Below are 57671 nucleotides of genomic sequence, written 5' to 3'. Positions count from 1 at the left end.
GCGGTTTATTTTCTCGGCAATTTCTGCCTTTGCCTGTTCCCCCTGATCGGCCCGCAGCCTCGCGGCGAGCGAGGCGTTGAAATAAGCTCGCTGCAGGTTGGGCTTGCCCCCGGTGAATAAACCGTCGCGATGCCCCCACGCGAGACGGACATAGGCGTACTCATTTCCCCTGTTTGCGGAAAGCTCGAGGAGGGTCAGGGCGCGGCGAGGATCGGCAGCCAGCTTGCGGTCGCCCTTCAAATATAGCTGTGCCATAAAATAGGGCGCGTACCTGTTGCCCATTTCGGTTGCACGCTGCAACAGGTCGAGCCCTCGTGGCACGTCCTTTTTCACGCCTTCCCCCGCGACATAAGACTGTCCCAGATTCGCCATCGCATCGATCTGGCCGGTGTCGGCTGCTGCTGCATACAACGAGGCCGCCTGGACGAAGTCTTGCTTGACGCCGGTGCCGAGGCGGTATGCGTCGCCGAGCGCGGTGATCGCATTCGCCCAGCCGCTTGATGCGGCCAAGCGATACCAAAGAATGCCTTCCTCCGGCAGCTTGGGCACGCCCTGGCCGGCAATATAGGCTGAGCCGATATCGGTCCTGGCCCTGAGATTGCCAAGCGCAGCGGCCCGAACGTAAAAGTCGAACGCACGGCCGTAGTCGATCTCACGTCCCATTCCGACACGTGCCATATAGCCCATGTTTATGAGCGCAGCACTGTACTGCTGCTTGCCGGCAAGCTCATAGTAGTGCTCAGCCCAATCGTAGCGCCTGGCAATTTCCAGAACACGCCCGAATTGAAACTGCAGGCGCGGGTTGTTGATGTCGGCTGCAAGGTCGAAGCCGCATGCCCTGAGCGCATCGCGAACGTTGACCAGCCCATTAGTGACGCCAGGGACAGAACGCTGTGGGTCGTTGGGATCTGCCGCATAGAGGTCACAATTCGTCACAAGCGCCTTCATGCCCTTTTGAGTGTCGGGCAAAACCGATGGCCATACGCGAAACGTTTCACTGACGGCGCGTTCTCCTGCCTGTTGGAAAACAAACTCGGCGCTAGCCGCCTGGCTCTCACCGACGACCAAGATCTCGTCCTCGATTGAAGCGGATCTCAGAGGGCCGCGGACGAAGGCGCCGCGCTGGGAAAGCGACGCCAGTTGTACCTTGCTCTTCTCCGTTGCCTCTGCGGCAAAGCGGCTCTGCGGAAAGACTTTTGCGAAACGGCTAAAATCGTCCGGGTTGGGGCTATCCTTGATGAAAGCCCACAATACCGCGTCGATGGTCAGGCCGCCGCTTGTCTCAACCGGCGCCTGCCCCCCGCTGACCGCTGTGCCACCGTGCTTGAACACAAATCTCGTCTCAATCGAACCGGTGATCCAGGGTATCTGAAACCCACCTGTCGCCTGGCGGACGTCGCCTCGCACCGTCCTGAACGTGTCGTAGACATCGAGGTCCGGCGTTTGCAAAGCGTTGGCGAGGGCGGAGGAATATGGGCTGTTTATGCCTGTGCCATCATAGGCGACTTCTCCAGCACTTGTCGCGAAGGCAATAAGCACCTGGCCGCTTCCCGATTCTGTGTAGGCCAGCCCCTCATCCAGTCCCTTGTCCTTCGCAGCAGGGTTGCTTCGGCAGGCATCGAGGATGAAGAGCTTCACTCCAACCGGGTCGTCCTTGACGATATCGACGAGATCGTTGAGCCGCATCGCATCGGCGACGATTTTCTTTGCGGAGGACGTGGCGGTGTCGACCGGCAGCAGCAGGTTCTGACGATCGAACTGCAGTGCATGGCCGGCATAGTAGAATATCGCCATATCTGCACCCACGAGATGCGCTGCAATTGCGTCCTTCAAGTCCTTGGTGGCAGCCTTTTTGACGTCGTAGAAAAGCAGCACATTGAAGCCGAGCTCGGTCAAGGTATTAGCAATAAGCTTGGCGTCGTTGCGGGGATTTGTAAGGGGAGCGAAGGCGTAGTCACCGTTACCGACGACAACGGCCGCGCGTCTCTCGGCGTGGGCCTCAGCGAGCCAAAGCAGGCTGAACGCGGCCATGAACGCGAACAGGAAGCCTCGCCTCAAATGATTGGAAAGCACCGTCGCAACCCGCCTTCTCAGCGTTTTTCCAAGGGAAAATTCGCCCAATCATAGCCCGAACAATGGCAAATTCCAACGGACCTCGTTTTTGCCCTAGATCACGGCTTCGGGGCGCGCTTGGTTCGGTCGATAACGAAAGGTGCGCTTCTGCAATAGGGGCAACTACGATGTCCGGGGCTCGCGCTGGCTACGTCTGCTATCGGGCGATAGCAAGATTGATTCAACGGCCGACGTGAGGCGCAAAGCTGCCGTTCCGTAGAAGAGATAAATGCGATCGGCGCGTGGCTAGACCAGCTTCTTGAACCGACTTTGGCGAACCGCTTCGTCAGCTATTGGCGAACAACGATTGTGTTAATCGCCGAGGGTGGCCGTTGTTACAGGAAATCAGAGAAGCCATCAGATCAGCCGGTCGCAGAAAGGGATGGCAACGCGAGCCTTCGGAAATCCGCGAGCCTGATCGGTTGTCACGCCCCGCGGTATCTTGTCGGAGGTTCCACTGAAGGCGAGATGGACATTGGTCTCGGTACCTATACGCGCCACCGCCTCGCACGTCGTACATACGTCCAGAAAAATCGAAGAGCCCTCGCTGCTGCGACAACGCCTTATGGTCAGCAACCAGCGACAATACGCCAACGTACGGCTGGTAACGCGCAAACCATTGCTTGGCGACCTGTTGGCGAACCCCGTGGCGAGTCGGCCAATAAACCATTGATAAATAACGATAATGATAGGCCCGGAGGGGCTACGCTCTCGACGGGAAATCAATACCTTAGCGGACGGTTCGCCAGCCCATTTCCTTCGTATTCTCTCGTATCGTCTGGCAAACCCAGTAACCGAGATGAGGACTAACTTCATGCGAGCGGTGTCTCTGTTAGTCCACAAAAAGATCATTGAATCCCGTGTGACCAGAACGGTAGGAGCGCAGTGGGTTAGGGCACAAAGCGGAGCATCCGTTCTGGCACGTTGCGCCGCCGCATGAGGCGGCGCTTGTTGACCTCACAGCAGCGCTGGATATCTCAAAAGACGCACTGCCACTCAATTTTGAAGACGCTGGTCATTTCGAGTGGCTGAAGTTCGATCCCAGATTGAAGACCTACCGTCTTCACTCCGGGCTGCTATCCACCGCCTCCAGCGTGCTCAATTCTCCGGTTCTGGACGCAGTGCGGCGCGGCCTCAGCGCACTCGTGCAGCGCATCGATATTCCATGCCTGCTGACTCAGCCCATGGACGACGACACTTTCATTGTCATCGATTTTCGCGGAGTCGCGGCTTCGCCGATCCGGGGAGCCAAAGCTATCCTGCGCTAGGTCGCGATTTTGCATGCCAACGAGTGGTGTTTCCCACCACGCCCTGCCCTGGCAACTGGTTCCAAGTTCATCGCCGTGCTCTCCTCAAGTACCCACAAAGCAGCCGTCGGATGTTTCGTCAGAGTCGCTCCTCAACTATTCGAAAGAATAGGTGAAACCGCCTTCGGAGGCTCCGACAGTCACCTTTGTCATCTTTTTGCCCTCGAGCGACCGGTTCAGCACCCCGCGGCTTAATTCCGGTAGAAGCGTGTTCGTCAGAATGGCATCGATCATGCGGCCGCCGGATTCGATCTCGGTGCAGCGAGCCTTGACGAGATCCATGACACCGTCACCGATCACCAACTCGGCATCGTTGGTTGCCCGCAGCCGGCGGGCGATCTTGGCAAACTGGTGGTGGGTGATCGATTCGATCATCACGTCCGAGAGCGGATAGTAGGGGATGGTTACCACCCGGCCAAGGAAAGCCGCGGGGAAAACCTTCAACAGCGGGGAGCGTAACGCTGTGTCCAGATCGTCGAGCCCCGCCCGCACCGTGCCGCTTTTGGTCCGGTCCATGATGACTTCGGAGCCGACATTCGAAGTAAGCAGGATAAGTGTGTTTTTGAAATCGATCCGTCGGCCCTCGCTGTCGTCCATCATCCCCTTGTCGAAAACTTGGAAGAAAATCTCGTGCACGTCCGGATGCGCCTTTTCGACCTCGTCAAGCAGGATCACCGAATAAGGCTTGCGCCGTACTGCCTCGGTCAGGATGCCACCCTTGCCATAGCCGACATATCCGGGCGGCGCGCCTTTCAGGGTGGAGACCGTATGCGCCTCCTGGAACTCGGACATGTTGATCGAGATGAGGTTCTGCTCGCCGCCGTAAAGCGTCTCGGCCAAGGCCAGCGCGGTCTCGGTCTTGCCCACGCCCGATGGACCGCAGAGCAGAAAGACCCCCACTGGTTTTTCGGGCGCGCCGAGCCCGGCGCGGCTGGTCTGCACGCGCTTGGCGATCATCTCCATGGCGTGATCTTGACCGACCACGCGTTCGGACAGAGTGGCGGCGAGCCGTAGCGCCTTTTCGGTCTGGCTCGACAGCATCCTGCCAGTGGGAATCCCAGTCCAGTCCTGGACCACGGCAGCCACAGCGTTGCGGTCGACTGACGGCAGGATCAGCGGCGTCTCACCCTGCGCTTCGGCCAGTTCGGCCATCAGTTCCCGCAGCCGCGCGAGGTCAGCAGCCGGATCGGGTGGAGAAGGACCGGCAGTGGCCGTTGCACCCTCATCAGTTTCAGGTGTTTCGATCTCAGGCGCATCGGCGCCTGCTGTTTCGACGACCGCCTCCGGAGTCTCCACCGCATCGAGCGGCACACCCTCGCCGCGCAGCCTGGCGCGCAATTCGAGTATCTCGCCAACCAGCGCCTTTTCCCGATCCCAGCGTTCCTGCGCGGCGGCAAGCGTGCCTTCGGTTTCGGCAAGTCCGACGTCGACCCGAGCCTGCCGGTCGGTCACCTCGATACCAATCGCCGCCTCGCGGCCGATGATGCCGCGCTCGACCTCCAGTGCCTGACGGCGGCGCAGAATATCCTCGACCTCGGCCGGGGTGGCATGCTGCGAAATCGCGACACGGGCGCAGGCAGTGTCGAGAAGGCTCACCGCCTTGTCCGGTAATTGCCGCGCCGGGATATAGCGGTGCGACAGGCCGACCGCCGCCTCGATCGCCTCATCGAGTATCTGCACCTTGTGGTGTTGCTCCAACACGCCGGCCACACCGCGCAACATGAGAACGGCCACCGCCTCAGACGGCTCGTCGATCTTGACCACCTGGAAGCGGCGTGTCAGCGCGGGGTCTTTCTCGATGTGCTGCTTATATTCGGCCCATGTCGTTGCCGCGATGGTGCGAAGTTCGCCGCGCGCCAGCGCCGGTTTCAGCAGATTGGCAGCATCGCCCGTTCCGGCCGCCCCGCCCGCGCCGATCAAGGTATGGGCCTCGTCGATAAATAGGATGACTGGCGTCTCGGAAGATTGAACCTCGTCGATGACCGCCTTCAGCCGCTTTTCGAACTCGCCCTTTACGCTTGCGCCTGCCTGCATCAATCCGACGTCGAGCATGCGCACGCTGACGCCTTGCAGCGTCGGCGGCACGTCGCCCTCGGCAATGCGCAAGGCAAACCCCTCGACCACAGCTGTCTTGCCGACGCCGGCCTCGCCGGTCAGGATCGGGTTGTTTTGCCGGCGTCGCATCAGGATATCGACGATCTGCCTGATCTCCGGATCACGGCCGACGACCGGATCGATCTTGCCGTCGCGGGCGCGCTGGGTCAGATCGGTGGCATATTTCGCCAGCGCCGAGTCGCCTCCCGGGGCCCGCCGAGGTGTCTCGACGGCGGGGGCTGCTGAGGGGGCGCCAGCTTCGAGCGACCCCTCCACCACGTCGGTGAATCGCGCGATAACCCCGTCGGCGTCGATCTTGTCGAATTCTCCGCTGATCTTCGACAGCAGGCCCTCCAGCACTGGCGTCTTCAGACAAGCGAGGAGAATATAGGCGCTGCGGACCTCCTCAACGTTGAACTCCAGCCCCGCCAGGTTCCAACCCTCCTGGATGGCATGAAAAATATGGTCGGAGAATTCCTCGATCGAAGTCGCGCCGTAGGGCAGCTTGTCGACGGCGCGGGTCATGTCGGCGGTAAGCCGGCTTGCGTCCACTCCCGCATCGGCAAGGATCATTTGCACATCCGAGCGATCGGAAAGCACCAGTTGTTCGATGAGATGGACGAGTTCGACGTAAGGATTGCCGCGCAGCTTTGCGGTATCGGCCGCGGCCTTGAAGGCGCGCACACAGACAGGATTTAGCTTACCGACCAGTTCCTTGCGTTTGACGCTCTGCGATGACCGGCGCTGTTCCATTGAACGTGCTCCCGAGATCTGGCAATCGATACCCTGCCACATAAGCCGCTGCTTGACAAAGCATGTGATGGATGAGCCGCCCGGATGCCGACCCACCCGGCATCTCCCGGTCAGGTGACATGCCGTATTCCAGCGCAACAAACACCCGATTGCCTCCCCGCTATGCGAAGCATTTCACATACACGGTCCGGCGATCGCGCGACGGTTTCGGCGAAGGTAAACAGCCGTGTTTAGCTTCTGTTAGTTTTTGAGCAACTGCTTAATTGTGATAAAGTGATGGCGTGTGATAACGTTGGGTCACTTAGGGGTCTAAGGGCCGCTAGCTGGGGGTTGGTGTGATTGATCTCGCACTCTGGCTCAATCCTGTCGACGGTGAGAATCCGTCCGGGGAGGATTTGCGCAACGACCCGGCTTTCCACGAGCTGGAGCGCCTCACGGAACAGCAGAAAAAGGTCGAGTTTCAAGGAAGCAAGAACACAGAAGTTGACGTTCCGATCGACTGGCCGGCCGTGCTCGCCAAGGCCGAGGAGCTGCGCCCACACGGCCGGGACCTGCGCCTGCTCGTCATCGTCACGCGAGCTCTGGCCAACGAGTATCGGCTGGCCGGGCTGGCTGACGGCCTGACCCTCATAGCACAGACCGTCGATCAGCATTGGGCAACCATGCATCCGGCCCTGCGGCCCGGTGTTACCCCGCGCGACGCCGCCCTGCGCCGCATCAATGCGCTGGCTGACCTCCAGAACAGCCAGGATGGCCTGCTCAAGGATCTGCGGAAACTGACGTTTTTCGCGCCGCGTGCAATCGGTCCGATCCTCGGCGAGGACCTGGAGAAGGGCGCGCTCGACGAGCGTGTCATGCTTCAGGAGGCGTCCTCGGGACTGAACGCGACCGAAAAAGCGGCCCTGGCGAGCGCGCACAGCCAGTTGGTGAACCGGGTGCGCAGCGCATGCGCCGCACAAATCGACCAGGCCGGCGCGGAGATGACATCGCTCGTCACCGATGCACATGCCGCGATCGCGGCCTTGGAAGCGGTGGAGATCGCCCTCAATGCCCGTATCGAGGGCAGCGGCGCCACCGTTCCGGAATTAAAACGATTTCTGCAGCGTTTGCTGACGACCCTCGAACGAAACTCGATCGCCGGCGCCACACCGAATGGCGCCGCTAAGCCAGTTTCGACGCCTGCAGAACCGGCAACGCCTGTTCGAAACGGTCATGGAGCCGATACGATGGCAAGTGTGGCAAGCTACGCAGAGCCCGGCAGCAGCGGCCTCCCCGACCGGATCTCGTCCCGCGACGACGTTGTCAAATGCCTCGACCTCGTCGTCGCCTTCTATGATCGCACCGAACCGTCGAGCCCGATCCCGCATCTGGCGCGGCGCGTGCGCCGAATGGTGCACATGGATTTCGTTGAACTGATGGAAGACCTCGCCCCGTCGGGGTTGAAGGAATTCCGGCTCCTGGCCGGCGTTCCCGATGCCAAGAAGGCGGCCCAGAAGGATGAAAGGTAACAACACATGCCAGCCGAAAGCAAAGCGAAGGTCATCGAACGAAATCGCGCCCCGCGCGTACAGATCGCCTACGACGTTGAAACCTACGGCAGCCCGACGACAATCGAATTGCCGTTCGTCATGGGGGTGATGGCCGATCTTTCCGGCTCCTCGCAGACCAAGGAAGCGTCGAAATCGGTGCTCGACCGCGCCTTTGTCGAGACCGACGCGAACCGTTTTCCCAAGTTCATGGAAGCGCTCGGGCCGCGGGTGAAGGCGCGGGTGAAAAACACGCTGCCGCAAGCCGAAGGCCAGGAGCGCGACGAGGAACTGGCGCTTGACCTCACCTTCACCAAGATGGGCGATTTCGCCCCGGACAAGATCGCGGAGCAGGTCCCGCAATTGGCTGAGATCCTCAAGATGCGTCGTCAGCTCGAGGAACTGCTCGGCTTCATGGATGGTCGTGTCGACGCCGAAAAGCGCATCGCGCAACTTCTGAACAACGAGCCGCTTCTCGGCAAGATCGCCAACCAGGCACTATCCGACGACGACAAGGCTGGGGAGTAAGTCATGGCCGAACAGCAAAAAACCGCAGCCGTCACCGCTGAGGCGGAAGCAATAGACCTCGGAGAATTCAGCGGGCTGCTGGAGAAGGATTTCAAGGTCAAGAAGGACGACAGCGAGAAGCTGCAGCAACTCGTGCGCAACCTGGCACTGGCCGCGCAATCCCGTTCCGACACCACCACCATTTCGTCCAATGCGATCAAGTCGATCAAGTCGCTGATCGCAGGCATCGACAAGATGCTGACGACGCAGGTCAACGAGATCCTGCACGCGCCGGAAGTGCGCGAGATGGAGGGCACGTGGCGTGGCCTCTGGTACCTCATCAACAACACCGAGACGGATCAGAAGCTGAAGATCCGGGTGATGAACATTTCCAAGGAACAGCTGGCCGACACGCTCGAAGATTATGAAGGCCAGATGTGGGACCAGAGCCCGATCTTCAAGAAGGTCTACACGGACGAGTATTCGATGCTGGGCGGCGAGCCGATCGGTTGCCTGGTCGGCGCCTACGAATTCTCGAACCATCCGCGCGACGTCGGCCTGCTGCGCAATATGTCGGGTGTGTGTGCCTCCGCGCATACGCCGTTCATCGCGGCCGCCTCCCCTCGCCTGTTCCGCATGGACAGCTGGCAGGAACTGCCCAACCCGCAGGACCTGCAGATGATCGTGTCGAATCCAGCCTATGCCTCGTGGCAATCGCTTCGCGAGAGCGAGGATGCGCGTTATATCGGCCTTACCATGCCGCGTGTGCTGGCGCGTCTGCCTTACGGCACCGACACAGTTCCGGTGAAGGGCTTCACCTTCGAGGAAGAGGTGCAGGGCGACCATAACAAATATGTCTGGATGAATGCCGCCTTCCCGATGGGCGTTAACATCAACCGCAGCCATAAGCTCTACGGTTGGGGCACGCAGATCCGCGGCGTCGAGAATGGCGGCACGGTGCTCAACCTGCCGGTGCACAGCTTCCCGACCGATGACGGATCGATCGCGATGAAATGCCCGACGGAGGTCGCCATCGACGACCGGCGCGAGGCGGAGCTCGCCAAGCTTGGACTGATGCCGATCCTGCACCGGAAGAATACCGATCTCGCGGCCTTCATCGGCGCACATTCGCTGCAGGACGACGAGACCCGCGCCGGGCGGCTGGTCGACCCGGATGCCCAGTCGAACGAGCGGCTGAGCGCGAACTTGCCCTACCTGTTCCCGGTCTCGCGCTTCGCGCACTACCTCAAGGCGATCGCGCGCGACAAGATAGGGTCGTTCAAGGAGCGCTCGGACATGCAGATCTGGCTGACCGAGTGGATCAACCGCTACGTTCTGGCCAACCCGGCCTTCGCCGACGACAAGGCGCGTGCCAAGCGCCCGCTTGCCGCCGCGGAGGTCCAGGTGGACAGCGTCGAGGGTCGGCCGGGCTATTACAATGCCCGCTTCTATCTGCGTCCGCACTACCAGCTGGAAGGCATCAACGCCTCGCTCCGGCTGGTGTCGGAACTACCGTCCGTGAAGACTTGATTTGCAGCAGCAGCATCTTGTTTTGTTTTAAAAGCGGTGGAGAAAGACTATGCCCACAACAGTGAAGATCGATGGCTTTCTAAAGGTTCCGGATATCAAAGGTCCAAGCGTTCGAGACGGCCACGAAGATGAAATCGAAGTCCACGGGGTCGATTACAAGATAATCGCGCCATACGATCCGAATTCGCTCTCACGCCGCGGTCGTGTGTCCCTCGGCATGATCAAGTTCACCAAGCATTATGACAAGTCGTCGCCTTATTTGAAAAAGGCGCTGTTCGACAACAAGGCGTTGGACGAAGTTGTGTTCTCCGCACGCCGGACCATTGATGGGGAGACCAGCGACTACCTGGTCGTTACGCTGACCGACGCCTCGATCATGGAATACGACATGTCGCAGGCCGAGGACGAGGAAGACCTGATCCAGGAGGAAGTCAGCTTCGCCTACAAGAAGATCAAGTTCGTCTATGACAAGGATGACGAAATCGAAATGGATGTCTATGTCGGCAAGTGAGGCCCGGCGGCCCGGCGCCGACAAGTCACAGGTTACCGGCAGCTCGCGAGCGAAACGCGAAGCGGTCCAGCCCTCTCTTTGGGACCGCCTCGTCAACGACCTGCCGGGCGTGACCTCGGAAATAGACGGACTGCGCCAGGTCTTGCACGACGAACTTGGCGCAGACCGGCTGGACATCCTTGTTGCGGGAACCCCGCGGATCATCGACGCCGACGCCGAGCTCACATCCGATCAGAAGCAGCGTCTGCACCGCCTGATCTTTCAAACCCAGCATCGCGCGGAGATCGAAAGCCGCGGCGTGGTCGTATCCGCCCGCGTGCTCAGGGAGGCTGTGCGACGCGACATCGAGGCGCTGTTCAACACCGAGCGCTTCGAGGCTGTTCCACTTCTTTCCGATCTCGAAAACGAACAGGCCGCCGACAACCCACCATCGCTTACCGATTTCCCGGAGGTTCGCCGAAGTGTGGTCAACTACGGCGTGCCTTCGTTTTCAGGCCGATCCTCCCGCGACTTTGATCGCGAAGCCCTGGCGCGCGAGATCCGTTCCATACTCGCCACGTTCGAGCCACGTCTCAAGGAGGGCGCAACAAAGGTTACGGTGACCCTTGGCGACAGAACCGTGGGGCTGAAGATCGAGATAGACGCTGTGCTGATCATGACGCCGACGCCGGAACGCATGCGCCTGCGCACCACGATCAATCTCGATAACGGCTTGGCGCGGACCGAATTTAGGGAAGCCTGAGAGATGGATCGGGTCTTCGTAGAATATTACGAGGAGGAACTGACCCATATCCGTGCACTCGCGGCGGAATTTGCCGACATGCATCCGGCTGTGGCGCGCAATCTTTCGCTCGATACGGTCCCGTGTCCGGATCCTTATGTCGAGCGGTTGCTTGACGGCGTTGCTTTCCTTGCCGCGCGCACCCGGCTGAAAGTCGATGCGGAGCGCTCGCGATTTTCACGCAGCGTGCTCGATGTCCTCTATCCCGATCTGGTTTCGCCGGCGCCGGCAACGGTGATGGCCGTGCTGAAGCCCGGCCAGCAGGTCCAGTCGATGATTGCCGGCCATGTCATCAAGCGGAACACGCGGCTGGTCTCCAGCCTGCAACCCGGCCTGTCGACGCGCTGCACCTTCACCACCGCGCAGGAAATGACGCTGTGGCCGGTAGCCATCACTTCGGTCGGCTATTTTCAGGACCGCAGCGCGCTGGCGGCGGCCGGCATAACGCCGATCGGCGGTGTGGGCGGCGAGGCAGCGCTCCGCATCACGCTGGCTCGAACCGGAAAAGGCAAGCTCAACGAACTGGCGCTCGATCGGCTCGATCTCTATTTTGCCGGACGCACCAAGGCGCCGCTTTTGTTTGACGCGATCTTCGGCGCGTGCTCGGCTGTTGGCGCACGCGCCGAAGGCAAAACCAACCCGCTATTTGCCCTGCCGGGACCCGAAATGGTCGGCATCGGCGACGACGAGGCCTTGATGCCTCGTACCCGTCCGACATTCGAAGGGTACCGTCTGCTGCGCGAATATTTCATGATGCCCGAGCGCTTCCACTACGTACGGGTTTCGGGGCTGCGACCCGTCATCCGCAAATGCGAGGCAGGGATCGAGATCCTCTTCATGTTCCGGCGTCCGGTGCCTGAGCTGGCGGACGTGACGGCGGCCGATTTCGAGCTCTTCGCAACCCCGATCATCAATCTGTTCGAACGCGAGTGCAACGTCATCGAGCTCGACCCCCGCAGGACGCGGCAAGTGCTGCACGCCGACCGTACCCGAGCGCGGGATTTCGAAATCTACCGGGTCACCCGCGTCGAGGATGCCGATACTGAAGGCAACGAAGCCGAAATTCCCGAACTCTTCAGCCTCGGGCAAAACCGCGGCAGTGGCTGGGTTTATTCAACCGAACGGCGCCCTCGCCGGGCCACCGAAGATGAACGGCGCGACGGCCTGACCCGCACTTCATACACCGGGGATGATGTCTTCCTAGCGATTTCACGTCCGGTCGCAAGCCCGGTGAACCGGCCGCTGAAACGTCTCGACGTTATGGCGCTTTGCACCAATCGCGATCTGCCGATACTCGACGACAACCCGACCTTGACGCTGGAGACGGGCGATCCGGTCGAAGCGGTCAGGCTTCTCGGCGCGTTGCGCCCGCCCCAGCCGGCTATCCCCGCAGCGCTGCCGTCGGGCGCCGAGCACGAGTCCCGCGCCGACAATCTCGCCTGGCGGCTGGTGGCGCAACTCGCGCTCAACTTTCTCAGCCTTGCCAAGGAAGGTCGCGGAGTCGATCCGCTGCATGCGCTGCTCGATCTTTACGCCGATCGGGGAGATCCAAGCCTCGCCCGCAACGTGCATTCGATCGTTCGCATCGACTCGCGGTCGGTCATCGAACGGCTGCAGATCGATGGGCCGATGTGCTTCGGACGGGGCACGGAAGTGACGTTGCATGTGGACCAGTCTGTGTTGGCGGGGCAAAGCACATTGCTGCTTTCGGCCTTGCTCGCGCGGCTGTTTGCCCGCCACGCCGGAATAAACGGCTTTGTGCGGACCCGCACGCGGCTGCTGCAGAAACAGGAGGATGTGCCATGGCCGATGACGCCCGGCAATCGCTACCTGATCTAGACACATTCGACCCGGACCGGGCCGAGGAGCTGTCTGAAACGTTCGACTTCTTCGAACTGTTGCGTCGGCTCGAACGGAGAGGCGGGCTGTTCGGCTATTCCGGCCAGCCGGATCGCGAGCCGGCAAGGCTCGGACAACATGTGCGTCTCAGCTTTACCGCCAAGGACGTGGTTGAGTTCCGCGACGCAAAGGACAAGACCCCAGGGAGCGACAAGTCCTCGGGGAAGGACAAGTCCTTCGGAAACGACAGGGCCCCGGCCCGGGTCACGGTTGCAAATCTCGGGCTGATGGGACCTGAAGGCCCCTTGCCGCTGCATCTGACGCGTTGGGTGCTCGATCGCCTGTCGCAGCGCTGGTTCACCGGCGCCGACGCGCGGCAGACCAGCGACACGACCTTCGTGGATTTCGTCAATATTCTTCAGCACCGCATGATCGCCCTGTACTATCGGGCCTGGGCGGATGCTCATCCTGCGGTACAGGTGGAACGCGCGGTCGGCGGCCGCGTTCGCGCCATGCTTGAAGCCATGGCTGGGATCGGCTTGCCTGGCACTGGGAATCCCGATCTCGACACGGTGAAGCTTCGCCAGGCCGCTTCGCTCGCCAGCCAAGTCGACGGCCCGGAGCGGCTGACGCTGTTCCTGGCGGAAGCGTTCAAAGTGCCGGTCCAGATCAAGGAATTCGTCGCCGCGTGGATAGCCATACCAGCCTCGCTCCAGACGCGCCTTGCCAAGGCCTACGCTGCGCTCGGTCGCGGGGCGACGATCGGCCCGCGCGTCTTCAGCCGTCAAAGCCGGATCGAACTCCGCGTCGGCCCGCTCGGATATGAGGACTTCAAGGCGTTCCTGCCGGGTGGTCAGCGTCTGAAATTGTTCAAGCAGGCCGTTCGCGACATGGTCGGGGAAGCGCTCGACGTCGATCTGCGGATCGTGCTCGCGCGAGACGTCGTGCCGCCGTCGCGTATCGGAGCGATACAGCTTGGCCGGACCGCCTGGCTTGCGCGGCCCCCCGAAAGGGGAGATGCTGACGATATGCGGCTGCGGACGATCGTCGGATGGCGGCCGGAAATGGCGGAGGTCGCGGCATGAGCCTGCTGCTGACGCTGGAGCAAGGACCACGTACCCAGGCGGTAAGGCAGACCCGGCTGGACGAGGGTGAGCTGGTGATCGGCCGCAGCGCAGATGCCGGGTGGCAGATCGACGATCCCGACATGTTCGTTTCGCGCGCCCATTGCAAGATCACCGGCGGGCGAGATGGATATTTCGTTACCGACACGTCGAGCAGCGGGCTGTTCATAAACGATTCCGACAGCCCGCTTGGCGCAGGCGCGTCGGTCCGTCTTCAAAACGGTATGCGGCTGAGGCTGGGTGATTACATCGTATGCGTCGATCTGCAGATGCCGGTCACTCAAGCACAAGCAGCCAACCAATCGGTCACGGAACGGTCGCCGGTGGCATCACGAGCGCCGGTAAGCATCGGCCGCGATGATTTCTTTTCAGCCACGGTCGAAGAAGAGCCGCGGCGACCACGTCCCGCCGATTTGCCGAGCCCATTCGAGCAGCCAGTTCCAGGAGCGTTCGAGCGTGCCAACCAACGCAGTTCGCCTGCTTTCGACGACCCGTTTAGCCTCGACCCGGTAGCAACGCCCGCGCCGAACGGCGCTGCCTATCCCGAACCACGTGGTGCGCCAAGCTCCGCGGACCCATTCAGCCTCGATCCGGTGGCTTCCCGCAATGGGGCAACCGAGTCCGCTCCAGGAAAGTCATTCGAATTCGACGACGATTTTGGTTTCGGGCCGGCCGCGAAGCACGATTCGAGAAACGGCGCAGGCTCGACCGGTCAACGCGAACGCGCCGCCGTAAGACCGCAACCCGCCAACCCCTGGGACCTGCCTGCGCAACCGGCAGAGGCGCCTACTCCACCAAAAACGGGCGCTGCTGCCAAACCCGCCCGGTCGCCGGCGACGGCGCAGCAGGAGGACATGGCCCTTCGCGCCGCGTTCCTGCGCGGCATGGGGATCGAGGAAGCCGATTTTCCCGGACGCGACAGTGTCGCGGAAATGGAGAAGTTCGGTCGCGAGTATCGGCTGATGATGGAAGGCCTGATGCAGCTTCTGCGCAAGCGAGCCGAGGAAAAGGGAAGCGCTCGCGTCGCCCAGACGATGGTCGGGGCCTCTGAGGTCAATCCGCTCAAGTTTCTGCCGACGGTCGACGATGCCATTGTGACTATTGTCGCCGAGCGCAGCCCCGGATTTCTCGCCGGCGAAGCAGCAATCGCCGACGCGGTCCGCGATCTCGCGCAACATCACGTGCGCGCCTGGCGCGGCGTGCAGACCGCCTTGCGGCGGATGATCGACCGCTTTGATCCGGCGGCGATCGAGGAAGAGCTGAAATCGAATTCCACGATCGGCACCCTGCTTTCAGGCGGGCGCGGCGCCAAGCTATGGGAACTCTACCAGAAACGCCATCGTGAAATCGCCCAGAACGCGGAGACGAGCTTTCTTGGCGAAATTGGCGCGGATTTTCGGGACGCATATGAGGAGGAGTGAGACATGATCGATCGACGCGAATTCGTCATTGCCCTGGGCGCGACGGGGCTGCTTACGGCTTGCCAGAGCGGTCCGCCAAAGCCGTCGGCCATCACGGTCAACCTGACCGGCGCGGCCGGCATGAACCCCGGACCGGGTGGCGGCGATCGGCCAGTGACCGTCCTGGTGATGCGGCTGCGCAGCACCGGTAAATTCAATTCAGCCGATTACTTCGCGCTGCAGGGCGATGCCGGCTCCGCGCTCGCAGGCGATCTCATCGGATCCGACCAGATGTCAGTCGCGCCGGGAAAGACCGTGACCAAAATCATTACCGTCGAGCCGGACGCAACCGCACTGGGCTTCGTTGCGCTGATCCGCGAGCCCGGCGGCAGAAACTGGCGGACGACCAAGTCAGTTTCGCCGGGGTCACAGTTTACCGTCAATGTAACGCTTGGCAGCGGTGGCGTTTCCGCCTAGCGGCCAAGCAAGGGGTGCTCGATGCAGAGAGTGGCGGCATGAGCGATGCAAACAGGGTGCTGTGGTCCGAAGGACTGTTTCTGCGGACCCAGCATTTCCAGCAGCAGGATCGTTTTTTCGAGGCGACTGTGCGCGGCGCTTTGCAGGCCGGGCAGTTGCACACGTTCGGCTTTCAGCAGCTGACGCTGGACCAGGCAATGCTCGATGCCGGCCAGGTCTCGATCCTGTCGGCACGGGGCATCTTTCCGGACGGAACCCCCTTTTCGATCCCGGACCTGATGGACGCGCCGCGACCGCTGCCGGTGACGCCGGATACGGGCGCCGGAGCGGTGCTGGTCGCCTTGCCGCTCGAACCTCCCGGCGGCGTCGGCTTCGATCCAGCGCATGCTGCGTCCACGGGCGCGCGCTATCACGGAAAGATCGTTTCGGTCCGCGACGCTGTCCAGGGCGGTTCGGACGCTGAAGAGATCGAAATCGCTCGTCCTCAAGCATTGCTGCTTGCCCCCGGAAAATCGGTTGGCGGTTACACCGCCTTGCCCATAGCCGATATCAAGGGCGTCCGAGCCGACGGTGGGGTGTCCCTGGATGAGACGTTCCTGCCCCCGACCTTGGTTACTGGCGCGGTGGCCTGGTATCGGCAATTGCTTCTGGAAGTCGTTACGGGCCTCGACCAGATCGCCGAGGCGCATGGCAAGATGGTTATGGGCGGGCCAGGCCGCAGCGTCGAAGATTTGTTGATGCTCAATCTCGCCAATGCGGCGCGTCCCCGACTGGCCCACATGCTGGCGCAGGATGTTTTCCATCCGGCCGAACTTTATCTTGAGCTTGCGGGTCTCGCCGGCTCGATGGCGACCTATGGCTCCAGCGCGCGGCGGCTGGGCGAATTGCCGGCTTACGATCACATGTCACCCGGCCCCGCATATTCAGCGCTTGCGGATGCGCTGCGCTCTCTCATCCTGAGCCTGCGCTACATCGAGCCGAAATCACGCGCCCTGCCCGTCATGCGGCATTCGACCAATGTCTGGAAAATCCGCATCGACAACCCGAAGCTTCTGGTGGCCAGCCGGATCGTCATCCGGGTCGGGTCCGAGCTGTCGGAGGACGCGCTGCGCAAGATATTCGTCAACCAGGCGACTGTCGGCGCAGCCGATCAGTTCGAAGGCTTATGGAAGTCCCGCCTGCCCGGCATCCCGCTTAAACCGCTGCATTCGCAACCCCGCGAAATCCCCTACGATGGCGATCGGCTGTGCCTTGAGCTGGACCAGAAGAGCGAGCACTGGGCCTCGCTGCTCGATGCCCCAGGCTTCGTCATCGGCGTTTCGGGCGTGTTGCCGAGCGAGCCGCAGGTGGACTGCTATTCGGTGAACAGGTGAAATCATGAGCCGGGATGATCCATTCGGGCTTTCGGAGGATCGTGAACGCACTCGCATACGGCTGACCGGCGCGCCGATGCCGCGCCCGATGGCGCCGCTCTTGCCAGGCGCGCCGATAAAACGGTCCCGCACCCATCCGAACGCACTTGTGAATGCATTCGCACCTTTGCTCGAGTTCGCGCCCGAACTTGAAAGCGCGCTGCCGCCGGAGAATCCGGAAGCGCTGCGCACCCGGCTGCTCGACGAACTGGTTCGGGCACGCGATACGGCAATGGCGGCGGGATCCTCGCTGGAGCGGGCCGATCAGGCAGCCTGGGTGGTGGCGGCGCTGCTCGACGATCTGGCGTTGAACACGCCATGGGGCGGTGCAAGCGCATGGCCGCGTCAGCCGCTTGTGGTCATGCTTCGTGGCGATGTCGATGCCGGCACGCAGTTCTTCACCCGGCTTGATGAACTGGAGCGTCACCCGAACCGAGATCGGGAATTGTTGGAACTGCAATACCATTGCCTGGCGCTCGGCTTCCGGGGCAAATATCGCGTGCCCGGCCGGTCGGGCGACCGTTCGCTCAATGCCGTTCGCGTGGCGGCGGCACGCTTCCTGCGCGACACCGACGCCGAAGCCGCGCCGCTATCGCCCAACTGGAAAGGCGTGATCGCCTCTGACGAGCCGCAGCGCTTCATCGTTCCGATCTGGGTGATGGCGCTCGCCGCCGCCGTTGTCGCCACCGCAATCCATATCGGGCTCTCGATGGGACTGAGCAGCCAGGCGGTCGAGCTTTCCGCCCTTGTTCGCGCCCTGCCGCCTCCCACCCGCGGTGATATCAGTCGCACGTCGCCACAGGTCGACGCGCCACCGCCGGAGGCCGTGGATTTTGCGCTGTTGCCGGAATTTCAGGCCGGGGCGCCGGCCAACCTCAAGTCGGCCCTCAGAGGCACCGAGAGCGTCTCGCTGGCGAAGCTGGTCGTTCAAGCCTCGAACCCCGAACTGTTCCAGTCGTCGCGAGCACAACTGACAGAAGGTTTCGAGCCGCTGATCGGTTCTATCGCCAAGGTCATCCTCGCCAATCAGGAACTGATCGGCGACATCACGGTGGTCGGTCACACCGACAGCGTTCCGCTGCAAAGCTCCAATCCGCTCTCCACCAACCAGCGGCTGTCCGAAGCGCGCGCGGCGACCATTGCCGACATGCTGGTTCAAAACGGAGTGCCGCGGGACCGCGTTCGTTCCGAAGGCCGCGCAGCCACCGATCCCATAGCCAAAAACAACACGCGCCAAGGCCGGGCCCTCAACCGCCGTGTCGAGGTGCTGGTCGAAAAGAGGCTGTGAGATGTTCATCCTGCGCTTCCTCTGGGCGGTTCTGACATCGCGCTGGCTTTGGACGCTGATCGGCATCACGCTGCTTTCCCTGGTTATCTGGGTGTTCGGTCCGATCGTCAGGGTTGGCGCCTACGAACCCTTCGCCTCGGAAAATGTGCGCATCGTCATCATTGCGCTGCTGGTCATCTTCTGGCTGATCTGGCTGATCGTCGCCCAGCGCCGGGCGATCCGCGCCAACCGCATGTTCGTCGCCGAGATCGCCGCGCCAGCGGTGGAAAAGCCGCTCAGCCCAGGCGAGGAGAACGTCGCCGCCGTCGGTGCCAAGTTCGCCGAAGTGATGGCCGAACTGAAGCGCCGCAAGCTGGGCGGGCGCAAGTTCCTGCGCGAGATGCCCTGGTACCTGATCGTCGGGCCGCCGGCTACAGGCAAGACCACGGCCCTGCGGCAGTCCGGGCTGAACTTCCCGATCGACCTCACCGACGACCTGCAAGGCGTTGGCGGAACGCGTAACTGCGACTGGTTCTTTTCGGAGAACGCGGTTTTGATCGACACGGCTGGCCGCTATGTCCAGCAGGAGAGCCAGCCCGACGTCGATGCGGCGGAATGGCTAGGTTTCCTCGACCTTTTGAAGAAACACCGGGGCCGTCGGGCGCTGAACGGGGTGATCGTCGCGCTATCGATCGATGTGTTTTCGGAGGGCGACGAAGCCATCAAGGCACATGGCCGCAAGATCCGCCGTCGGCTGGCTGAGCTCAACGACCGGCTCGAGATCCGCCTTCCTGTCTATCTGATGCTGACCAAGGCCGACCTGATCAAGGGTTTCGAGGCTTTCTTCGGCGGCCTTTCGACGGCCTCGCGCGAGCAGATCTGGGGCACGACCTTCGCGCTGGATGCACGTGTGGATGCAAAGACCATAGAGCGGGAAATCGCCACTCTGGCGACGGAACTCGAGCGGCGGCTGGTGCCGCGCCTGGAGGACGAGGACAAACTCGCCGCCCGCGCCGAGATCTTCCGGTTTCCCGCCCAGCTCGCGAGCCTGTCCGAACCAATCCAGGTGCTGATCGAGGCAATGTTCGGCGAAAGCCGGTACGAGGAAGCCGCCTGGCTGCGCGGCCTCTATCTGACGTCAGCGACGCAGGAAGGGGCGCCCATCGACCGGCTGGCCGCGGCGCTGTCTTCTTCCTTCGGTCTTCCGCCGCGACGGGCCATGCCGGCGCAGCGCATCGAAAAACGCAGCTTTTTCCTGAAGAACCTGCTGACCGAGGTCATCTTCAGGGAAGCGGGCCTGGGGACGTTCGATCCGCTGGCGCAGCGCCGCCGCACCTGGATCTGGCGTGGCGCCGCAGCCGCATGTGCCGCCGCGGCCATTTTGGCCGGCGCAATGTTCACCTGGTCCTACTATGACAACCGCAATGCGATCGCGGCGCAGGCAAGCCAGTTCGAGGCGCTGCAGACGCCTCTGACCACGGTCGCGGCAACCCCGGCGTCGGTGGAGCAGCCGGCCATCGATGGCGCGCTCAACGCGATGGCCGAGGTCGCAAATGCCCGAACGGCACCGCCTGACAGGGCCCAGGATCTGCTCGGACCGTCGGCCTCGGCGGAACTGCTGCGCGCGCAGGCCGACACCTACGACCACGCTCTGCGCAACGTTCTCGAGCCACATATGATCGCTCTGCTCGAGGCAACCATGTGGCGGCAGATCCGCGATCCGGATTTCATGCTGGGCGCGCTGAAGACCTATCGCATGATGACAGGCCTGTCGCAGATGGATCCCGATTTCGTCCAGAACTGGTGGGTGAACGACTTGCCCGAATTCGCACCGGCGGCGCCCTTCCCGACCGCCGACGCGGAGGAGCATCAGCTTGCCGCGATCCGCCGCATGGCGGTCGACGACAGCTATATCGCGCCGGATCAGGCGCTGGTTGCCGAGGCGCTGAAAACAGTCTGCACGATTTCGTTGCCGGCGCGTGCCTACAGGCAGCTGCTGGCCGACCCGGCGGTGGCCGGGCTCAAGGAATGGATCCCCGCGAATTTCGCCGGACCCAACGGCGGCAAGGTTTTTGCGCGGCGTTCCGACAAGACGCTTCGCGTTGGCATTTCGGGAGCATTCACCTATTCCGGCTTCCACGATGCCATTCTCGACCGGGTGGAGGATGTCGCCGCCCAGGCGGCGTTGGATCGGGCGGTCTTCGCCGGCGGCTGCTCGGAGAATTCCGAAACCTCTGTCTCGGCGCTGTCCGAGGATATTCTGAAGCTCTATTACGAAGACTACATCGCCCAATGGGACAGTTTCCTGCGCGATATGACGCTCGCGCCATTGACCGACCTGAATGTCGCCAGCGAGAATCTCAAGGACCTTTCAAGCGCCGATTCCGCGCTGAAACGCCTGCTTACGGCAGTCATTCAGGAGACCGACCTTACCCGATCCGATGAAGCACCCGCCGATAACAAGGCAGCGGCCAAGGGCGGCTCGAAACTACTCGGCAAGCTGGGGAAGCTGGGAAAGATCGTCAAGACGGGCGCAAAACTACTGCCACGCGCCGGCTCCCCCGACGAAGTGGATCTTACCGGCAATCTTGTGGCCGAACACTTCAAGCCGCTCAAGGGCGCAATCGCCGAAGTTGACGGCCAGCCGCCGGCACTCGACGCAGCGGTGGTGGCCCTGACCGCCCTGTCCAACGTGCTGCAGACGGTCACGGCCAATCCCGACCCCCAGGACGCCATCAAGAAGCAGGGCGGCCTCGCCGAACTGACGGGAGCGGTCGCCAGGCAAGCGCAGATCCTGCCCGATCCGGTCGACGACTGGCTCGGCGGCATCGCCGGCGATACCAGCGGCCTAACGCAGAAGGCGGTCACCTCGGAGCTCAACGCCATCTGGCGCGCCGACATCCTGCCATTCTGCCAGGCGGCGCTGAACGACCGATATCCCTTCAGCCCTGAAAGCGCGGTCGACGTCAATGTCCGCGATTTTTCTCGCCTGTTCGGACCGGCCGGGATGATCGACGCCTTCATCAACGATCACCTGATCAGCTATGTCGACACCGCCAGCCAGCCATGGAAATGGCGTGCCGACTTCGGCCTAGACCCGGCGGCTCTGGCAGCGTTCGAACAGGCCAGGCGGATCCGCGACGACCTCTTTCCCGGCGGTACCGGCCCGGTGATGAACTTCACGCTCGAGCCCAAAGATCTGTCTCCGAACGTCACACGCGTCACACTCAATCTCGATGGCCAGAACCTCGTCTACTTCAACAACGCGACGCGCCCGCAACCGATGACATGGCCCGGCAAGGACGGCACCGGCGTCATCTCGCTTGCCTTCCAGCCGATCGACGGCTCACCCGAAATTATGCTCAACGAGACCGGCAGTTGGGCATGGCTGCGGATGCTGCGCAGCGGCCGCTTCACCGGTACGTCGCTGTCCGATGTCTACAGCCTGCGATTGGGGACGCAAGGCATGTACGCCGATTTCGAACTCAGGGCAGCAAGCGTCGAAAACCCCTACAATCTTCAGATGTTCAAGAAGTTCTCATGTCCGCCCCAGATATGATCCTGCCCGGCTTCTACGGCAAAATGCCTGCCACCGGCGATTTCGTCACGCGGCGGCTGCCGGGGGACTTTGTGCGCGTCTGGGACCGCTGGCTGGCGCTCCACATCGTCCCGCTGATGGGCCGAGATGGGTGGCCCGGCAGCACCGCGTTGCGCTTCCTGGCCGGCCCGGCTTGCTTCGGCGCATCGGCAGGCATTGTTCTGCAGAGCGCCGACAGGGTCGGGAGGCAGTTTCCGCTGAGTGTCGTCGCGCAGCTCTCCGATGCTTCCTTCCAGCTTACTCATGGCGACGGTTGGTTCGACAGCATCGAGGCTGCGGCCTTCGCCGCACAACGCGGTGTGCTCACACCCGACGAACTGGATGCCGCACTGACCGCCCTGCCGGTGCCATCCATTAAGGAGGACGGAGATGTCATCGACGACATGGTGATGTGGACCGCCCGCTCGGACATTTTCGACGTCGACCCGCAATCGCCGCAAGCGACGCTGGAGCAGATTTTCGCCGCCAACTGGGAGACCAGCTGATGCAGATCTGGAACCAGATGGGTTATCCGCACCAGTTCACGGCAGCAACGGATATTGCAGGGCACGATTGGCTTGTCGTGGTGGTGAAGGGTACCTTCGATTTTCCGAAGTCACCTGGCGGAAACGTGCGCAAATCGGCGGAACAAGTTCCGCTGGTTTTCGCCGACACGCAAACAGGTGAACCGGGTTATTCCGCCACACTCTGGGAAACCGACTTCGCATTTCGCAAGCCGCGCTGCGACGTGATTGCCAACGGCTGTGCTTACGCACCTGGCGGCCGGCCGGCCGAGCGTGTGCCTGTCGGCATCAAGATCGGCAACTGGTCGAAACTCTTCGAGGTGGTGGGCAATCGCGAATGGCGCTCCATCGGCCCGCTTTTCACAGCCACATCGCCGCAGCCCTTCCTCAAAATGCCGATCACCTACGATCGGGCTTGGGGTGGCATCGACCGGTTGAACCCGGAGGAGAAGCTGCCGGGCGCTTATCTGCGTAATCCAGTCGGCACCGGTTGGTCGCAGACAAAAAATCAACGCCTGATTCCCGGCCTGCGCCTACCGAACACGCAGAGGCCCGGCGAAGACATCCGCACGCCCTTCGGCGACTACAACCCGATGAGTTTCGGGCCGATGGGCCGCGGTTGGCCGGGCCGCATTGAATATGGTGGCACCTACGACCAGAACTGGATCGACAACGTCTTCCCCTTCCTGCCGCGGGATTTTGACGAGCGCTATTTCCAGATGGCCCCGCCTGACCAGCAGATCGACTTCCCGCGCGGCGGCGAGGAGGTGCAACTCGTCAACCTGACGCCGGAAGGACGCGTGATTTTCCGCTTGCCGCCGACTGGGCTGGAGATGACCTTGCTCAAAGGCAGAACCAAGGCCTTCGAGGGGGTGCTGCGTCCCGACACGATCCTGTTCGATCTGGAGAAGCGGCGGTTCTCGCTGGTGTGGCGGGTGTCTCAACGTCTACAACGCACGATTCTTGAGTTCTCTGAATGCTGGGTCGGTCCACCGACGCCTGGCATGAGGCACGCACGGGCAACCGGCAAACAGTATGTCGGCCTCTCAAAGATGCGTCCTCGCGTCGAGGAGGGCGGAGAGTCGGAGGCGGCATGACGGCTCCACTCAGCATCATATCCGCAGGTATGGTCACTGCCGTTGGGCTGGATGCGCCCTCGAGCTGTGCAGCCATGCGCGCCAGACTTGATGGCTTCCAAGAGACCCGCTTTCTCGGCCCCGACGGCGACCGGCTGATAGGCGCGCCTGTCCCGCTGCCACGAAACTGGATGGGCGAAAAGCGCTTGGCCCATATGGCGGCCGCCGCCATCGTCGAAGCGTTCGACGCTGTGCCCGAGGCCCGCGGCCGAACGGCCCTCATACTCTGCCTCGCCGAGGAGGGCCGCCCCGGGCGCCAAGCACCTGACAGCCAACAGTTGCTCATCAAAATCGAGCAAATAGCCGAGATCGGCAGCCCAATTCCCACTCGCGTCGTCGCGCATGGCCGCCCTTCTGGCCACGTCGCCCTTGATGCAGCTCGCCGTCTGCTTGTCTCGAGGGCGGCTGCCTTCGTAATGATCGTCGGGGTCGACAGCTATCTGACTGCGCAGTGCATCAGTCACTATCTCGAGCGGGATCGACTGCTGACAAAGAAGAACTCGAACGGCTTCATCCCGGGCGAAGCCGCTGCCGCGATCCTCTGCGCCCCCTCGGGCGGCCGCGTCCGGCTCACGGGCCTAGGCCTCGCGCGGGAGAAAGCTCCCATCTACAATGAGGCGGATATTCCCTTCCGAGGTGAAGGGATGGCAACAGCCTACAAGGACGCGTTTGCCGGATCAGGCTGCCTCCATTCCGATGTCACTCTCAAAATGGGAGACCTGGTCGGCGAAACGTACTGGTTCCAACAGACAGCCCTGGCCATGCTGCGCACCCAGCGCGAGCGGTCGCCGGTTCAGCCAATATGGACATTGGGTGGGAGCCTGGGGAATATCGGGGCTGCCGCTGTTCCTGCCATGCTTGGCTGGGCACTCGCCGCGATGGAGCGTGGCTACGCACCTTCGGGACCGATCTTGGTAGAGGCCTCGGGCGACGACGGCGCCTGCGGGGCCGCCGTGGTGGCGGCAAAATGACGGTTTTCGCAAACGGGCGAGAAATCTCATCCGAGGCGCAAGGGTGCAAGGTAATTGCGGCGTTTCCCGATGTCTGTTTCACACCGCCCGAAAATCCTGCAACGCCACCGGGCGTGCCCGTTCCTTATCCCGATTTCGGGTTCGACTCCGATCTGGCTTCCGGCAGCGGTACCGTCAAGATCGGTAACAAGCCGATAAGCCAGGAGAATAGCAGCAAGTACAAGAAATGCTCGGGCGATGAGGCAGGGGCGGCCGCGAAAAAGGGCATCATTACTTCGAAGAACACCGGCAAGATCTACGCGCAGGCCTGGTCATCTGATGTCAAGGTCGAGAGCAAGGGCGTTGTGCGGCTGGGCGACATGTCCACCAGCAATCATGCAAGCAATACGGGCGACGCGCCGCCGATGGTCATCGCTGGCATGCCCGCGCCGCCGACCTTCGAAACGGACACCTGCCTCGTCGGGTCCTACGAGGACACCCAGGGCACTTGTGCCGATCGCGGAGGTCAGGCGCACCATATCATTCCCGATGAGTATCTTCGTAAGACGAACCGGGAAAAGGCCGAGGCTACAGCAAAGCGGGTGGCGGGCACGAAAAGGAAGGATACGACACGATTGGACGACACCTTTCCTAGGATCGATCAGGGCTGCTGCATCTGCGTCGGCGGAAACGCCAACGGCGCCGCGGCAAACGAGGCGAGACCGACCACGAAGAAGGGTAAGCAGGCGAAAACCGCGATCGTCGCGAAAGGAAAAGCCCATGCCAAGACTTCTGGCGGCAAGAGCCTGGCGACGCTGCGCGGTCATGGCTTTCTACATCAGTTCGACGACAAATTCCGTAAGCTGAGCCCGACAGTCGACAACGCATTGGACACCGCAAACGACCTCCTGGACGAGATCGTCGAGTACGAACAAGGCGGCGTCGACGCTGAATGCGCCGAAAAAGCAAAGGAATGCATCAAGAAGCAATTCGCGGCCGCAAAGGAGAAGGGCGCCAAGCTCAAGCAGATCACGCCGAGGAGCGAGGAGTCGATCGAAAGACGCCTTGAGCGGCTCGACGTATAATCCTGAAAGAAACCAACCCTAAGAGGGAATCATGTACACCCTGCCCATCTCCGACACCACGGCCATCGCAATTGACGACGACGAGGAGGATTCCTGGTGGGTTCATGTCGTCGACTTCGAGGCCAAGACGATCGAAAGCTTTTCCGTCGAAGGGCTGGGGACTGTTCAGTCGGCGCATTACGACGCAGGTCGCGGGCTGATCTGGGTCATCGTTGACGGTACGATTTTCGCCATCCAGCGCTCAAAGCGGAAGATGTTCGAGATATCGCCGCCGCCGGAGCCGTTTTACGTCTATTCGGTAATCGGCGAAGGCACTCATATCTATGTCAGCGGCGAGTATTCCAATCTCTGGCGGATTACAGTTTCTGGGCTACAATGGGAGCCGCTGCAGACGCCGGAGCCGAAGCCCCCCAGGTCGGATGACGAGAAACAGCAGACGCGGCGGGTACGGGCATACGCCCGGAAGTATCCGCCCTATTATTTTGGCTTCAAGGTCGGCGATGACTATGTCTTCTGCGGTGCATTGGGCGCTCTGGCCCGGGTCCGCGGCACGTCCGTCGAAGCGCAGGCAATCGACACTGGCGCGCGTCTGGTGACTGGTCGCGTCGAGGGCGCGCAGATTTCGCTTTCCGCAGACAGTCCCCGCGCTGAAATCTATCTAGGAGACTTCGACGAGGGCTTTGAGGTTATCTTCTCGGACAATCAGCGCTCGCTCCATCGCACGGCGATTCATGCGGGTCGCCGCTACATCGGCATCGCAGAGTATCCGCCCTCAGACCTTCACAACCTCTATGTGCATGAAAAAGGTGAACTCGTTCCCATCGAGACCGATTGCGCGAGGGAACCGCTACAACTGATTTCGCTGTCGTCGACGGGGGTCGCGCTTTGGGCGATCGATACGATCGGCATGTTCCGGCTGTCGGGTGGCACCTGGACGCTTGTGGAGGTCGACGATCTGCGCAGCGGCGTCTGGCCCAAAGGCGGCTGATCCTCAGTCCGCTCGCCGGTGCGCGTCGAGATATGCCCGTACCTTTTCTAGGTCGAGTTCCGCGACCAGGATCGGCTTCCCCGCCACCAGCATGCGCAGCACGAACAGCTCGCCCGCCTCAGGGTATTCTGCATAGCGCTCCTCGGCGATCCGGAGCCCATCGGCTCCCGCTACACGCAAGCCGTCCAGATGCGCCTCCAGACGCTCGATAAGGCGGCTCAGGCGTTCCTCGTCCATTTCAGGATTTTTATCCGGGCTCAGCAGATGCCCGTCGTAAACAGTCCACAAAAAAGCGGCCATCTCCGCATGCTGACGCACGACGTTTTCGAGAACCGGCGGCTTGGGCATCAGTTTAGGTTCACCGAACCGCCCCGGATCCGATTGGAGGCGCTGGCGTGACTGACCAGGTATGTACCCCGAATGGTGAGGTGACCGTCCTTTTCCATGATGATGACCGACTTGCCGCATCTTAGCTCCAGCCGCTCGCTGGCACTGATCTTCACCGTTTCGCCATCGCGTACCACATGAGCCTCGGCACGAGGGCTATTTGTCTGTCGTTTTGCGGGGTCGACAATACGCCCGACAATCAGCGGCTTCAGCGGGTCGGCGTTTTCGAAAAGCAACGCCACTTGCGAGCCGATCATGTCGGGTGACAGTTCGGTCAGACTGCGCGCCGGCAAGGCTGCTTCCTCCGGATTGCCGGGAAACACCACAAGCGGCGTGCCCTCGTGGAATCCGAGCAGCAGACCAATCACCACGCCATCGATCCGTTCGTCGATATTGTTCATGGGTGCCCTCAGTTCTGTTTTATCTCCGAGCCCTTCATGATGATATCGCTCGAAGCATTGACGTTTATCTTTCCCGAACCCTTAACAGTGATATCCTTACCTTTGATGGTAATCGTCCCGTCCTTTTTCATAATGATCTCGGCGCTGCCGGTTTTTATGGTGACGGAATCCTTGGCCTCAATGGTGAGGTTCTTGCCGACCACTATGGCCGCATCATCCCCGACCTCAGTAAAGCTCTTCTTGGCGACCTTGAGGGTGTGCGCGCCGCCAATCTCCGTTGAATCGTCCTTGGCAACTGTGGTCGAGCGTCCGCCGCCAATTTGGGTGCCTTGATCCTTGGCGATCTTGAAGGTCTGACCGCCGCCGATCTGAACCCCCTGGTCCGAAGCGATCGTCCAATTGTCACCGGCACCAATGCTGTGCGTCTGGCTCGCGCCCACCGTCACCGACCGCGTGGCGCCAATCGTATTGCTTTGAAGACCCCCGACGCTGCGCTGCTCCGCCGCGCCGACGCTGTCGATGCGGGCCGCACCTACGGTGATCGTCTGAAGCGCGCCCACCGTCTGTGTATGCGCAATGCCGATCGTCTCCGTCGAGTTCGACCCGATATTGATCGTCTCGTTCGACCCCACCGTCAGCGAGCGATCGACCCCCACCGTCTCGGTATCGTTGTTGCCAATGTCGGTGGTCTGGTCGACGCCGACCTTCACCGTCTTGTTGTTGCCGACGTCCTCGTCGAGGTTGTGGCCGACGGAGTGCTTGGCGTCGTGGTCGATGCGGTCGGACTGGTCGTGTTGCACCAGCTTGGTGCGGTCGTTCTTGATCAGCAGGTTGTGGTCCTTCTGCGCCTGGAAATTGACCAGTTCGGAGCCGGCCTTGTCCTCGAACATCAGCTCGTTATAGCCGCCACCGCCCTTGGAGGAGTCCGACTTCCAGCCGGATTGCGTGGCGCTGCCCGGCAGTCCGTAGGGCGGCATCTGGGAGGCGTTGTAGACCCTGCCGGTGATAATCGGCAGATCCGGGTCGCCTTCGATGAAATCGATGATGACCTCCTGGCCGATGCGCGGTATCTGGATGAATCCCCAGCCGCTGCCAGCCCAGGTCTGCGAGACCCGCACGAAACAGGAGCTGTTCTGGTCCTTCTTGCCCAGACGATCCCAATGGAACTGGACCTTCACCCGGGCATATTTGTCGGTGAAGATCTCCTCGCCGGATGGGCCAACCACCGTCGCCGTCTGAGGACCGCGCATGATCGGCCGTGGTGTGATCCGTGGCGGACGATAGGGCAAGGCAGCCGGCGCCACGCCGAGGATCACCTTGAAGTTCTCGCTGCCGACGTCGGCAAGGGCCCTGTAGCCCGGATCGAACAGCCTATATTCGGCGCTGACCACCAGGTACTCCTGATTCTGGTCCTCACGCGGGAAGCCGTCCAGTTGGAACGTGCAGCCCGAATACAGCCCACGCACGGTTCCAACAGCAGCGATACGCTGGTGCACGGCCTGGATTTCCTCGCGGCGGATCGCAGCCAGGCTATCGCCGCGGCCAACGTCAAGATGCGCGCCGGGCTGGCGGTAGTTTTCGCCCGCCGCCAATTTGTGACCGAACGGCTGGGCGGATTTGGCCATCAGGTCGGCGCCCGGTTTCTGGAAATCGTAGTCGGTATGGACATAGGCGCCCGGCCGCACCGAACTGCCCGGTATCCATTCCGTTATATACTCGACATCGCGCCGGGAGCCTTGCCCTTCAAAGTGATAGGGTACTTTCTCATAGCCCGGCGCGGGCTTCAGCTTGTTCATCGCATCGGCGAGCACAAGTGTGTGCTTGCCATCGTCATGCTCGAAGAAATACAGAATGCCTTCGTGCTCGAGTAACCGCTGCACGAAATCGAGATCGGTCTCGTCATATTGCACGCAGTATTCGCGCGGCGGATAGGATCCTTGCAGGCGCTTCTCGAATTTTGCCGTGCTGTATTTCGAGAAAACCTCCTCGACGATCTCGATGACGCTCATGTTCTGGAAAATGCGGCAATCAGTCGTGTTGCCGAGGAACCAGAGCCATGGCCTGATGACCGCTTCGTAATATGCCAGCCTATCCTCGATCCTGGTGAGCCGAAATTCCGAGATCAGCCCGCTGAACCAGCGTTTCGGATCGGATTCACCTTCGATCGAGACAGCACCGCCCAGCATCTTGAGCGGGTCGATATCGGGGCTGCTACTGACGAACCCGACAGTATAGGCCAAACAACGACTGATCTCGTCGCGCCCGACAAGATGGGTGAAGGTCAACAACTCGGCGCCAACCGGTGTCTGCACAACCGTAGCACGTTCGTTCGGCATGGGTCGTGCCCCTCCTAGACGCCACCGCCAGTGTAGCGGATTTGGAGTTCCTGCTATGTGATCAGCATCACCTTCAGGAACGCCACGCCATGTTGAGCCTACCACAAGTTTTCCTGCCGACCAAAAAGAACGAGCGGCAGTTAAACCTTGCCTTATGGATTTCATCGACTTGAAACGCTGCTGTCCTGTTATACTTGCAAGCTGCTAGAATGGTAGCGTATCGATCGGCGATCGACGGCGATTTTGGATGTTCATCAGGCTGCAGATCAACAATATCGACGCCCTGCCCGCTGGCATCTCAACCGGCTATGCAGCCCGTGACCGCAGCTTCGAGATCGGACGCGAGGCTTGTGATTGGACCTTGTCCGACCCGGACAAATTCATCTCCGGCCGGCACTGCGAGATCAGGTACGACGCGGGCGGGTTCTGGCTGCACGATGTCTCGCGCAATGGAACTTTCATCAACGGATCGAGCCAGCGCATGGCCGGCCCGCATCGGCTCGGTCATGGCGACCGGCTGCTGATTGGCCGCTACGTCATCTCCGTAGCGATTGACGACAAGCGAGCGGCGACAGGCCAAGCTCAAGGCAATCGCGGTTCGACGCAACGGGAAATGCCGGTTGCCACGGGCCGGCCACTGGACTTCGGCAACAAGCCTTTCTTCAATCCGGCGGAGCAGCGGGCCGGGCAGCAGGCGCCAGCATCGACGTCTTCCTTGCTGCAGCCCATTCCTCCGCCCTCGGCGGGGTCCGCACCCCGCCGCCCTGACGCAGACGAGATGCTGCGGGTAATCGCGATCGCAGCCGGCATTTCACCGGAATTGCTTCAATCGCGTGACAAGCATGAAGTTGCTGCCGAAATCGGCGCGGTGCTGCGGACGATGGTCGAGGAGCTGGCCTTGCTGCTGAAAGCACGGGCGGCTGCGAAGATACTGGCCAAGAGCACACACCGGACGATGATAAGTGCTGAGGATAACAATCCCCTAAAGTTCGTCCCGGGAACCGATGACATCCTTGAGATCATGTTCGCACGGCGCAGAGCCGGCTATCTCGATGCCAAGCGCAGCGTCGAAGACGCATTCCGTGATCTCAAGACGCACGAATTTGCCACCTACGCAGCCATGCAAGCTGCTCTCTCCCGGCTGCTTGACGACTTGTCGCCCGAAGCGATCGGCAAAAAGCTACCGCCGACCTCGTTCAGTTCGAAGAAGGGCCTGGCCTGGGATGCCTTTGTCGCGAAATGGCGGACCATGGAGGAAGCCCACGAAAACGGCATGCTGGATATATTCCTGTCCTATTTCAGCGAAGCCTATGCCAAGGCCGACAAGCAAAAATAGGCTGGAAGACTGAATCGGGCGCTTGCCCCGGAAATCGGATCGTTTGCTGCGTTGACCTTTGGTTGCGAAACGAATTAGGCGGCAACTGGAAAGTCCTTTGCGGTCCAAAAGGACGCGCGGCGCTTTAGTTGACAAAGAAAAATCCTTTGGCAGCACTGCTTTAGGTTCCAATCGACAGCTTCTGAGATTACGATCACATACGACAGTTCGCCAGCGGGTAAGGCTGATTGACCTAGGGGTCTGCGGCAAATGTCATGTTACGGCGGGATAGTGTTTTGTAGCCGACTTTCTTCCAGACACTGCCCTCGTCAGCAGCGCCTGCATTTCCTGCCTATGACCAGGAACCGCTCTGCGCCCATCTGGCGCAAACGCGGGCATCGCGGCCGGACGGAATACCTGCAATGAGCTCGAAGGACAATCCTTTCGGCCCGGCGGGCAAAACGGTCATTCGCGCAAATCCACGACGCGAGCAAAAATCGGCGCCAGCTGCTCAGGGGCCTGTTACTGGCGGCGGGCAGCGCGATCCCTCCCCAGTCAAGGATTCAACAATTTTCGATCCAGGTGTCGGCCGGCATGCGCCCCCGGGCTGGATATCCGGAACTGTGATCTATCAAGGCGCATCTTCCGATGCCGCGATGGCAACCGGCTCTTCCGCGGCGACGCCAGCCATGCAGCAGGATGTTCTGCTCGATGCCGCGGACAGCGTCAGTTATTCCGCCGCAAACCCGATCCTCGCAGCGGCCGCGCCCTTGCTGATGCTGCTCGGCCAGCTCAGGCTCCTGTCAGTCGAAAGACAGGCGGAGCCACTGGCGGAGCATGTCGCCGATACGATTGAAAAGTTCGACCGGACTATGGAGAAGTCAGGCGTTCCCGAAGAGGATGCCCGGATCGCAGTATTCGCCCTTTGCGAAACCGCTGACGATCTGATCGGCAACATGCCCTGGCCGAAGAGTGATGACTGGGCGCAGCACGGCATGCTGTCGCGGTTCTTTCACGTCGAACCCACCGGCACGGGCTTTTTTGAAGCGCTGAACAAGGTGCTGGCCACGCCGGAGGCACACTACGATTTGCTCGAATTGATGCATGCCTGCCTGTCATTGGGGTTCGAAGGCCAATATCGAGGTCTGGCGCGCGAGGACACCGACCTCGAACGCGTCCGACGCGACGTCTACGAGACGCTTCGCTACTTCAGGGCTCGCACCGACGAAGAGGTCTCGCCGCACTGGCAGGGCATGGCGGCGACAATGACGAAATCGTCCACTCGGCTGCCGCTCTGGGCCGTTGCGGCTGCTGCATCGACGCTGCTGACGGCAGCATTCTTCGTGTTGCGGGTTCTCATCACCAACGAGGGCGATGCCGCTGCCGGCCAACTGCTGGCGCTCAATCCATCAACGCCGGTCACCATCGAACGCGCCAGCGTGGCGCCGTTGGCCGCGCCGGTGAAAGCCGCTCCGCCTGTCGCCGCCGCCGTCACCCAGATCGATCGCATCCGCACCGCATTGGCCAAGAATATCGCGCGCGGCGGGCTGATCGTCGGCACGCAAGGCAGGTTCATCGTCGTGGAAATCAACAATCTCTTGTTGTTCCAGTCCGGCAGGGCCGAGATAAAGCCAGAGTTTGGACCGATAGCTGCAGACATCGCCGCCGCGCTGGAAACCGAGCCCGGACCGATCCGGATCGTCGGCCATACGGACAATGTGAAACCGCGAAAGTCGAGCGCGTTCAAATCCAACTTCGACCTTTCCGTCGCCCGGGCGAAGGCTGTCGAAGCAATGATGGCGCCGCAATTCAGCCAGCCTTCACGGATCACGGTCGAGGGCAAGGGCGAGGACGAGCCGATCGCCGACAATACGACGCCGGAAGGCCGCGCTCAGAATCGCCGTGTCGACGTGATGATCCCCAAGGAGGAGACGTTGTGATCGCGGCCGGCTGGAAGCGCCCATGACGCGTTGGCTGCTGCAGATATTCAGCGTCATCGCGCTGGCCGGTTTCGCGGCAGCCGTCTGGTTTGCCGGGCCATTGATCCGCTTTGCCGATACCCGCCCGCTCGGCTCCGTCTGGCTGCGTGGCACGATTATAGGGGCCACCCTGGCGATCGTGGCGCTCTTCTACGGCTTCCGTTTCTGGCAAATGCGAAAGGCGCAAAAAGCGCTCGAGGCGGCAATCGTCCGCAGCGACGACAGAGATGGCGAGCCGCAGATGCTCGAGGCCCGCATGAAGGAGGCCATTGCGACGCTAAAGCGATCGAGCGGCAAGGGCAACTTCCTCTATGAGATCCCCTGGTACATCATCATCGGCCCGCCGGGCGCAGGCAAGACGACGGCACTGGTTAATTCGGGCCTGAAATTTCCGCTTGCCGGGTCGGGTGACGCCCAGCCGGTAGCCGGTATCGGCGGCACACGGTCCTGCGACTGGTGGTTCACCGACGAGGCCGTGCTGATCGACACCGCCGGACGCTACACAACGCAGGATTCGCACGCCGAGAGCGACAAAAAAAGTTGGCTTACCTTTTTAGCGTTGCTCAAGAGATACCGCACTAGGCAACCGATCAACGGCGTCATCCTGGCCATCAGCCTTGCCGACCTCATCAGCTTCGATGATCAGCAATTGAACGCCCATATCGTCGAAATACGCAGCCGCTTGCGGGAAACATACGAAACGCTGAAGGTCCAGTTTCCGGTCTACCTGCTTTTCACCAAGGCCGACCTTGTCTCCGGCTTCATGGATTATTTCGGCGGGTTCGACGAACCGCGCCGGCGTAAAGTGTGGGGCGCGACATTCCAGACCACGGATCGCAACAAGAACATGGTCAGCGAGGCCCCGGCCGAGTTCGAAGCACTGGCAAGACGGCTGGCGGAGGAGGTCCCCGACCGCCTGCAGGAAGAGGCTGATCCAGTCGCGCGCATAGCCCTCTTCGGCTTTCCGGCGCAATTTGGCGCGCTGAAGGGACGGATTGCCACTTTCGTCGCCAGCCTGTTCGATCCGGCCCGCAGCCAGGTGAATGTCAGCCTGCGTGGATTTTATTTTTCATCAGGCACGCAGGAAGGAACACCGATTGACCAGGTGCTCGGCGCAATCGGCCGCAGTTTCGGCGGTAATCCCGGGGCGCATCTGTCCGGCACAGGCAAGAGCTTCTTTTTGCACGACCTTCTCACCCGCGTCATTTTTGCGGAGGCGGGCTGGGTTTCATACGACAAATCGGCTGAAAGGCGTGCGGCGATCGCCAGATATGGCGGCCTTGGCATAATCGCGTTGGTCGCCGCGGTGGCCCTGGGCGCCATGGCCGTGAGTTACACGGCCAACAGATCGCTGATCGCCGCCACCACCCAGGAGATGAGCCAGTATCGCGAGACAGCGGGCCCGCTGCTCAAAAGTACTGAGGTCACCGATGTCGATCTCGAAAACGTCATTGGCCCGCTCGACCAGTTGCGCAACCTGCCGGCAGGGTTCGAAACCGGTGACTTGCCGACGCCGGTCGAGGAGACGTTCGGCCTCAGCCAGCGGGAAAGACTTCTTTCGGCATCCAAAACGGCATACCGGCAAGCGCTGGAGCGCACATTCCGCGCGCGCCTGTTGATCCAGGCCGAGCGGACGATCCAGGCCAAGATGGCGGACCCCGACGCGCTCTACGAACCGTTGAAAATCTACCTGATGCTTGGCGGCAAGGCGCCGAAGGTCGACGACGCGCTGATCGTTTCCTGGATGAGACAGGATTGGGAACAAAACCGGTATCCGGGCGAAAACAACCGCGAGGGACGGGCGCAGCTCGAAAAGCATCTGCGCGCCATGCTGGCCTTGGACGACGCCTATGATCCGGTTTTCGAACTCAACCGACCGCTTGTCGAATCCGCCCAGCGCTCGCTCGGGCGCATGAGCCTAGCCGATCGTGCCTCCGCATTGATCAAGTCGGCTACATACGCGGCGGCGCTGGACGATTTTTCTGTTTCCGCGCAAGCTGGCCCGGAAGCGCAGTTGCTGTTCGAGCGCATCGACGGCAGCGATCTGGCTGATGTTCGTGTTCCCGGCATCTACACCCATGCCGGCTTCAACGACTTCTACCTCGGGCAACTCTCGCGCATCGCGCAGATGCTGGTCGACGACCAATGGGTTCTCGGCGGTGGCGGTGAGCAAGGCGGCATCGATCAGGAACTGCTCAAGCTCGGTCCAGAACTTCTCGATCGCTACGGGAAGGAGTTCACCGCGGCGTGGAACGCCGTTCTCGATGAGTTGAGGTTCAAAACGATGCTGAAGGACAAGCCGCATTATTTCGCGCTTTCCGCCGCCGCGTCGCCAACCTCGCCGATCGACCAGCTTTTTACGGCGATAGCCGACGAGACAGCCCTGACGCGGGAAGCCGGAAGCAACAGAGCCTCCGAGTTAGTATCCGGCGCGGTTCAGAACCAGCCGCAGACGTCTGCAGATATCGCCAAGGGCTTGGCGCGCATCGGCATACAAATTGCCACAAGCAAATCGCAAAGCCGCGCCGGCGCAGGGTCCTCGAGCGCACAGCATCCCGGAGCAAAGATCGAAGCGCAGTTCAGGTCATTCCAGACGCTGGTGAACGGTCCTGCCGGACGCCGCCCGATAGATGCATTGACCCAGAATTTCCGTGACATCTACCAGAGTCTGCAACTGGCGGCCGACGTTCCTTCGCAGACGGAACGCGTCAACATGAATCTGCAACTGCAGGTTTCCACCCTTCGCGCCAATGTCTCGCGTCTGCCCAAGCAGCTCGCGCGGATGGTCAACACGACGGCCGACGAGTTTGAGGGCAACGTCGCCGAAACCTCGGTAGCGAATCTGAACCAGATGCTCGACCAGACGGTGACGCGCGCCTGCGAAGAGGCGGTCAACGGACATTATCCCTTCGCCGGCAACGGCACCGAGGACATCGCAATGGCGGATTTCTCGAAACTGTTCGCTCCGGGCGGGCTGATGGACCGGTTCTTCGCACAGAATCTCGCATCGCTGATCGACATGACCGGCCACGGCTGGAGTTGGAAACAGGATGCGCGCTTGGGGCGCGACCTTCCGAAGTCGACCTTGAAGGACTTCCAGCTTGCTGCCGAAATCCGCAACGCCTTCTTTCCCTCCGGTGGTTCTGTCCCATCGGTGAGCGTCACCTTTACGCCGGTTTCACTGCATGGCGATGCCGATGCGGCAATACTCGACGTCGACGGCCAGATCGTCCAAAGCAACCAGGCAGGCAACGCGCCAAGCACGGTGACCTGGCCGAGCAGCGGGACTTCGGCGTCCGCCAGCCTGAGCTTGACGCCGGAAATGCCAGGCCGCGAGTCCGCCATCAAGTTCGACGGTCCGTGGGCGCTGAAGCGATTGCTGGACAAGGCTGATATCACCAGCGCCGGCGGCAATACGGAAGCCCGCTTCGTGATCGGCGGACGCGATGTCGCCTATACGATCCAGACCGGTTCGGACCCCAACCCCCTCTTCCTTCCCGCGCTTTCCGGGTTCAGCTGCCCAAAGGCCTTTTGAGATGGCCTTCGGGCTTTCCAGCATGATGACGCCGTCCATGGGCTGCAGACGCTCGGACGTTGATTTCGATATTCTAATATCCGCGCCTGTGGCAAACTGGCGCGAGCGAGCGCGGGAAAATGCGCCGCGAAGGACGCTTGCGAAGCGCTTGGTGGCAAATGAACAATGTCGCCCTTCCCTTTGAAAGCTTCGGCGTTAGCCACAGAGGCTGTGTCCGCGAGCTCAATGAGGACAACTATCTGGTCGAGCCGGAAACCGGCCTCTGGGTCGTGGCCGACGGAATGGGTGGACATGATGCCGGAGAAGTCGCCTCGGCCAGCATCGTCGATCATCTGGCAACGATCGGCATCGCAAGTTCGGCACCGGATCTTCGCGCGCGCTTCGAGGACCGGCTGAGTCGGGCCAATGCCGAGATCCGCGGGATATCGGAGTCCCGCGGTGTAACCATAGGCTCCACCGTCGCTGCCTTGCTGGCTATGAATGGGCGGTTTGCCTGCCTATGGGCGGGCGACAGCCGGGTCTATCTGATCCGCAACGGCTCGATCTCGCAGATTTCGAGGGACCATACCGAAGTTCAGGAACTTCTCGACAGAGGCATGATCAGCGCGGCCGAAGCGCTCACCTGGCCGCGCCGCAATGTCATCACACATGCGGTTGGTGTCAGCGACGAGATCATCATCGATTTCCAGCAAGGCGAAATCATGCCGGGGGACATTTTCGTGTTGAGCACCGATGGGCTCACGGCGCACGTCACCGACGCCGAGATCGAGGCGGCAGCGGTGTCCGCGACACCTCAGGCGGCGTGCGAAAACCTGCTGCAGACGGTGCTGGCGCGCGGCGGGACAGACAATGTCACGATTGTGCTGGTGAAGATCGGAGACAGCAGCAATGGGTCGCGTCCTGATCCATCCGCGGAGGTTGGAGGCTGATGAGCGCCGACGACAAGACGCGAATATCGCCTGGCCTGGCAAACACCGCTGTCGGCACGCAACTCAGCGGCATCTACGAACTTGACGAGCGGATCGCGTCCGGGGGCATGGGTGAGGTTTACCGTGGCCACAACATCCAGACCGGCGACCACGTCGCGATCAAGATCGTCCTGCCCGAGTTCGCCCGTGACCAGACGATCCTGTCCCTGTTCCGCAAGGAAGCCTCGATCCTCAACCACCTGTCGCACGACGCGGTCGTCAGATATCACGTCTTCACGATCGATCCCGGGATCGCCCGGCCCTACCTTGCCATGGAATTCGTCGACGGTGAATCGCTGTTCGACGTCATGCGGCGTGGCGCGATGCGGACGGAAGACGTGCGCAAGCTCTGCCACCGCCTTGCATCCGGTCTAAGCGCAGTGCACCAGGCGGGAGCAATACACCGCGACCTTTCCCCGGATAACATCATCCTGCCAGGAGGCCGGGTCGACCGTGCAAAGATCATCGACTTCGGCATCGCGCGATCGGCGACCATCGGTGGAGAGACCCTGATCGGCGGAAAGTTCGCAGGAAAGTACAGCTACGTTTCTCCCGAACAGCTCGGGCTGTTTGGCGGCGACGTCAGCGAGCAGTCCGACATCTACAGCCTGGGATTGGTGCTGGCCGCTGCACTGCGCGGAAAGCCGATCGATATGGGCGGCTCCCAGTTTGAGATCGTTGAAAAGCGCCGAACCGTGCCGGACCTGTCCGACATCGATGCCGATTTTCGCGAGATTGTCGAAGCCATGCTGCAACCGGACCCGCGGGATCGGCCAGTCAGCATGGCAGACATCGCCAGGCTGACGCGTGACGACAGCGAGGAGACAACGCCTCCGCCGTCCATCACACCTCGCGCCCGGACTGGTCTGCCGCGAACCGGCGAAACCGTCGCGCCCGGTTCCAAAGCCCCCGGGCACGGCTTGCCGGCTGTTGCGAAATCGGGGGAGCAGCGCTTCGTTCCGCATGTCCGGCCGGCGCATCTGTCCGCACCGCGGCCTTCGAAGGTCGCCCCTCCTTCGCGCGCGGTCACGCCTGATGCCCCCCAGAAGCCTGCAAAGACCCGCAACATCGCAATCGCTGCCTTCGCGGCGCTGGCTGTGGTCTCCGGCGCAGGCGTCTATCTGAGCGGCCTGACGACACCTTCCACGCCGGTCGCCGGCGATACACCGCTTTTGGCACCAGAAGCATCAAAGCCGGCCCCGGCGGACGGCGCAGCGAGCCCGCCTGGCAATGAGCCGGCAAAGCGGATTCCAGCCCAGCAGCCAAAACCGGACGGCGCTGCGCCGCCCGTCGAAAATCGGGCCGATGCCGAGGCCAGACAGGAGCCGGAGCCGATACAGCCGGCCAAAGTCCCCCCGCCCACCGAGGAAATCTCGGAGCCGTCTGCAGTCGAGGTGCAAATACCACCCGAAGCGGTTCCGCCGGCAATTCAGCCTGATGCGGTGACCGGCAACAGCCAGCAGGCAGCTCCGCCGGCCGCCGAGGTAGCGCCTGTAGCACCAGCCGAGAAAGCCCAGGCGCCAGCGGTCCAGTCCGATGCCGTGGAGAGCCGGAAGCCCGAGCGACAGGCTGCGGAGGAAGCCAAGGCCAAGGCTGAAGTTGAAGCCAAGGCTGATGTTGAAGCCAGGACCAAAGCGGAGCGAGAGGCCGAAGAGACGGCGAAAACACAAGCCGAAGAGGAAGAGCGTCAGAAGGCGGAGCAGGCGGCGCGGCTCGCGTCGGAGAGGGCCAAGCTCGACGCCGCGCGCAGGGCCGCAGAGCAGGCGCTAAAGGTGGAGCGTGCGCCGCAACCGCAGGCGGGCGAGTCGCCGGATGACGGCACCGTCGCCTTGAATGTGCCCCGACCGGGAGCTCCGCCGGCTCCTCCCGTCGATGCGATGGCGCAACGGGTCTCCTGGGTGCGCGACTTCAGCGGCGGCGATTGTTTCTATGCGGCGTTGACGTCGGCAACCGACAAGGCTGCCGCGATCGAGGGATTTGGAACGGAGGTCCCGCCATTCGAGCGAATGATGTACGATTTCCAGGCAAGATTCCATGTCGAACCGGACATCAGCGTCCGCCTCATTGAACCCGCCCAATGCGAAGTCACCAACTTTTTGCGCTTTCTGGATCAGACAGCGGCCGACAAGCCGCGGCTTGTTCTCGATCGGACGTCGGTGCCGAGCGGTTCGCCGATCAGCGGTACGCTGGTGACGCATGGCGGCCTCATTTCCAGCGTGCTGCTGATCGACCACGAGGGCATGGCGTTCAGCCTCGACGATCGTATCGTGGTGCAATCGGACAAGGCCATTTTCAACATCCCGACCAGTCTCGACCCCGCCGGCAAGGCGGCCGGCAAGCCCGTACCGCAGATCATAATGGTCATCACAGGTCGACAGGATATTCAGGCTGCGGCGTTCTCCGGGCCAATCCCGGTGTCGGTGCTGCTGCCCAAAATTCTCGAGGAAATCGAGACCAGCGGATCTGAATTCTCCGCAACTGGACAATACTTCCGGCTCGGCGGATAGCATGGACGCCCATGGATCTCCGCCGCCCGCGTTTTTCCTCCCTGCCCGCTCACCCGCCCAAAAGGCCGGGTGACTTGGTTCGAGCCCTGCTTGCCCTGAGAGACTATGTCAGGATTTCGATTCTCCCGGGCGCTGCGCTGCTGGCTTTCCTCTCGACCACCGAGGCGCGTGCCGAATTTACCGTCTGCAATCAGACGCTCGACGTGGTCAATCTCGCCGTTGGCCAGAAGGTCGAGAATACGGACCAGACCGACGGCTGGTGGACCATCGGCGCAAATCAATGCGTAAACGTCATCCGCGAGGAACTGACGAACCGCTACATCTACATCTATGCGACGGACGTTTTTGGTCACGCGATCCTGACCGGGTCGACCGAAATGTGCATCGACCGGCGGCGCTTCTCGATACGCGGTATCGATGAATGCTGGCAACGCGGCCGCATTGCCGCGCGATTTCTCGAAGTCGATACGCTCGAACAGGTGCGGTGGACCTTTTTCCTGACCGGAAGCAATCCGTGACGCACAGTATCGATACGAGCTTCAGGCTGAAGAAGCAGGCGCGCGCTGCCCTTCGCAGACGCAGGCTGTGGCGCAGGCTCCTTGCCGGTCTTGCAGCGATTGTCCTGTTGTCGATCGCCACCGGCTTTTATCTCACCGCGAACTATTGGTCGTTCGGCGATGAAGACGAGGAGTTGCAGGCGGTCGAGGGAACCGACGATGTGCCGGCCGATGCATCGATCTATGTACCTGCCATTATCGAGCTAGCGGGGGATCCTATGTGGATCACCCTTGCGCCCGACGCGGGCGCCGCAACGAAAGGCAAAGTGGTCGCGCGACCGGTGGAACTCGATCAGGCCGGAGTTTCTCCCCAGATCGAGATTCTGTCTGACGTGATGCTTAGCGCCAGCGAAAAATTCATGACGACGATCCCGTCCACGCAAGAAGATTTCGCATTTTTCCAGGCACAGCGGCAGACCGCGGCGGCGCCATCCAGCGATCTGCAAGACGATCCTCAGCCACTCGCTCCAGGTGAAGCTCCGCTTGCTTCTGGTCCGCAGGCGGGCGCCGATGATCCCGAAGCGGGCTGGGGCGAAACAATCGCTGCAGGCGAGGCAGCCCTTCCCGCGTTCCGGAAGACCCAGATAGAAAACAACACAAGCGTCGCAATTGTCATGAGCGAATATCAGCGATTCGAGGCTACCGCAGACACGTTCGTAAAGATTCTCAACGACCGCAGTTTGGACAGCGTTGCCCTGGACTCGCATTTCTCCGCCGATGATGCCAAGCTGGCAGGCGAAGCCCTGAGGTCGCTTTTCAATCGGGAAAGCCTTGAGCCGGGTTATGTCGTCGCGATGCGCGGTTTCCGGCCGGCGCGCGAGACGACAACAATGTCCCTCATGCAGGTTTCGATCTACGCCAAGAACACATTTGTCGGCACGCTGACGCGCAATGCCGCCGGTGCATTTGAGTCTGGCGTGGATCCTTGGGTCCGTGAAGATCTGTTCAATTACTCGGGCGCACAGGTGGAAGGCACGTACAAGAGGCAATACCGGCTACTCGACGCAATCTATTCCACGGCGGCACGTAATAATGTTCCGACCGGGGTGATCGGAGAGGCGATCATGTACCTCTCCAGAGGACAGGATCTGGATGCCTTCGCCAGCCAAGACCAGCGTCTGGTCCTGATCTATTCCCAAAGGCCACGTGGCAAGGAAGAAACTGCCGGACGGGTGTTGTATGTAGGCGTCCAGGGTAGCGAAAAGAGCCTCGACTGTTTCGTCTTCCAGCAGAGCGACGGCCAGTTTGCATGCGTTAGCGGTGACGATCAGGTTCGCTCGCTGACGGTCACCAACGGCATGGTCACGCCGGTCAACGGTGTCATGACGTCCACCTTCGGTCCACGCAAACACCCGATCCTAGGAACCGTTCGGATCCATAAGGGTGTGGATTGGGCGGCACCCCTGGGTACACCGATTGCAGCCGCTTTCGACGGCGAAATCGTCTTTCAGGGTGATGGAAAGGGATACGGCAATCTGGTGAAGATTTCGCACGGAAACGGGAGCGAGACGCGCTATGCGCACATGCAGAGGTTCGCGATCAAGGACGGTGTCGGCACGAAGGTGAAGGCAGGCGATATCATTGGCTATATCGGCACCACCGGCCTCTCGACTGGGCCGCACCTGCATTTCGAACTCTATCGGAGTGGCGAGGCCGTCAATCCCCTGGGCACGGTTACCACAATCGCCACGGACAATTCCGCTGTCGAAACGCTGACTGACCGTATCGTTCATGTCGAAAGTGGCGGCAGCGCCCGTGCCAAGAACCCCAATTCTTCAGCGACCGGAGCCGGCCAGTTCATAACAAAGACCTGGATCAGGATGATGAACACATACCGGCCCGAACTTGCGCGGACATTGTCGACCGCCGACCTGCTAGCTCTGCGTTACGACGCCACGATCTCGCGCGAGATGGTGAGCAACCTGGCGCGCGAAGGTGAAGCCTATCTTCGGGCGCGCGGCCACCAGATCACAGCCGGCCGGCTCTATCTCTGCCATTTCCTGGGAATGGAAGGCGCGCATCAAGCGTTGTCGGCGCCGGGTTCGGCGCAATTGAGCGCCGTCCTCGGGTCGGCCGTCATTCAAGCCAACCCGTTTCTCACCGGCAAGACCACCAGCTATGTCGTGAGTTGGGCCGAACGGAAAATGGGTCGGAAGCTGAGCCCGCTGACGACTGCCGTAAGCCAGCAGACGACGACGACGGAAGTCCGCCAGACATCGCCGGAGTTCGAAAAGTACAAACAGGCGATCACCGCCCTCATAAGCTCGATTCAGAATACCCTTTGAACGTGCTTCTCGCGGGCTCGCCGTTTAGTGGCGCGCCAAAGGTCATTATTGCCAATTTTTCGGGCCTTTGTGAACCAAAACTGTGACCTGGGTCACATACGCCTAAGAGCCATTATGGCAGAAGCGACTATGTCGCTGATGAAAAGCGCGGAGGGTTGGTCCATGAAAGCATTCGCTGTCTTTCTGAGCGGGTTCATCCTGTTCATCATCGCCTCGCTTGGCGCCGAGGCTGCCACGCCCGACGCCAAACGCGTTGCACTGGTCATCGGCAACAGCAAATATATCCATGCCGTTGCCCTGCCCAATCCCGCCAACGATGCGCGCCTCATCGCATCCACCCTGCGCAATGCCGGCTTCCAGGTGATCGAGGGAGTCGATCAGGACAATGCAGGCATGCACAGCCTCATCAGTCGGTTTACCGAGCAGTCCTACGACGCCGATCTCGCCGTCGTCTTTTATGCCGGCCACGGCATGCAGGTCGACGGCAAGAATTTCCTGATTCCGGTCGACGCCGAGTTGACATCGCCCGCCTATCTCAAGACCCGAACCATTCAGATCGATGACTTCATGGCAGCCTTACCGCCCGAGCCGGCGGTTGGCGTCGTTATCCTCGATGCCTGCCGCGACAATCCGCTGGCAAGGACCCTGGCGGCCGCGATGCCCAAGAGCCGTTCCACCTCGTTCGGCGCCGGTCTGGCGCCGGTTGAAGCAAAATCGAACGGCATTGGAACTGGCGGCATTCTGATTGCCTATGCGACGGATCCAGGCGCCATCGCTTTCGACGGCAACGGCGTCAACAGTCCCTATTCCACGGCGCTCGCGAGGCACCTGACTGAACCCGGCGTTGAAATCCAGAGCGCGCTGACGCGCGTACGCGGTCAGGTGACCGAGGCGACGGAGGGTCGCCAGAGACCCTGGCACAACGCATCGCTGGGGCGCGAGGTCTTCATCGGACAATCCATTGCGCAAGCCGTGCCTGCCGCGAAACCTGTCGCTGACGCATCCGGCGCCGCTGCGACCGCAATCCCCGCCCCCGTAACCAGCGAGCCTCCTTCCTGGGAGGTCGAGCAGCGTCTGTGGGATGAAGCTTCGAAGCGCCATTCCGTTCCGTTCTACGAAGCCTATCTCGGCCAGTTTCCGGAGGGTCGCTTCGCCACGGTGGCACGGCTGAACATCGACCAGTTGAAGGAACCGAAAGCCGAAAACCGGCAGGTCGCGGCAGTCGACGAGGACGAGGCGAATGCCAGTACCGGCTCAGCCGTCCGCACCTCCGTTGGTGTTTCAGACGAGGCGAAACAGACTCCGGGTACCGAGTTGACAGAAAGTGCGATCGGTCTCGATCGCGAGGCCCGCATCGATCTGCAGTTGCGCATCGAAGCCTTGGGCAACGAACTTGGCCGTATCGACGGGAACATGGGTCCGAAGACCCGTCAGGCGATCGGCATCTGGCAAGCAAAGAACGGTCTGCCGCGGACCAATTTCTTGACACGCGAGCAACTGGCGTTCCTGGTGATCCAGACGGATCCAATGATGGAGCCGGTGCGCGCCAGACATGCTGCCGATCAGGCTCGAGCAGTGCAGCCGAAAAAACAGGTGCAGAAGGCCCGTCTACAAAAGCCGGCGGCACACAAGGCCTACACACAAAAACCGGTGGCACAGAAAGCCCGGACACAAAAGCCGGTGGTACACAAGCCCCGCAAGCAACAGCAGGTGGTGCAGAAAAAGCGCTACCGCGAGGTGGTTCGGCGGGACGTCCCTCCGCCACGAGACAACAACGACTTCCTGACCAAGGCGCTGATTTTCGGCACTGGCGTTGCGGTGGGTGGCGTGCTCAACAACAACTGACCAATGCATGTCGCGCAAAAGCATGCCCTCGGGGCTTGACCGAGAGTGCGCAGCGGTTTTGCGACAACGACATGCATAAAATAACAAGCTAAAGCGCGTCGCATGAGGCCGGTCGAACGCGACTGCGGTTCAAGCCTGTTCGACATCTGAGCCGGGCTTTGGCACACCCGGCTCCAGCTACTCAGTCCTTATCCGCATTTCCACCCGGCGGTTGGCCGGATCGTAGGGGTCGGGGTTGCGTGGATGCGTTTCGCCCAGGCCGATTGCTTTGATGCGGGCAGCGTCGACGCCATTGGACGTCAGGAAGGCGGTCACCGATTGTGCTCTTCGTTCCGAAAGCCCATCATTGTAGTGAGCCGAGCCGGAAGCGTCGGTGTAGCCTTCCACGACAAAACTCAACGTGCTCAGCCGGTTATCGTTGAGCGCCTTGGCGAACTCGCCGAGTTCAGCGCGCGCAGTCGTGTCGAGTTCCGCGGAATCCAGGCCGAAATTGATCAGCATATCGAGGCTGGTTTTTTCGGCGGGTGCTTCCTTCTTCTTGCTCTTACATTCGTCTTCGGTGCCGACACAAACCCCACGTGACGGGCCGAATTCGCTCGCCCCGGCAAAAAACTTCACGATGTCTTCTGATTTCTGAAGCGGATCGGCGGAAGCATGTGTCGAAAAAAGCGTGACCGCCAACACGAAGCTTGAACCCCACAACTTCACAACGGTTACTCCTGTTTTGAGCATCCGATTTCGCCAGCCTCGGACTATATCAAATTGCGAAGCAACTGTCTGTCATAAACGTTGAGCATATCGGCGATGAACGGCGGTAGCCACCTTGCCCAGGACTGAGGCTTGACCCGCGCCCCGTCCAGCGCTTCAGTACCAACTGTTCCCCAGGTGAAAGCGTGGCGGCCATGGCCAATGAGCTTCGATTCAAAACGGCACGGGATCTTTTCATGGCCTGCCCAGCTGTTGCCGGAGACATGGTAGCACCTCCGACCGAACAGCCTTCAATCGAGTTTTGCCGAGCCCTGCTTGCCGGACGGGTGCCGGAGGAGGCGGTTACGTTCTGTGCCTACCTGCTTCCCGAACGGGCTGCGGTCTGGTGGGCTCATGAGTGCCTGACCCAGCTGACCGATCTGCTCGATAGCGGGGATCAGGAGTTGCTCGCGCTTGTTCACGAATTGGTCAGCCAACCCTACGGTCATCACCATGGCGCGGAAGTGAGCAGGGCCGCGGCAATGCCGCCAACGACGCCGGCTGCCTGGATTGCGCTGGCTGCAGGATGGCGCGGCAGCGGCACGGATACGGACATGGCTGCGGCATCGCACTTGCAATCATTTCCTGCCGCCCATGCGGTCAACGCAGGAGTTCTGGCCGGACTGGCGCGCGTTGCATTGGCGGACCGCTTTTCGGTTCTTTCCGCATTTGTCGAAATGGGCATCCAGATGGCAGAGATCGAGGCGCTGCACCAATCAGCGGATGCATATTAAACCTGATTGCCTACCCTAGTAGCAGCCGCATCGAGGCCATCTGGCCAACGCCTCCTTGACGTGCATCAAGGATATCCGTCAACTTTATCCCCAGCCGCCTCCCCCGCTGCTCCCACCGCTCCCGCCGTTTCCGCCGCCCGCAGGAACGATCACAGGAGGTGGGACAACAGGCTCCTCGATAGGCTCTTCCGCAACCGGCTTGATCACGTTTTTCTTGACCACCCGTTTGGGAGCGGCCTTGACGACCTTTTGCTGCACAGGTGTCCTACGAACGACCCTTTGCTCAACAGGTACCCTGCGAACGACCTTCGGCGGTGATGTCTCCTCCACCAGCGGCGCCGGTTCGGGTGGCATCAAGGACGTGCAGCCTGTGACAGCCGCCAGGATGCCGGACAGGGTTGTTCCGACGATTGCTTGCTTGAATGTCCTGCGCACCGTTTGCCTCCTGACTGATTAAAACACGTCCCGACGCGGGTTGGCTTCTTCCCAGACCCGCCTGGCCGCGCCGACCAACTGATTGTCCAGCGAACCAGATGCGGGGACCTTCGACCTGAGTTCCTGGCGCAGTTGCTTCAACGCCGTCGTTTTCACCTTCGTGCCGAATTTCGCGAGGTTCGTCCGGGCCTCCGGCATCTCGTTGCGGGTGTCCAGTGCGGCCGCGAATGCCAGAAAACGGACGGCCGTGGCCTGATCGGCATTTTCGGCCTTTTCCATTTCAAGAACCGCGCGATCGAATGCGCTGGAGGGGTCGCCCCGCATGGTCGCCATCTCGAACAGTCTTTGCGCTTCTGCCGGGTTGCGCTCCACGCCCACGCCGTCGCGATGCATGCGCGCGAGACTGCCCGGAGCGTAGGGCTGGCCGAGTTCGGTGGCTTTCTGAAACAGCTCCAGCGCGGTTTCCGGATTTTTCTCGACGCCCGCGCCCGACAGATAGTTCCGGCCGAGCAGGTTCATCGAATACATGTCCTGCCGCTGCACGCCGGCTTCCAGGAAGGCAACGGCGCGGGCCTGATCGGCGGTCACGCCGTTGCGGCCTTCGGTGAAGATCGCGCCGAGATCGTTCATGGCATAGGTGTGCCCCATCGCCGCCGCTTTGAGCAGCAGGTCCAGCCCCTTGGCCGTATCGCGCTCGACGCCGTAGCCATTGAACAGGGCACGGCCCCACGACGTCATCCCGTAGGGATCGCCCTTGTCGGCCGCAGCCGCGTAGAAGGTGTTGGCCTGCTTGCGGTCGACAGCCACGCCCGTTCCGGTCGCGAAGAGGTAGCCGAGTTCGAAAACGGCGCGCACGTGCCCCCGGTCGGCAGCCTGCTGGATAGCTTTCCTGGCCTGGTCGACCTTGCGGGCTGCAAGCAGCGCGCGCCCCAGTTCATAGCGGAAGCGGGCGACATTGGGATATGCCTTGACCGCAGCCTCGCAGAGCTTCACCGCGTCGGCGCCGATTTCGTTTGGCAGCAGACCGGGGACGACGCCTTGCAGGTCGAGGGGTTCGCCGGCAGCCGAGTCGCACGGATCGACGGTAGGCGATAGTTTCATCGTCGCCGGCTCGGATGCGGCACTACCCGCCCGGATTTCGAAGGCGACCTCAACCGTTTTGCCGGCTCCGATCTGTGGCTCATAGCGCAACCGGTCGACCTCATCGGCCATCAAGCTGGAGTCGGGCGATAGGATCCGATCCGGCAGGGAGAGTGTTCCCGTTGCCGGATAGCTCGCAACTTTCAGGCTGACCGCGGGGTCCTGTGTCGGGAAATTCAGCTTCAACGGAATCGGACCGACGCCGACCGGAATGTCGATCTCCCGGTTTTCGATCGCCTCGGCGGCGCCGGTGATATGAATGCCACGCTCCAGTACCTGCTGCTTCTGCTCGGCTTCGAGCGAAGCCATTACCTGTTCGCCCTGGGCGCCTTCGCCGCTCTTGATCCGGAACACCAGCATGCCCCTGGCTTCGCCGCCCCAATTATCGCGTGCGGCATAGGCCAGCATGTCCATCTCTTCCGGCTCGCCGATTCCCTTGGGGACATCCATCTGCAAACGCGGCAGGTCCTTGCCCTGGATCTGTTCTCCCGCCTCGACGACCTTGCCGTCCAGCATCAGGCGGCCGAGCGTGGGCGGTCTTTCGATGCTGACGGTGATTGTCCCGCCGTCGACATCGACCGGTTCCGCGAGATCCAGATCGACGGGGCCGGTCCCCGACAGCACGACCTTCTCCAGCACCGGCGGCAGTGATGGGCGGCTGCTGCGGCGCATCAGAACGACGTCGTCGATCAGCGAAGAGTTCTCCCAGGGGACCTGCAGGCCCTTTGTAGCCTCAACCACATCCCGGCGCACGGCCGACATAACGGTGCGAATCTCCTGGTTGGGGGCCAGCGCACGACGGGCAAACGCTGACGAAAAAGGACTGAGGTCGCCGGCGCCGTCATAGGCAACCGCACCGGGTTCGGTGGCAAACGCGATCAGCGTGTTCAGCGAACTTTTTATCTGTGCAAGGCCGGTGCCGCTTGCGACAACAAGCTGGTCCCTTAGCCAATAGTCCTTGCGCGGGAATGGATTGTTGCGGCAGGCATCGAGAATGATCACCTGGATTTTCGACTTCGAACGCATCTGCTGAAGCACGTCGTTCAGCTTGATTGCCTGGACCTCGACGTCGGCCGCCTGTTTCAACGAGGCGTCTACCGGGATGAGGAAATTTTCGCCGCCAATCTGAAAACCGTGACCGGAATAGTATACGACTGCGATATCGGCGCCGTCCACGGCGGCCAGATAGTTGCGGAACTGGTCCTCGAACTGCAGCTTGGTGAGATTGCTCGCAACGAACACCTCGAAGCCAGCCTGCCGAAACGTATCGGATACGTCCAAAACATCCTTGGCCGGGTTCTTGAGGGCCGAGATTTCCCGGTAGTCGGAATTGCCGATGACAAAGGCAACCCTTCGTTCGAGCGCGGACGCGTCGAAGGCCGCAAGGCTTGCGAGGATGAGGGCTACAACGAAGCCGCAACGTCGGAGCATGTCAAATCCCTTAACCGCTGGTTACCTGATGACCACAAGAATACAACTTGCGGCATCAAGGTCCGTTAGAGAGCATGCAACCTGCCGAGACACGACCCGGGAGAAACGCCGCCACGACAGCGGACAAGCCCTCACCTGATCAATTGCTAAATTACATCAGAGGTGAGGTGTCTGCAATGTATCTCACACAGGCTCGCCATTCGGCCGCTCGAATCCTTGGTTGCGCCGGGATCGGCTGCCGGAACGATGTCTTGGTTAATTAAACGGCACCGTCGGGCGCGGGTGCGACGCCGGTTGCGAAGCCGTGGTACGAGCGCAGCGGACGGCCCAAGAACTTGGTCAGGCGCTCGACGCCAGCGTCCTACGGTATCACGCCATCGCTGACGTAACGCTCGGTCATCAGGCGCATCTCATACGCCATCCACTTCGGCATGGAGTTGGCCATGTTCGCTCGAAGCCGGTGGGATCGTCGCCGCCGTAGTTGATCGGACGGCCGAGCACGTCGGACCAGATACCCGCCACGTCCTAACCGGTGAGCGTGTCGGGATCGACCAGGTTGATGGTTTCGATCGGCAGCTTGCCGAAACCTGCTCGCGACGGATCAACTCGATCGCTGCAACCCCGGCGATGTCGCAAATATCGACCATGGCGACGCGGCGGCACCACAAGGTAGGGCTGACGGCCTTCTTGCCCCCAACGAGATCGGCAATACGCCAGTCGCAGCGCGCCGTCACGCGCGCCACGACCGGATCGCGGTAGAGGCCCAGGAACGACATGGCGGTGGAAAGCACGCCGCTGCGCTTGTTCTCGGACTTGTTCAGCAGTTCTCGCGCGGACGACGCAATGACGGGATGAACGCCGGCTTCGCCGAGATGCGGCGTGTCCATCATCGCGCGCAAGGTGGCTTCCGCCGGACGACGCGGGTCGGACAGGAAGTTGGCGATGCCGGCCAGCGTCTTGTCTGGTTCGGCATAGAGGACGTGAAGGACGCCGGCGAGGATGGCCGTTCGGTTGTCAGCCTCAGCTATCCCTCCAGTTCGGCACCGACGTCATCTTGGCCGCCAGCGAACGCTGGCAATATGTCGCCGGCCAACAGCTTTTCTTTAGACAGCAGCCCCGCGTCCTCGAGGGCTTCAAAATCCAGCCAGAACTCCAGCAGGAACTCTTTTGTGGTGACGTAGGTATAAGGCGCACCCGGTATCGGACTGCGCGGCCCGGACGCGATCAGCTTCGCGCCGCGCGGCCTGGATGACAACGGGGAGCACGTTGCTATCGCCGGAGCGCGTCGACGTTCCCGGCGCCTGCTTGCACAGCTGACGGGTCCTTTACTTCGCCGTTGTCCGGCGCGCCCATCATATCGGAAAGCCACTTGGTCGAAGGCGATTGCGCGCAGAAGGTAATTGCCGCAATTGTGATTGGAACTCCGATGAATGCGCCGAACAGACCCCATAGGAACATCCAGAGGAAAACCGAAAACAGCACGAGAAAGGGCGACAGTGACAACGCCTTACCCGCTACGCGCGGCTCTACGTAGCTGCCGATGGCGAATTGTATAAGATTTAGGCAGCCAAAGACAACCAGCGCGGAATACAGGGATTCGAACTGCGCCAGCGCGTAGAAGGTCGGCAGCAGCGTTGCGATGAACGGGCCGACGAAGGGGATGAAATTCAAGGTGAAGGCGATGACACCCCACTCCGTCGCAAGCTGCAGGCCGAGGGCCATGGCAAACACATAGACCAGTCCACCCGTTGCAACGCTCATGATCGTCCTGATCATCAGATACCGGCGCAGCTTGGCGGCGGTGCGTTCGCCGCCGACGATCAGGACGCGCGCGGCCTCGCTGCTGAAGATGCGGGGAATTTTGCGCGCCAGCGGGCCGACCTCGAGCAGGCCGAGGAGCACATAGATCAGCACCACGACCCAGAACGAGATCATCGTATTCAGCCGGGCCGACAGGCCCTGCATCGCCCCCACGACCCAGCGCATGTTGAAATGCTCGGCCCACAGGCCGGCGACGGCGATCCCATGTGTTTCCAGCCAGGATGTCGCCTGTTCGTAAAGCGCTTGAAGCCGCGGCGTCTCCGCGATGAGAGATCGGCCGATCCGACCGAAGCCCCAGGCCACGACGGAGGCGAACACGACGAAGACCAGCACGACCAGCGTGACGACAATGGCCAGCGCCACAAGCTGCGGCAGACGCGTCTGAAGCCGTTTCTGAAACGGCCAGGCGATTGCGATGATGAAGAGGGCGCAGGCAACGGGCGCAATGATCGCGTCCGCGAAATAGAGCGCAGCCAGTAGCAGAATTGTGCAGATGATGCCCAGCAGTACCGGAACCCAGCGGGCATTCATAACAATTCAGAAGCTCCAGATCATCGGCACTATGAACACAGCCACGACAAAGAACCAGAGCATCAGCGGAAGACCGAGCTTCCAATAATCGCCGAAAGCGTACCCGCCGGGGCCCATGACCATCAGGTTGGTTGGGGTCGCGATCGGGGTCAGGAATGCCGCGGCCGCCGCCACGGCGGTGCTCATTAGCACCGGGCGGGGCGAAATGCCCATGGTTACCGCGGCTGCCACCCCGATTGGGATGACGATGAGCGCGGTCGCGGTATTGCTGATGAGCTGCCCCATTATAGCAGTCAGCACGAACAGGCCGGCGAGCAGCGCAATGGGGCCGGCGTCGCCGACGAGCGACACCAGATGCTCTGCCATCAGTTTCGCGGCGCCCGTCTCGACCATGGCAGTGGACAGCGGCATCATCGCTCCGACAAGGATCACCGTCGTCCAATCGATAGCGCGATAGGATTGCTCGACGCTCATGATCCCTGACAGGACGACCACGCCGGCGGCGAGCAGGCCGGCTACCGCCGGCGGGGCAATGCCCGTAGCGAGGAGCAGGACCATCGCGACCAGAATGGCGACGGCCTGGCGGGCACCCGGCCCCATCGGCACCGCCTGTCGACGCACCAGTTCGGGCGAATTGACGACCAGCACATCCGGATCCTTGAGGCGTTGGTCGAGAGCTTTCCATGTTCCCTGCAAGAGCATCGTATCGCCGGCCTGCAACACGATACCTCCTGCGTCTCGTGTTGCGTTGGTGGCGGCAACCTCTTCGCCGGCGCGCTGCACTGCAAGGACGATCAGGTCGCCGCTCTCGGTAACCATGCCCGGGAAAACGTTCTGGCCGATAAGGCCGGAGCGCGGCGGGATCACCACCTCAGCGAGGCCCGAACTGCGATTGAACAATGTTTCCTCTCCCTGCCCGGGCGCCGCCAACTCGCTGAATGCGAGGTGCTTATCGGCAGCGAACGCGGCAGCCGACTCGGCGTCGCCCCGCAGCAGCAGGTGATCGCCCTCGGCGATAACAGGTCTGCGCAGCGGACTGGCCGTTTCACCCTCCTGAACGGCGACGAGCTTCAGGTCGGGATACGTGGTCAACTCGATGGCAGACGCGGGCATGCCGATAAAGGGCGAACTTGCGCGCATGCGCATCTGATAGACACCACTGACAAGGCCGTATTGCTCGACAAGCGTTTTCGCATGGCGGCTGAAGTCGGCGGGCATGGTCGCGCCATTGCGTTCGGGCAGGAGCCGCTTTCCGAATAAGATGATGATCCCCATCGTTCCGGCCAGCAGCGGCAAGCCGACAAGCGCGAACTCGAAAAAGCCGAAGCCGCCGAAGCCGGCGTCGCTGCCCGCGTCCGAGACCAAGACGTTCACCGGCGAGCCCGTCAGAGCGAGCTTCGAGCCGGCGTGCGCGGAAAAAACGAGGGGCAGGAGCAACTGCGCCGAATTTCGCTTCAGGCGGACGGCGATGACGACCACCACCGGCAGGAGTGCGGCAACGGCACCGTTGACGCTGATCAGCGCCGTAAGGAGCGCGACCATACTCATCGTCAGCACCAGCAGGCGAGTGCGGCTCTCTTCGCCCGCGCCACGGATCAGAAGCTGCCCGGCCCACGCGGTGACGCCTGTCACGTCGAGCCCAGCACTGACGATGAAGAGGGAGGCTATGAAGATCACCGCGGGATCACCGAAGCCGCCGAGGGCCTGATCGATCGTCAGGACGCCCGTCGCCCACAGCGCCGTCGCAGTCGCCATCGCGACAACGACGACAGGCAGCCTATTCCAGACGAACAGCACGACGACGACCGCGATGATGGTGGCAGTGTAAGCTATGGGGCTCAATCGCTTATTCCCTCACCGGCTCTTTCTCAAGCCAACAAATTAAACCACTGCCGACATCCGAAACCCCAACTGTCGCCGGGGCCGCGGCATCACTGCTATTGTTCCATTGTCGCCATAAGTATGCCGAGGCGGCAGCCCTTCTCGTATTCGGCAAGGTTCACGTATTCCTTGATGGTATGGATCTCGGCCTGCCCGGCACCGATGGTGATGGTGGGAACGCCGTGCTTGTCGAGCCAGTTGGCGTCGAGCCCGCCGTTGGAGAACAGACAGTTGCCCTCGATGCCCAGCATCTCCAGCGCCTTGATGGCGCGCTTCACAACCGGGCTGTTCTCTTTGAGCTTGAAAGGAGGGTAGGAAGTCTGATGACTGAACGCCACTTCCGCCGTGTGCCCCTCGTGATCCTTGACCTGTTCTTTTGCTTTCGCAAAGGCATCGCCGTAACCCTTCGCTATCTTCTCCGCGAAAGCCGATTCTGAGCTACGCGCCTCGCCCTTGATGAAGGCGTAGTCGGTGACGACGTTGGTTGCATCGCCCGCAGGCTTTCCATCCTTTCCGCCGAAAATCCCGACATTGCTTGTTCCGCGGCCGTCAGGCTTGACGACTTTGCCGAACCAGCCCGCGTTCTGCGCCTCCGCCAAAGCTATGGCTCCGACCAGTGTCGCCGATATTCCCTTCTCCGGCGCCACCCCGGCATGGGATGCCTGGCCCTTGATCTCGACTTCCCAGTTTTCCTGTCCGACCGCGCCAATGATCAGATCGGAAGCGAGTTGCCCGTCGACGTTGATACACATGACCGGTCCGCCGAGATCGGCAGGATTCAGCTCGCGCGCCCCATGAAGCCCGCTCTCCTCGCGTACCGTGAAAAGCAGCGTGATCGGCGGATGCGGCAGCTCGTGCTGGATAAGCGTTTCGGCAAGCACCACCAGAAGGGCAACCCCAGTGCGGGCATCGCCCCCAAGTGCCGTCGTGCCGTCGGAGACTATGCGATCCCCCTCCCGTCGCGGGTTGGCACCTGCACAGAGCGGCACGGTATCCAGGTGGGTCGAGAATAGCAGCCTTGGTCCGCTCCGCGTTCCCGGTAGGTCCACGATGAGATTGCCGGTCTCCGTCGGCAGCGGAATACGCGTGTTGGCATCGTCGAAGCGGATTGCTGAAGCCGGCACGCCGGCGGCCTCCAGCGCATCGCTGACGGCCGTCGCGATATTGGCCTCGTACCCGGTCACGCCTTCGACCGAGAGAAACCGCATCAGGTGCTCTTCGGCGGCAGCGACATCGAGGGGAATCGAGGGCTTGCTCATGGGTCCATCCTTTTCATTTGAATGCCGCATCGCGTCAGGCCGTCGCTCCGGCCGTCACAGCCCCCAAGGCAGACCGAGCATCTTCCAAGCCGCGAAGAGAGCCGTCCACAGCACGAATATCCACACGACATAGGGAAGCATCAGGGACACGATCGTACCGACGCCTGCCGATTTGTCGTATTTCGCGGCGAAGCCGACCACGAGCGCGAAATACGCATTGAGCGGCGTGATTGCATTCATCGGGGAATCGCCGACGCGGTAGGCTCCCAGAACCGCTTCGGGTTCGACGCCCAGCTTCATCAGCAGAGGTACGAAGACGGGAGCGAAAATCGCCCATTTCGCGATCGCTCCAGTCAACAGCAGATCGATGATCGCGACCACGATGATGAAGCCGAGCAGCAACGGCAGCGCGCCGATATTGGCCGCTTGCAGGACGCCGGAGAGGCTGAGCGCCATGACGGTGCCGATGTTGGTGTAGGTAAAATAGGCGACGAACTGACTCAGCACAAAGAACAGGAAGATAGTACCACCCATATTCTTGATCGACTTCTCGATCGCGCCGATCACCTCCGTCAGGGTGCGCAGGGTTCCGGCGCCGACGCCGTATGCCCAGCCGGTCACCAGAAACATGAGGACGATAAGAGTTATGAGGCCGCTCATGAATGGCGAATTGCCGATCAGTTCGCCGGTGGCCGGATTGCGCAGCGGCCCCCATGACGGGATCGTCAGTAAGCAGAAGACCACGATCAGGCCGAGCAGTCCGAAGCCGGCGAAGCGCAAGCCGCGCGACTCCTGCTCGCCAAGCATGGCGCCCTGATCCGTCGTCGTGCCCTCGGAGGCGTTCTTGGGATCATAGGGTCCAAGCCGCGGCTCGATGATGCGATCGGATATGAATGCGATGATGAACGTCAAAAACACCACCGATGCAAAGGAGAACCAGAGGTTCGACGCCAGGCCGATCGATCTGGTGGGGTCGACGAGATGAGCAGCGTCATTGGTGAATTCGACGAGAACCGTGTCGAGCGGTTTTATCAGCATGTTGACGGTGAAAGCGGCGGCGACGGCGGCAAAACCCAGCGCCAGGCCGGCCAAAGGGTGCCGCCCGACAGCAAGGTAGGCGATGCCCGCGAGGGGGATGAGCACAAGGTAGCCCGCATCAGCGGCAATGCTGGCCAGTATGCCGACAAAGGCCAGGATGTAGGTGAGCGCCCAGCGCGGCGACACAATAACGAGCTTGTGGATCAGCGCGGTGACCAACCCGGATTCCTCCGCCACGCCGGCGCCAATCATGGCGGCGATCATGAGGCCAACGGCGGTAAAGGCCATGAAGTTGGGGACAAGCGATTCGTACATGAAGCGAATGCCGTCCGCATTGATCAGGCTGCGGATTTCCGTGCTCGCAATCTCGATTTCGTGCGTGTCCGGATTGATGCGCTCGAAACTGACGACCGCGCCAAACATGCCCAGCACAGCTGATAACGCGATGACAATTGCAATCAGGATCAAGAAGATGACGACCGGATGAGGAACCATGTTCCCAACTCGTTCGACGCCGTCGAGAAATCGTTGCATCGCGGTTTTGGGAGCCACGTTCACGGCGGACATCGCTGCCTTCCTCTCTGCTGGACCCGCCGCGGCGGAGTCGCCCGGCTGCTCTTCACTTGGCCAACGTGTTCTTTTGGATGACGCCATCCTTCATGATGATCTTGAAGTTGTTGGCGGGGTCGGCCACCAGGTCGAGGTTCTCCAGCGGGTTGCCCTCGACGAGCAGGAGGTCGGCCAGCGCGCCCTCCTCGACGACGCCCAGCTTTCCCGGATAGGGATTGCGCTTGCCAGAAAGCGCCAGCAGCTCGGCGTTGGTCCCGGTCGCCATGGCCAGCGCCTCGGCGGGCGTGTACCAACGGATGAGCGAGGCGAGGATTGCGCCCTGCTGCGCCGCCATCGCGCGCGAGAACAGGACGTCGGTGCCCCACGCCGTTTTGATCTTGTACTTCTTCGCCAATTCGTAGGTCCTGCCGATGCCGGGCCACACCTCCTCGGCCTTGGCGCGCTCGACCGAACCCTCCCGGAGGCCTGTCCTCATCATTTCATGAAGCGGCTGCAGGCTGAGCCAGATGCCCTTTTCCGCGATCAGCTTGGCGTCTGCCTCGCTCATGAGGAGGCCGTGTTCGATGCACTTCACACCGGCTGCAATAGACTTTTGAATCGCGTCCGAGGTGAAGGCGTGTACGGCAACGTAGGTGCCCCAATTCTCGGCAATTTCGACCGCCGCCCGCAATTCGGGCGCGGTGAAGGTGGTGACATCGAGCGGGCTGAAGGGTGAAGACACGCCGCCGCCCGCCGTCAGCTTGAGCAGCACGGCCCCTTGCATGAACTGCTCGCGGGCACGCAAACGCACCTCGTCGGGGCTGTCCACGACGATGCTGCCGCCGTTTATCTCCATGGGGGTGAACAAGCCTGGCTTCCGAGGCAGGTCGCTCATGTGGCGGAAATCGCCATGACCGCTGGTCACGGTCATCATGGCGCCGGACGGATAGATGCGCGGCCCCTCGATGATGCCCTGGTCGATCGCGCGCTTGAGACCGAACGCCGGTCCGCCTACGTCGCGAACGGTTGTGAAGCCGCGCATCAGCGTTTCGGTTGCCTCGTCGCCGGCCGCGATATTGGCGAAGCCGAT

39 protein-coding genes and 2 pseudogenes (2 of these 41 only partly in view) are annotated in these 57671 nt (G+C 61.6%); 27 read left to right on the top strand and 14 right to left on the bottom strand.

Going from position 1 to position 57671, the window contains the following annotated elements; translation table 11 throughout:
• A protein-coding gene (locus ABID19_RS00805; RefSeq protein ID WP_435528671.1) for a caspase family protein crosses the window boundary here: on the bottom strand, window positions 1–2121 show its 5' portion. It extends 60 nt beyond the left edge of the window; the window shows 2121 of its 2181 coding nt (coding positions 1–2121); its start codon is at window positions 2119–2121; its stop codon lies beyond the left edge, outside the window.
• A 1037-nt stretch (window positions 2122–3158) separates the two neighbouring features.
• Here ABID19_RS00805 and ABID19_RS00800 point away from each other — a divergent pair.
• Window positions 3159–3380: a hypothetical protein gene (locus tag ABID19_RS00800; protein WP_354487227.1), complete on the top strand. Its 222-nt coding sequence runs from the start codon at window positions 3159–3161 to the stop codon at window positions 3378–3380.
• 135 nt (window positions 3381–3515) lie between these two features.
• On the opposite strand, the gene tssH is transcribed toward ABID19_RS00800, so the two are convergent.
• A complete protein-coding gene (tssH, locus tag ABID19_RS00795; protein WP_354487226.1) occupies window positions 3516–6266 on the bottom strand; it encodes a type VI secretion system ATPase TssH in 2751 nt (916 codons plus the stop codon).
• A 335-nt stretch (window positions 6267–6601) separates the two neighbouring features.
• On the opposite strand from tssH, the gene tssA reads away from it, so the two are divergent.
• The 17 genes from tssA to ABID19_RS00710 are packed head-to-tail and all read left to right on the top strand — an operon-like array spanning window position 6602 to window position 26900.
• Window positions 6602–7774 carry a type VI secretion system protein TssA gene (gene tssA / locus ABID19_RS00790; RefSeq protein ID WP_354487224.1) on the top strand — a complete coding sequence of 391 codons (1173 nt, stop codon included), beginning with the start codon at window positions 6602–6604 and terminating at the stop codon, window positions 7772–7774.
• A 6-nt stretch (window positions 7775–7780) separates the two neighbouring features.
• Complete coding sequence (gene tssB, locus ABID19_RS00785; protein WP_354487222.1) at window positions 7781–8320, top strand: type VI secretion system contractile sheath small subunit; 540 nt, start codon at window positions 7781–7783, stop codon at window positions 8318–8320.
• A 3-nt stretch (window positions 8321–8323) separates the two neighbouring features.
• Complete coding sequence (gene tssC, locus ABID19_RS00780; protein WP_354487220.1) at window positions 8324–9829, top strand: type VI secretion system contractile sheath large subunit; 1506 nt, start codon at window positions 8324–8326, stop codon at window positions 9827–9829.
• A gap of 49 nt (window positions 9830–9878) precedes the next feature.
• The gene (locus ABID19_RS00775) at window positions 9879–10340 is read left to right on the top strand and encodes an Hcp family type VI secretion system effector (RefSeq protein WP_006329708.1); all 462 of its coding nucleotides are present in this window, start codon (window positions 9879–9881) and stop codon (window positions 10338–10340) included.
• Window positions 10327–11082, top strand: coding sequence for a type VI secretion system baseplate subunit TssE (gene tssE / locus ABID19_RS00770; protein WP_354488254.1), 756 nt, complete (start codon window positions 10327–10329; stop codon window positions 11080–11082). Before ABID19_RS00775 ends, tssE begins: the two co-directional genes overlap by 14 nt.
• A gap of 3 nt (window positions 11083–11085) precedes the next feature.
• Window positions 11086–12960, top strand: coding sequence for a type VI secretion system baseplate subunit TssF (gene tssF, locus ABID19_RS00765; RefSeq protein WP_354487218.1), 1875 nt, complete (start codon window positions 11086–11088; stop codon window positions 12958–12960).
• The gene (tssG, locus tag ABID19_RS00760; RefSeq protein WP_354487216.1) at window positions 12924–14045 is read left to right on the top strand and encodes a type VI secretion system baseplate subunit TssG; all 1122 of its coding nucleotides are present in this window, start codon (window positions 12924–12926) and stop codon (window positions 14043–14045) included. The genes tssF and tssG overlap by 37 nt, the downstream gene beginning before the upstream one ends.
• Complete coding sequence (gene tagH / locus ABID19_RS00755) at window positions 14042–15505, top strand: type VI secretion system-associated FHA domain protein TagH (RefSeq protein ID WP_354487214.1); 1464 nt, start codon at window positions 14042–14044, stop codon at window positions 15503–15505. The genes tssG and tagH (ABID19_RS00755) overlap by 4 nt, the downstream gene beginning before the upstream one ends.
• Before the next feature lie 3 nt (window positions 15506–15508).
• On the top strand, window positions 15509–15961 hold the full coding sequence (gene tssJ / locus ABID19_RS00750; RefSeq protein ID WP_354487213.1) for a type VI secretion system lipoprotein TssJ: 453 nt from the start codon (window positions 15509–15511) through the stop codon (window positions 15959–15961).
• Between the two features lie 38 nt (window positions 15962–15999).
• On the top strand, window positions 16000–17334 hold the full coding sequence (tssK, locus tag ABID19_RS00745; protein ID WP_352931618.1) for a type VI secretion system baseplate subunit TssK: 1335 nt from the start codon (window positions 16000–16002) through the stop codon (window positions 17332–17334).
• 4 nt (window positions 17335–17338) lie between these two features.
• Window positions 17339–18661, top strand: coding sequence for a type IVB secretion system protein IcmH/DotU (gene icmH / locus ABID19_RS00740; protein WP_354487211.1), 1323 nt, complete (start codon window positions 17339–17341; stop codon window positions 18659–18661).
• Between the two features lies 1 nt (window position 18662).
• Window positions 18663–22199, top strand: a complete 3537-nt coding sequence (gene tssM / locus ABID19_RS00735; RefSeq protein WP_354487209.1) for a type VI secretion system membrane subunit TssM — start codon at window positions 18663–18665, stop codon at window positions 22197–22199.
• Complete coding sequence (gene tagF / locus ABID19_RS00730; RefSeq protein WP_354487207.1) at window positions 22181–22723, top strand: type VI secretion system-associated protein TagF; 543 nt, start codon at window positions 22181–22183, stop codon at window positions 22721–22723. Before tssM (ABID19_RS00735) ends, tagF begins: the two co-directional genes overlap by 19 nt.
• On the top strand, window positions 22723–23838 hold the full coding sequence (locus ABID19_RS00725; protein WP_354487205.1) for a DUF2169 family type VI secretion system accessory protein: 1116 nt from the start codon (window positions 22723–22725) through the stop codon (window positions 23836–23838). Before tagF ends, ABID19_RS00725 begins: the two co-directional genes overlap by 1 nt.
• The gene (locus ABID19_RS00720) at window positions 23835–24848 is read left to right on the top strand and encodes a 3-oxoacyl-ACP synthase (RefSeq protein ID WP_354487204.1); all 1014 of its coding nucleotides are present in this window, start codon (window positions 23835–23837) and stop codon (window positions 24846–24848) included. Before ABID19_RS00725 ends, ABID19_RS00720 begins: the two co-directional genes overlap by 4 nt.
• Window positions 24845–25912: a DUF4150 domain-containing protein gene (locus ABID19_RS00715; RefSeq protein WP_354487203.1), complete on the top strand. Its 1068-nt coding sequence runs from the start codon at window positions 24845–24847 to the stop codon at window positions 25910–25912. Before ABID19_RS00720 ends, ABID19_RS00715 begins: the two co-directional genes overlap by 4 nt.
• 31 nt (window positions 25913–25943) lie before the next feature.
• On the top strand, window positions 25944–26900 hold the full coding sequence (locus ABID19_RS00710) for a hypothetical protein (protein WP_354487201.1): 957 nt from the start codon (window positions 25944–25946) through the stop codon (window positions 26898–26900).
• A 3-nt stretch (window positions 26901–26903) separates the two neighbouring features.
• On the opposite strand, the gene ABID19_RS00705 is transcribed toward ABID19_RS00710, so the two are convergent.
• Genes ABID19_RS00705 through ABID19_RS00695 form a run of 3 tightly spaced genes read right to left on the bottom strand, consistent with a single transcriptional unit; the run spans window position 26904 to window position 30024 of the window.
• Window positions 26904–27248, bottom strand: a complete 345-nt coding sequence (locus tag ABID19_RS00705; protein WP_354487199.1) for a hypothetical protein — start codon at window positions 27246–27248, stop codon at window positions 26904–26906.
• On the bottom strand, window positions 27248–27688 hold the full coding sequence (locus ABID19_RS00700; protein ID WP_354487197.1) for a DUF6484 domain-containing protein: 441 nt from the start codon (window positions 27686–27688) through the stop codon (window positions 27248–27250). Before ABID19_RS00700 ends, ABID19_RS00705 begins: the two co-directional genes overlap by 1 nt.
• Window positions 27689–27696: 8 nt before the next feature.
• Complete coding sequence (locus tag ABID19_RS00695; protein WP_354487196.1) at window positions 27697–30024, bottom strand: type VI secretion system Vgr family protein; 2328 nt, start codon at window positions 30022–30024, stop codon at window positions 27697–27699.
• Window positions 30025–30271: 247 nt separating this feature from the next.
• Here ABID19_RS00695 and tagH (ABID19_RS00690) point away from each other — a divergent pair, with 247 nt between their 5' ends.
• The 8 genes from tagH (ABID19_RS00690) to ABID19_RS00655 all read left to right on the top strand — a co-directional run bounded on the left by tagH (ABID19_RS00690) (window position 30272) and on the right by ABID19_RS00655 (window position 45015).
• Window positions 30272–31360: a type VI secretion system-associated FHA domain protein TagH gene (gene tagH / locus ABID19_RS00690; RefSeq protein WP_354487194.1), complete on the top strand. Its 1089-nt coding sequence runs from the start codon at window positions 30272–30274 to the stop codon at window positions 31358–31360.
• 401 nt (window positions 31361–31761) lie between these two features.
• Window positions 31762–33279: a type VI secretion system protein TssL, long form gene (tssL, locus tag ABID19_RS00685; protein ID WP_354487193.1), complete on the top strand. Its 1518-nt coding sequence runs from the start codon at window positions 31762–31764 to the stop codon at window positions 33277–33279.
• A gap of 22 nt (window positions 33280–33301) precedes the next feature.
• A complete protein-coding gene (gene tssM, locus ABID19_RS00680) occupies window positions 33302–36853 on the top strand; it encodes a type VI secretion system membrane subunit TssM (protein WP_354487191.1) in 3552 nt (1183 codons plus the stop codon).
• Between the two features lie 158 nt (window positions 36854–37011).
• Window positions 37012–37782: a PP2C family protein-serine/threonine phosphatase gene (locus tag ABID19_RS00675; RefSeq protein WP_354487189.1), complete on the top strand. Its 771-nt coding sequence runs from the start codon at window positions 37012–37014 to the stop codon at window positions 37780–37782.
• Window positions 37782–40328 (top strand): serine/threonine-protein kinase, encoded by a 2547-nt coding sequence (locus ABID19_RS00670; RefSeq protein WP_354487187.1) that lies wholly within the window; start codon window positions 37782–37784, stop codon window positions 40326–40328. The genes ABID19_RS00675 and ABID19_RS00670 overlap by 1 nt, the downstream gene beginning before the upstream one ends.
• Before the next feature lie 11 nt (window positions 40329–40339).
• Window positions 40340–40846, top strand: a complete 507-nt coding sequence (locus tag ABID19_RS00665; RefSeq protein ID WP_354487186.1) for a DUF1036 domain-containing protein — start codon at window positions 40340–40342, stop codon at window positions 40844–40846.
• Window positions 40843–43170 carry a M23 family metallopeptidase gene (locus tag ABID19_RS00660; RefSeq protein WP_354488253.1) on the top strand — a complete coding sequence of 776 codons (2328 nt, stop codon included), beginning with the start codon at window positions 40843–40845 and terminating at the stop codon, window positions 43168–43170. The genes ABID19_RS00665 and ABID19_RS00660 overlap by 4 nt, the downstream gene beginning before the upstream one ends.
• 27 nt (window positions 43171–43197) lie before the next feature.
• Window positions 43198–45015 (top strand): caspase family protein, encoded by a 1818-nt coding sequence (locus ABID19_RS00655; protein ID WP_354487185.1) that lies wholly within the window; start codon window positions 43198–43200, stop codon window positions 45013–45015.
• 177 nt (window positions 45016–45192) lie between these two features.
• On the opposite strand, the gene ABID19_RS00650 is transcribed toward ABID19_RS00655, so the two are convergent.
• The gene (locus ABID19_RS00650; RefSeq protein ID WP_354487183.1) at window positions 45193–45747 is read right to left on the bottom strand and encodes an OmpA family protein; all 555 of its coding nucleotides are present in this window, start codon (window positions 45745–45747) and stop codon (window positions 45193–45195) included.
• A gap of 170 nt (window positions 45748–45917) precedes the next feature.
• Between ABID19_RS00650 and ABID19_RS00645 the strand changes: the two genes are divergently transcribed.
• Window positions 45918–46496, top strand: coding sequence for a DUF6931 family protein (locus tag ABID19_RS00645; protein WP_354488252.1), 579 nt, complete (start codon window positions 45918–45920; stop codon window positions 46494–46496).
• A gap of 453 nt (window positions 46497–46949) precedes the next feature.
• Here ABID19_RS00645 and ABID19_RS00640 read toward each other — a convergent pair whose 3' ends face one another.
• The 8 genes and pseudogenes from ABID19_RS00640 to ABID19_RS00600 form a co-directional block, all read right to left on the bottom strand.
• Window positions 46950–49502 (bottom strand): caspase family protein, encoded by a 2553-nt coding sequence (locus ABID19_RS00640; protein ID WP_354487181.1) that lies wholly within the window; start codon window positions 49500–49502, stop codon window positions 46950–46952.
• A gap of 654 nt (window positions 49503–50156) precedes the next feature.
• Window positions 50157–50491, bottom strand: a pseudogene (locus ABID19_RS00630) (type IV secretory system conjugative DNA transfer family protein); the annotation flags it as partial.
• 35 nt (window positions 50492–50526) lie between these two features.
• Window positions 50527–50742 (bottom strand): annotated as a pseudogene (locus ABID19_RS00625) (SMC-Scp complex subunit ScpB); the annotation flags it as partial.
• Window positions 50743–50771: 29 nt separating this feature from the next.
• Window positions 50772–51854, bottom strand: a complete 1083-nt coding sequence (locus ABID19_RS00620; RefSeq protein WP_354487179.1) for an AI-2E family transporter — start codon at window positions 51852–51854, stop codon at window positions 50772–50774.
• Window positions 51855–51860: 6 nt separating this feature from the next.
• Window positions 51861–53696 (bottom strand): SLC13 family permease, encoded by a 1836-nt coding sequence (locus ABID19_RS00615; RefSeq protein WP_354487177.1) that lies wholly within the window; start codon window positions 53694–53696, stop codon window positions 51861–51863.
• A 95-nt stretch (window positions 53697–53791) separates the two neighbouring features.
• Window positions 53792–54994 (bottom strand): M20/M25/M40 family metallo-hydrolase, encoded by a 1203-nt coding sequence (locus ABID19_RS00610; RefSeq protein WP_354487176.1) that lies wholly within the window; start codon window positions 54992–54994, stop codon window positions 53792–53794.
• A 54-nt stretch (window positions 54995–55048) separates the two neighbouring features.
• On the bottom strand, window positions 55049–56599 hold the full coding sequence (locus ABID19_RS00605) for an AbgT family transporter (RefSeq protein WP_354487174.1): 1551 nt from the start codon (window positions 56597–56599) through the stop codon (window positions 55049–55051).
• A 52-nt stretch (window positions 56600–56651) separates the two neighbouring features.
• Window positions 56652–57671 carry the 3' portion of a metal-dependent hydrolase family protein gene (locus tag ABID19_RS00600; protein WP_354488250.1) on the bottom strand. The gene runs 282 nt beyond the window's last position, so the window shows 1020 of its 1302 coding nt (coding positions 283–1302); its start codon lies off the right edge, out of view; the stop codon is at window positions 56652–56654.

It is taken from the genome of Mesorhizobium robiniae, assembly GCF_040545535.1.
Lineage (GTDB): Bacteria > Pseudomonadota > Alphaproteobacteria > Rhizobiales > Rhizobiaceae > Mesorhizobium > Mesorhizobium robiniae.
Note: the sequence above shows the minus strand (reverse complement) of the source record. Positions and strands in the feature narration are given on the sequence as shown.

Coding starts and splice junctions, on each gene's coding strand:
- tssH (WP_354487226.1), bottom strand. CDS start 6,266: ATGGAACAGCGCCGGTCATCGCAGAGCGTCAAACGCAAGGAACTGGTC.
- tssB (WP_354487222.1), top strand. CDS start 7,781: ATGCCAGCCGAAAGCAAAGCGAAGGTCATCGAACGAAATCGCGCCCCG.
- tssC (WP_354487220.1), top strand. CDS start 8,324: ATGGCCGAACAGCAAAAAACCGCAGCCGTCACCGCTGAGGCGGAAGCA.
- ABID19_RS00775 (WP_006329708.1), top strand. CDS start 9,879: ATGCCCACAACAGTGAAGATCGATGGCTTTCTAAAGGTTCCGGATATC.
- tssE (WP_354488254.1), top strand. CDS start 10,327: ATGTCGGCAAGTGAGGCCCGGCGGCCCGGCGCCGACAAGTCACAGGTT.
- tssF (WP_354487218.1), top strand. CDS start 11,086: ATGGATCGGGTCTTCGTAGAATATTACGAGGAGGAACTGACCCATATC.
- tssG (WP_354487216.1), top strand. CDS start 12,924: ATGGCCGATGACGCCCGGCAATCGCTACCTGATCTAGACACATTCGAC.
- tagH (WP_354487214.1), top strand. CDS start 14,042: ATGAGCCTGCTGCTGACGCTGGAGCAAGGACCACGTACCCAGGCGGTA.
- tssJ (WP_354487213.1), top strand. CDS start 15,509: ATGATCGATCGACGCGAATTCGTCATTGCCCTGGGCGCGACGGGGCTG.
- tssK (WP_352931618.1), top strand. CDS start 16,000: ATGAGCGATGCAAACAGGGTGCTGTGGTCCGAAGGACTGTTTCTGCGG.
- icmH (WP_354487211.1), top strand. CDS start 17,339: ATGAGCCGGGATGATCCATTCGGGCTTTCGGAGGATCGTGAACGCACT.
- tssM (WP_354487209.1), top strand. CDS start 18,663: ATGTTCATCCTGCGCTTCCTCTGGGCGGTTCTGACATCGCGCTGGCTT.
- tagF (WP_354487207.1), top strand. CDS start 22,181: ATGTCCGCCCCAGATATGATCCTGCCCGGCTTCTACGGCAAAATGCCT.
- ABID19_RS00725 (WP_354487205.1), top strand. CDS start 22,723: ATGCAGATCTGGAACCAGATGGGTTATCCGCACCAGTTCACGGCAGCA.
- ABID19_RS00720 (WP_354487204.1), top strand. CDS start 23,835: ATGACGGCTCCACTCAGCATCATATCCGCAGGTATGGTCACTGCCGTT.
- ABID19_RS00715 (WP_354487203.1), top strand. CDS start 24,845: ATGACGGTTTTCGCAAACGGGCGAGAAATCTCATCCGAGGCGCAAGGG.
- ABID19_RS00710 (WP_354487201.1), top strand. CDS start 25,944: ATGTACACCCTGCCCATCTCCGACACCACGGCCATCGCAATTGACGAC.
- ABID19_RS00705 (WP_354487199.1), bottom strand. CDS start 27,248: ATGCCCAAGCCGCCGGTTCTCGAAAACGTCGTGCGTCAGCATGCGGAG.
- ABID19_RS00700 (WP_354487197.1), bottom strand. CDS start 27,688: ATGAACAATATCGACGAACGGATCGATGGCGTGGTGATTGGTCTGCTG.
- ABID19_RS00695 (WP_354487196.1), bottom strand. CDS start 30,024: ATGCCGAACGAACGTGCTACGGTTGTGCAGACACCGGTTGGCGCCGAG.
- tagH (WP_354487194.1), top strand. CDS start 30,272: ATGTTCATCAGGCTGCAGATCAACAATATCGACGCCCTGCCCGCTGGC.
- tssL (WP_354487193.1), top strand. CDS start 31,762: ATGAGCTCGAAGGACAATCCTTTCGGCCCGGCGGGCAAAACGGTCATT.
- tssM (WP_354487191.1), top strand. CDS start 33,302: ATGACGCGTTGGCTGCTGCAGATATTCAGCGTCATCGCGCTGGCCGGT.
- ABID19_RS00675 (WP_354487189.1), top strand. CDS start 37,012: ATGAACAATGTCGCCCTTCCCTTTGAAAGCTTCGGCGTTAGCCACAGA.
- ABID19_RS00670 (WP_354487187.1), top strand. CDS start 37,782: ATGAGCGCCGACGACAAGACGCGAATATCGCCTGGCCTGGCAAACACC.
- ABID19_RS00665 (WP_354487186.1), top strand. CDS start 40,340: ATGGATCTCCGCCGCCCGCGTTTTTCCTCCCTGCCCGCTCACCCGCCC.
- ABID19_RS00650 (WP_354487183.1), bottom strand. CDS start 45,747: ATGCTCAAAACAGGAGTAACCGTTGTGAAGTTGTGGGGTTCAAGCTTC.
- ABID19_RS00645 (WP_354488252.1), top strand. CDS start 45,918: ATGGCCAATGAGCTTCGATTCAAAACGGCACGGGATCTTTTCATGGCC.
- ABID19_RS00640 (WP_354487181.1), bottom strand. CDS start 49,502: ATGCTCCGACGTTGCGGCTTCGTTGTAGCCCTCATCCTCGCAAGCCTT.
- ABID19_RS00620 (WP_354487179.1), bottom strand. CDS start 51,854: ATGAATGCCCGCTGGGTTCCGGTACTGCTGGGCATCATCTGCACAATT.
- ABID19_RS00610 (WP_354487176.1), bottom strand. CDS start 54,994: ATGAGCAAGCCCTCGATTCCCCTCGATGTCGCTGCCGCCGAAGAGCAC.
- ABID19_RS00605 (WP_354487174.1), bottom strand. CDS start 56,599: ATGTCCGCCGTGAACGTGGCTCCCAAAACCGCGATGCAACGATTTCTC.